General features: G+C 67.7%; 57 protein-coding genes, 1 tRNA gene and 2 pseudogenes (1 of these 60 cut by a window edge). 32 read left to right on the plus strand and 28 right to left on the minus strand.

Going from position 1 to position 55,207, the window contains the following annotated elements:
* The 5 genes and pseudogenes from K3M35_RS20890 to K3M35_RS20910 all read left to right on the plus strand — a co-directional run.
* Window positions 1-192, plus strand: a pseudogene (locus tag K3M35_RS20890) (catechol 1,2-dioxygenase); the annotation flags it as partial.
* Window positions 193-343: 151 nt separating this feature from the next.
* Window positions 344-1,471 carry a muconate/chloromuconate family cycloisomerase gene (locus K3M35_RS20895; protein WP_006553166.1) on the plus strand — a complete coding sequence of 376 codons (1,128 nt, stop codon included), beginning with the start codon at window positions 344-346 and terminating at the stop codon, window positions 1,469-1,471.
* 37 nt (window positions 1,472-1,508) lie between these two features.
* On the plus strand, window positions 1,509-1,790 hold the full coding sequence (gene catC / locus K3M35_RS20900) for a muconolactone Delta-isomerase (RefSeq protein WP_006553167.1): 282 nt from the start codon (window positions 1,509-1,511) through the stop codon (window positions 1,788-1,790).
* A 34-nt stretch (window positions 1,791-1,824) separates the two neighbouring features.
* The gene (locus tag K3M35_RS20905) at window positions 1,825-2,961 is read left to right on the plus strand and encodes an alkaline phosphatase family protein (RefSeq protein ID WP_006553168.1); all 1,137 of its coding nucleotides are present in this window, start codon (window positions 1,825-1,827) and stop codon (window positions 2,959-2,961) included.
* 75 nt (window positions 2,962-3,036) lie between these two features.
* A complete protein-coding gene (locus K3M35_RS20910) occupies window positions 3,037-4,005 on the plus strand; it encodes an alpha/beta hydrolase (protein ID WP_006553169.1) in 969 nt (322 codons plus the stop codon).
* 4 nt (window positions 4,006-4,009) lie between these two features.
* Here K3M35_RS20910 and ygiD read toward each other — a convergent pair whose 3' ends face one another.
* On the minus strand, window positions 4,010-4,852 hold the full coding sequence (gene ygiD / locus K3M35_RS20915; RefSeq protein ID WP_039584244.1) for a 4,5-DOPA dioxygenase extradiol: 843 nt from the start codon (window positions 4,850-4,852) through the stop codon (window positions 4,010-4,012).
* Between the two features lie 37 nt (window positions 4,853-4,889).
* A complete protein-coding gene (locus K3M35_RS20920; protein WP_039584243.1) occupies window positions 4,890-5,726 on the minus strand; it encodes an alpha/beta hydrolase in 837 nt (278 codons plus the stop codon).
* Between the two features lie 128 nt (window positions 5,727-5,854).
* On the opposite strand from K3M35_RS20920, the gene K3M35_RS20925 reads away from it, so the two are divergent.
* The 3 genes and pseudogenes from K3M35_RS20925 to K3M35_RS20935 form a co-directional block, all read left to right on the plus strand.
* Window positions 5,855-6,601, plus strand: coding sequence for a hypothetical protein (locus K3M35_RS20925; RefSeq protein ID WP_064852570.1), 747 nt, complete (start codon window positions 5,855-5,857; stop codon window positions 6,599-6,601).
* 205 nt (window positions 6,602-6,806) lie between these two features.
* Window positions 6,807-8,486, plus strand: a complete 1,680-nt coding sequence (locus K3M35_RS20930; RefSeq protein ID WP_220666938.1) for an ABC-F family ATP-binding cassette domain-containing protein — start codon at window positions 6,807-6,809, stop codon at window positions 8,484-8,486.
* Window positions 8,483-9,727 (plus strand): annotated as a pseudogene (locus tag K3M35_RS20935) (MFS transporter); the annotation flags it as partial. The gene K3M35_RS20930 and the pseudogene K3M35_RS20935, both read left to right, overlap by 4 nt.
* Before the next feature lie 41 nt (window positions 9,728-9,768).
* Here the strand turns inward: K3M35_RS20935 and K3M35_RS26345 are convergent.
* The 3 genes from K3M35_RS26345 to K3M35_RS20945 are packed head-to-tail and all read right to left on the minus strand — an operon-like array spanning window position 9,769 to window position 13,252.
* The gene (locus tag K3M35_RS26345; RefSeq protein ID WP_039584239.1) at window positions 9,769-11,121 is read right to left on the minus strand and encodes an MFS transporter; all 1,353 of its coding nucleotides are present in this window, start codon (window positions 11,119-11,121) and stop codon (window positions 9,769-9,771) included.
* A gap of 33 nt (window positions 11,122-11,154) precedes the next feature.
* Entirely contained in the window at window positions 11,155-12,135 is a 981-nt protein-coding gene (locus tag K3M35_RS20940; protein ID WP_024102345.1) for a PDR/VanB family oxidoreductase, read from the minus strand.
* A 1-nt stretch (window position 12,136) separates the two neighbouring features.
* On the minus strand, window positions 12,137-13,252 hold the full coding sequence (locus tag K3M35_RS20945; RefSeq protein WP_220666939.1) for an aromatic ring-hydroxylating dioxygenase subunit alpha: 1,116 nt from the start codon (window positions 13,250-13,252) through the stop codon (window positions 12,137-12,139).
* Between the two features lie 129 nt (window positions 13,253-13,381).
* Here K3M35_RS20945 and K3M35_RS20950 point away from each other — a divergent pair, with 129 nt between their 5' ends.
* Window positions 13,382-13,969: a PadR family transcriptional regulator gene (locus tag K3M35_RS20950; RefSeq protein WP_220666940.1), complete on the plus strand. Its 588-nt coding sequence runs from the start codon at window positions 13,382-13,384 to the stop codon at window positions 13,967-13,969.
* A gap of 95 nt (window positions 13,970-14,064) precedes the next feature.
* On the opposite strand, the gene K3M35_RS20955 is transcribed toward K3M35_RS20950, so the two are convergent.
* A complete protein-coding gene (locus tag K3M35_RS20955; protein WP_006553175.1) occupies window positions 14,065-14,961 on the minus strand; it encodes a LysR family transcriptional regulator in 897 nt (298 codons plus the stop codon).
* Between the two features lie 153 nt (window positions 14,962-15,114).
* On the opposite strand from K3M35_RS20955, the gene K3M35_RS20960 reads away from it, so the two are divergent.
* The 9 genes from K3M35_RS20960 to K3M35_RS21000 all read left to right on the plus strand — a co-directional run bounded on the left by K3M35_RS20960 (window position 15,115) and on the right by K3M35_RS21000 (window position 24,438).
* The gene (locus K3M35_RS20960; RefSeq protein ID WP_006553176.1) at window positions 15,115-16,488 is read left to right on the plus strand and encodes an NAD(P)/FAD-dependent oxidoreductase; all 1,374 of its coding nucleotides are present in this window, start codon (window positions 15,115-15,117) and stop codon (window positions 16,486-16,488) included.
* Window positions 16,489-16,723: 235 nt separating this feature from the next.
* Window positions 16,724-17,152 (plus strand): holo-ACP synthase, encoded by a 429-nt coding sequence (acpS, locus tag K3M35_RS20965; protein WP_033097557.1) that lies wholly within the window; start codon window positions 16,724-16,726, stop codon window positions 17,150-17,152.
* Window positions 17,149-17,391 carry an acyl carrier protein gene (locus K3M35_RS20970; RefSeq protein ID WP_024102340.1) on the plus strand — a complete coding sequence of 81 codons (243 nt, stop codon included), beginning with the start codon at window positions 17,149-17,151 and terminating at the stop codon, window positions 17,389-17,391. Before acpS ends, K3M35_RS20970 begins: the two co-directional genes overlap by 4 nt.
* On the plus strand, window positions 17,388-18,575 hold the full coding sequence (locus K3M35_RS20975; protein WP_064852568.1) for an acyl-CoA dehydrogenase family protein: 1,188 nt from the start codon (window positions 17,388-17,390) through the stop codon (window positions 18,573-18,575). The genes K3M35_RS20970 and K3M35_RS20975 overlap by 4 nt, the downstream gene beginning before the upstream one ends.
* Window positions 18,572-19,528, plus strand: coding sequence for an amino acid--[acyl-carrier-protein] ligase (locus K3M35_RS20980; RefSeq protein ID WP_220666941.1), 957 nt, complete (start codon window positions 18,572-18,574; stop codon window positions 19,526-19,528). Before K3M35_RS20975 ends, K3M35_RS20980 begins: the two co-directional genes overlap by 4 nt.
* A complete protein-coding gene (locus K3M35_RS20985; protein ID WP_220666942.1) occupies window positions 19,525-20,484 on the plus strand; it encodes a DUF1839 family protein in 960 nt (319 codons plus the stop codon). The genes K3M35_RS20980 and K3M35_RS20985 overlap by 4 nt, the downstream gene beginning before the upstream one ends.
* A 15-nt stretch (window positions 20,485-20,499) precedes the next feature.
* Entirely contained in the window at window positions 20,500-22,986 is a 2,487-nt protein-coding gene (locus K3M35_RS20990; RefSeq protein ID WP_220666943.1) for a glycoside hydrolase family 2 protein, read from the plus strand.
* Window positions 22,987-23,151: 165 nt separating this feature from the next.
* Window positions 23,152-23,316: a hypothetical protein gene (locus K3M35_RS20995; protein WP_169823814.1), complete on the plus strand. Its 165-nt coding sequence runs from the start codon at window positions 23,152-23,154 to the stop codon at window positions 23,314-23,316.
* An 87-nt stretch (window positions 23,317-23,403) separates the two neighbouring features.
* Entirely contained in the window at window positions 23,404-24,438 is a 1,035-nt protein-coding gene (locus K3M35_RS21000) for an NADP-dependent oxidoreductase (RefSeq protein ID WP_220666944.1), read from the plus strand.
* Between the two features lie 34 nt (window positions 24,439-24,472).
* On the opposite strand, the gene K3M35_RS21005 is transcribed toward K3M35_RS21000, so the two are convergent.
* The 5 genes from K3M35_RS21005 to pcaB all read right to left on the minus strand — a co-directional run bounded on the left by K3M35_RS21005 (window position 24,473) and on the right by pcaB (window position 29,544).
* On the minus strand, window positions 24,473-24,907 hold the full coding sequence (locus K3M35_RS21005; RefSeq protein WP_220666945.1) for a hypothetical protein: 435 nt from the start codon (window positions 24,905-24,907) through the stop codon (window positions 24,473-24,475).
* Window positions 24,908-24,973: 66 nt separating this feature from the next.
* A complete protein-coding gene (locus tag K3M35_RS21010; RefSeq protein WP_006553185.1) occupies window positions 24,974-26,185 on the minus strand; it encodes an acetyl-CoA C-acetyltransferase in 1,212 nt (403 codons plus the stop codon).
* Window positions 26,186-26,207: 22 nt separating this feature from the next.
* Window positions 26,208-27,029 (minus strand): IclR family transcriptional regulator, encoded by an 822-nt coding sequence (locus tag K3M35_RS21015; protein ID WP_006553186.1) that lies wholly within the window; start codon window positions 27,027-27,029, stop codon window positions 26,208-26,210.
* Window positions 27,026-28,198, minus strand: a complete 1,173-nt coding sequence (gene pcaD / locus K3M35_RS21020) for a 3-oxoadipate enol-lactonase (RefSeq protein ID WP_033097462.1) — start codon at window positions 28,196-28,198, stop codon at window positions 27,026-27,028. Before pcaD ends, K3M35_RS21015 begins: the two co-directional genes overlap by 4 nt.
* Window positions 28,195-29,544, minus strand: coding sequence for a 3-carboxy-cis,cis-muconate cycloisomerase (gene pcaB / locus K3M35_RS21025; protein WP_039584233.1), 1,350 nt, complete (start codon window positions 29,542-29,544; stop codon window positions 28,195-28,197). The genes pcaD and pcaB overlap by 4 nt, the downstream gene beginning before the upstream one ends.
* A gap of 154 nt (window positions 29,545-29,698) precedes the next feature.
* Here pcaB and K3M35_RS21030 point away from each other — a divergent pair, with 154 nt between their 5' ends.
* Window positions 29,699-30,445 (plus strand): CoA transferase subunit A, encoded by a 747-nt coding sequence (locus tag K3M35_RS21030; RefSeq protein WP_006553189.1) that lies wholly within the window; start codon window positions 29,699-29,701, stop codon window positions 30,443-30,445.
* Complete coding sequence (locus K3M35_RS21035) at window positions 30,442-31,089, plus strand: CoA transferase subunit B (protein ID WP_019288227.1); 648 nt, start codon at window positions 30,442-30,444, stop codon at window positions 31,087-31,089. Before K3M35_RS21030 ends, K3M35_RS21035 begins: the two co-directional genes overlap by 4 nt.
* Window positions 31,090-31,144: 55 nt before the next feature.
* Here K3M35_RS21035 and K3M35_RS21040 read toward each other — a convergent pair whose 3' ends face one another.
* The 9 genes from K3M35_RS21040 to K3M35_RS21080 form a co-directional block, all read right to left on the minus strand.
* Window positions 31,145-32,275 (minus strand): AI-2E family transporter, encoded by a 1,131-nt coding sequence (locus K3M35_RS21040; protein WP_006553191.1) that lies wholly within the window; start codon window positions 32,273-32,275, stop codon window positions 31,145-31,147.
* A 130-nt stretch (window positions 32,276-32,405) separates the two neighbouring features.
* A tRNA-Met gene (locus tag K3M35_RS21045) sits at window positions 32,406-32,482 on the minus strand.
* A 148-nt stretch (window positions 32,483-32,630) separates the two neighbouring features.
* Complete coding sequence (locus K3M35_RS21050) at window positions 32,631-33,461, minus strand: SDR family NAD(P)-dependent oxidoreductase (RefSeq protein WP_039584231.1); 831 nt, start codon at window positions 33,459-33,461, stop codon at window positions 32,631-32,633.
* Window positions 33,461-33,943, minus strand: a complete 483-nt coding sequence (locus tag K3M35_RS21055) for a nuclear transport factor 2 family protein (protein ID WP_039584229.1) — start codon at window positions 33,941-33,943, stop codon at window positions 33,461-33,463. Before K3M35_RS21055 ends, K3M35_RS21050 begins: the two co-directional genes overlap by 1 nt.
* A gap of 101 nt (window positions 33,944-34,044) precedes the next feature.
* Entirely contained in the window at window positions 34,045-34,665 is a 621-nt protein-coding gene (locus tag K3M35_RS21060) for an LON peptidase substrate-binding domain-containing protein (protein ID WP_064060386.1), read from the minus strand.
* The gene (locus K3M35_RS21065) at window positions 34,665-35,138 is read right to left on the minus strand and encodes a DUF309 domain-containing protein (RefSeq protein WP_006553195.1); all 474 of its coding nucleotides are present in this window, start codon (window positions 35,136-35,138) and stop codon (window positions 34,665-34,667) included. The genes K3M35_RS21060 and K3M35_RS21065 overlap by 1 nt, the downstream gene beginning before the upstream one ends.
* Before the next feature lie 37 nt (window positions 35,139-35,175).
* Window positions 35,176-35,919 (minus strand): ESX secretion-associated protein EspG, encoded by a 744-nt coding sequence (locus tag K3M35_RS21070; RefSeq protein ID WP_064060387.1) that lies wholly within the window; start codon window positions 35,917-35,919, stop codon window positions 35,176-35,178.
* Window positions 35,920-35,924: 5 nt separating this feature from the next.
* Window positions 35,925-37,208: a PPE domain-containing protein gene (locus K3M35_RS21075; RefSeq protein WP_072740450.1), complete on the minus strand. Its 1,284-nt coding sequence runs from the start codon at window positions 37,206-37,208 to the stop codon at window positions 35,925-35,927.
* Window positions 37,209-37,311: 103 nt separating this feature from the next.
* Entirely contained in the window at window positions 37,312-37,914 is a 603-nt protein-coding gene (locus K3M35_RS21080) for a TetR/AcrR family transcriptional regulator (protein ID WP_039584224.1), read from the minus strand.
* A 292-nt stretch (window positions 37,915-38,206) separates the two neighbouring features.
* Between K3M35_RS21080 and K3M35_RS21085 the strand changes: the two genes are divergently transcribed.
* The 3 genes from K3M35_RS21085 to K3M35_RS21095 all read left to right on the plus strand — a co-directional run bounded on the left by K3M35_RS21085 (window position 38,207) and on the right by K3M35_RS21095 (window position 40,092).
* Window positions 38,207-38,968 carry an SDR family NAD(P)-dependent oxidoreductase gene (locus K3M35_RS21085; RefSeq protein WP_024102324.1) on the plus strand — a complete coding sequence of 254 codons (762 nt, stop codon included), beginning with the start codon at window positions 38,207-38,209 and terminating at the stop codon, window positions 38,966-38,968.
* A 32-nt stretch (window positions 38,969-39,000) separates the two neighbouring features.
* Window positions 39,001-39,759 carry a 3-oxoacyl-ACP reductase FabG gene (gene fabG / locus K3M35_RS21090; RefSeq protein ID WP_006554714.1) on the plus strand — a complete coding sequence of 253 codons (759 nt, stop codon included), beginning with the start codon at window positions 39,001-39,003 and terminating at the stop codon, window positions 39,757-39,759.
* 120 nt (window positions 39,760-39,879) lie between these two features.
* On the plus strand, window positions 39,880-40,092 hold the full coding sequence (locus K3M35_RS21095; RefSeq protein ID WP_006554713.1) for a DUF4287 domain-containing protein: 213 nt from the start codon (window positions 39,880-39,882) through the stop codon (window positions 40,090-40,092).
* A 13-nt stretch (window positions 40,093-40,105) separates the two neighbouring features.
* On the opposite strand, the gene K3M35_RS21100 is transcribed toward K3M35_RS21095, so the two are convergent.
* On the minus strand, window positions 40,106-41,209 hold the full coding sequence (locus K3M35_RS21100; RefSeq protein ID WP_039584222.1) for a CaiB/BaiF CoA-transferase family protein: 1,104 nt from the start codon (window positions 41,207-41,209) through the stop codon (window positions 40,106-40,108).
* Window positions 41,206-42,393, minus strand: coding sequence for an acyl-CoA dehydrogenase family protein (locus tag K3M35_RS21105; protein ID WP_019288237.1), 1,188 nt, complete (start codon window positions 42,391-42,393; stop codon window positions 41,206-41,208). The genes K3M35_RS21100 and K3M35_RS21105 overlap by 4 nt, the downstream gene beginning before the upstream one ends.
* Before the next feature lie 144 nt (window positions 42,394-42,537).
* Between K3M35_RS21105 and K3M35_RS21110 the strand changes: the two genes are divergently transcribed.
* Window positions 42,538-43,545 carry a LacI family DNA-binding transcriptional regulator gene (locus K3M35_RS21110; protein ID WP_371850687.1) on the plus strand — a complete coding sequence of 336 codons (1,008 nt, stop codon included), beginning with the start codon at window positions 42,538-42,540 and terminating at the stop codon, window positions 43,543-43,545.
* Window positions 43,546-43,551: 6 nt separating this feature from the next.
* Here K3M35_RS21110 and K3M35_RS21115 read toward each other — a convergent pair whose 3' ends face one another.
* Window positions 43,552-44,877, minus strand: coding sequence for a serine/threonine-protein kinase (locus tag K3M35_RS21115; RefSeq protein WP_220666946.1), 1,326 nt, complete (start codon window positions 44,875-44,877; stop codon window positions 43,552-43,554).
* A 158-nt stretch (window positions 44,878-45,035) separates the two neighbouring features.
* Between K3M35_RS21115 and K3M35_RS21120 the strand changes: the two genes are divergently transcribed.
* From K3M35_RS21120 to eutC, 3 genes are all read left to right on the plus strand, one after another.
* Window positions 45,036-45,902 (plus strand): SGNH/GDSL hydrolase family protein, encoded by an 867-nt coding sequence (locus tag K3M35_RS21120; RefSeq protein WP_033097454.1) that lies wholly within the window; start codon window positions 45,036-45,038, stop codon window positions 45,900-45,902.
* A gap of 120 nt (window positions 45,903-46,022) precedes the next feature.
* Entirely contained in the window at window positions 46,023-47,435 is a 1,413-nt protein-coding gene (locus tag K3M35_RS21125; protein ID WP_220666947.1) for an ethanolamine ammonia-lyase subunit EutB, read from the plus strand.
* Window positions 47,432-48,196, plus strand: a complete 765-nt coding sequence (gene eutC, locus K3M35_RS21130) for an ethanolamine ammonia-lyase subunit EutC (RefSeq protein ID WP_220666948.1) — start codon at window positions 47,432-47,434, stop codon at window positions 48,194-48,196. Before K3M35_RS21125 ends, eutC begins: the two co-directional genes overlap by 4 nt.
* Before the next feature lie 161 nt (window positions 48,197-48,357).
* Here eutC and K3M35_RS21135 read toward each other — a convergent pair whose 3' ends face one another.
* Window positions 48,358-48,861, minus strand: coding sequence for a hypothetical protein (locus K3M35_RS21135; protein WP_220666949.1), 504 nt, complete (start codon window positions 48,859-48,861; stop codon window positions 48,358-48,360).
* 37 nt (window positions 48,862-48,898) lie between these two features.
* On the minus strand, window positions 48,899-49,543 hold the full coding sequence (locus tag K3M35_RS21140) for a ribonuclease H family protein (protein ID WP_220666950.1): 645 nt from the start codon (window positions 49,541-49,543) through the stop codon (window positions 48,899-48,901).
* Window positions 49,544-49,795: 252 nt separating this feature from the next.
* Between K3M35_RS21140 and K3M35_RS21145 the strand changes: the two genes are divergently transcribed.
* Window positions 49,796-50,569: a PASTA domain-containing protein gene (locus K3M35_RS21145; protein ID WP_220666951.1), complete on the plus strand. Its 774-nt coding sequence runs from the start codon at window positions 49,796-49,798 to the stop codon at window positions 50,567-50,569.
* Here the strand turns inward: K3M35_RS21145 and K3M35_RS21150 are convergent.
* Window positions 50,566-50,790 (minus strand): hypothetical protein, encoded by a 225-nt coding sequence (locus K3M35_RS21150; protein ID WP_259444325.1) that lies wholly within the window; start codon window positions 50,788-50,790, stop codon window positions 50,566-50,568. The two genes, K3M35_RS21145 and K3M35_RS21150, sit on opposite strands and share 4 nt — an antisense overlap.
* A gap of 1,008 nt (window positions 50,791-51,798) precedes the next feature.
* Between K3M35_RS21150 and K3M35_RS21155 the strand changes: the two genes are divergently transcribed.
* Window positions 51,799-52,413: a YdcF family protein gene (locus K3M35_RS21155; protein WP_024102311.1), complete on the plus strand. Its 615-nt coding sequence runs from the start codon at window positions 51,799-51,801 to the stop codon at window positions 52,411-52,413.
* Between the two features lie 12 nt (window positions 52,414-52,425).
* On the opposite strand, the gene K3M35_RS21160 is transcribed toward K3M35_RS21155, so the two are convergent.
* Both K3M35_RS21160 and K3M35_RS21165 read right to left on the minus strand, forming a co-directional pair.
* On the minus strand, window positions 52,426-52,938 hold the full coding sequence (locus K3M35_RS21160; protein WP_033097554.1) for a DinB family protein: 513 nt from the start codon (window positions 52,936-52,938) through the stop codon (window positions 52,426-52,428).
* 98 nt (window positions 52,939-53,036) lie between these two features.
* Window positions 53,037-53,657 (minus strand): class I SAM-dependent methyltransferase, encoded by a 621-nt coding sequence (locus K3M35_RS21165; protein ID WP_006554698.1) that lies wholly within the window; start codon window positions 53,655-53,657, stop codon window positions 53,037-53,039.
* A 148-nt stretch (window positions 53,658-53,805) separates the two neighbouring features.
* On the opposite strand from K3M35_RS21165, the gene K3M35_RS21170 reads away from it, so the two are divergent.
* The 3 genes from K3M35_RS21170 to K3M35_RS21180 form a co-directional block, all read left to right on the plus strand.
* On the plus strand, window positions 53,806-54,282 hold the full coding sequence (locus K3M35_RS21170; RefSeq protein ID WP_006554697.1) for a hypothetical protein: 477 nt from the start codon (window positions 53,806-53,808) through the stop codon (window positions 54,280-54,282).
* A 2-nt stretch (window positions 54,283-54,284) separates the two neighbouring features.
* Window positions 54,285-54,482: a helix-turn-helix transcriptional regulator gene (locus K3M35_RS21175; RefSeq protein ID WP_006554696.1), complete on the plus strand. Its 198-nt coding sequence runs from the start codon at window positions 54,285-54,287 to the stop codon at window positions 54,480-54,482.
* A 220-nt stretch (window positions 54,483-54,702) separates the two neighbouring features.
* Window positions 54,703-55,207, plus strand: the 5' end (the start) of a protein-coding gene (locus tag K3M35_RS21180) for an alpha/beta hydrolase (RefSeq protein ID WP_064060397.1). Its footprint extends 608 nt past the window's final position; the window shows 505 of its 1,113 coding nt (coding positions 1-505); it begins with the start codon at window positions 54,703-54,705; its stop codon lies beyond the right edge, outside the window.

Below are 55,207 nucleotides of genomic sequence, written 5' to 3' on the forward strand. Positions count from 1 at the left end.
GCCCACCTGCACCTCATGGTGAAGGCTCCCGGCAAGCGCGCCATCACCACCCAGCTGTACTTCAAGGGCGGCGAGTGGGTCGAGGACGACGTCGCCACGGCCGTCAAGCCCGAGCTCATCCTGGATCCGCAGCCCAACGCCGACGGCATCGACGAAGTGACCTACAACTTCGTACTCGACCCCGAAGCGTGATCCGCACCGCGGAAACCGCCCGATCCGGCCCCCGCGCGCGAGTCGGTTCTGCGTAACGAATGCCGGTGCCCCACTGGGGTACCGGCATTCGTGCTGAATGCAGGGTCGACGTATTCCCCGTCACACCCCGATCCGATTGTGAGCAATTCCGATGTCCGACCCCGATCTGAAGATCGCCTCCGTCACCACGACGATCATCGATGTACCGCTGATCCGACCCCACAAGTTCGCCACCACCACCGCCGAAGCGCAGCCGATCCTGCTCGTCGCGGTGACCACCGAGGGCGGCGTCACCGGTTACGGTGAAGGCGTCGTGCCGGGCGGGCCGTGGTGGGGCGGCGAATCGGTCGAGACGATGCAGCAGATCGTCGATCGCTACATCGGGCCCTACATCATCGGACGCGGAGTCGACGAGATCAGTGGCGTCATGGTCGATATCGAGCGCATCGTCGCCAACGCGCGATTCGCGAAGGCCGCCGTCGACGTCGCGATGCACGACGCGTGGGGACGCGCGCTGGGTGTGCCGGTCGCGTCGCTGCTCGGCGGTGCCTTCCGGACCGGCGTCGACGTGCGGTGGGCGCTCGGCGCCGCGCCGCTCGAAGAGATCGTCGAGGAGGTCACCCACAAGCGTGAGCAGCGTCTGAACTACTCCTTCAAGCTCAAGATGGGTGCGCTCGACCCGGCAGTCGACACCGATCGTGTCGTCAAGATCGTCGAGGCGTTCGGCGGCGAGGTCGGATTCAGCATCGACGTCAACGCCCGCTGGGACCGTTTCACCGCGCTGCGCCACGTCCCGCAGCTCGTCGACGGTGGAGTCGAACTCATCGAACAGCCCACTCCCGCAGATCAACTCGACGTGCTCGCCGAGATCAACCGACGCGTCTCGGCGCCGGTGATGGCCGACGAGTCCGTGCAGACCCCGCACGACGCGTACGAGGTGGCCAAGCTCGGCGCCGCCGACGTCGTCGCGCTCAAGACCACCAAGTGCGGCGGACTGCAGCGCAGCAAGCAGGTCGTCGCCGTCGCGAAGGCGGCCGGCCTGCGGTGCCACGGTGCGACCTCCATCGAAGGCCCCATCGGGACCGCCGCGTCCGTCCACTTCGCCTGCGCCGAACCGGGGATCGACTACGGCACCGAACTGTTCGGTCCACAGTTGTTCGCCGTCGAACTGCTGCAGGAGCCGCTCGACTACTCCGAGGGCCAGGTGCACCTGCCCGAGGGGCCGGGACTCGGCGTCGAACTCGACATGGACGTCGTGAAGAAGTACGCGCGTTCCTGATTCGCGCTCTCGTCAGAACAGAAGAAGGAGAAACATCATGGCACTGTTCCACGTTCGGATGGACGTCGACATCCCCCGCGATCTGGACCCCGACGTGCGCGCCGAGACCGTCGCGAAGGAGAAGGCCTACAGCCAGGATCTCCAGCGCCAGGGCAAGTGGCGGGAGATCTGGCGGATCGTCGGCCAGTACAGCAACATCTCGATCTTCGACGTCGAGTCGGCCGACGAATTGCACGAGATCCTGTGGAACCTGCCGTTGTTCCCCTACATGAACATCGAGGTCATGCCGCTGACGAAGCACGGCTCCGACATCAAGTGACCCTCGGCGCAGGCGAGTGGCTCATACTCGGGTTATGAGCCTGCCACTGCGCGACGTCTACGCCGAGCCGACCCTCGCCGACCTGATGCCTTCGGTGCTCTCGTCCGCGGGGGTCGCCGGTGAGACCAACCGACTCGATCTCACTCCCGTCGATCACACCGTCGTCCTACTCGTCGACGGGATGGGATGGGAGCTGCTGCAGCGCAACGCGAAAGCCGCTCCGTACCTGACGCAGGCGCCGGGCAGCCCGATGCGTGCCGGCTTCCCGACGACCACCGCCGTCAGCCTCGCTTCCCTCGGGACGGGGCTGCCGTCCGGCCTCCACGGCATCACCGGTTACCAGTCGTACGTCGACGAGATCGAGGCCCCGGTCAACTGGCTCCGCTGGACCCTCGCCGGAACCGCGATCGACCAGCGCGACGATCTTGTACCCGAGACCGTGCAGCCCCACCCGACGGTGTTCGAACGCGGCCGCGAGGCGGGCCTGACCGTCACCACCGTCGTGCCGAATGCCTTCGAGGGCAGCGGCCTCACCCGGGCCGTGCTGCGCGGCGGCAACTTCGTCGGGGTCTCCGCCTACGGCGATCTGCTCGCCCAGGTCGTCGCCGCGGTGAGCGCCGGCGACCGCAGCCTCGTCTACTGCTACATCGGCGAGGTCGACACCCTCGGACACGTCTACGGACCGGAGTCCGCGGCGTGGCTCGCGCAACTCACGGTGGTCGATCGTTTCGTCGAGCAACTCGCCGACGCGCTGCCGACCGGCACCCGCCTGCTCGTCACCGCCGATCACGGCATGGTCGACGCCTCGCGGGGTCGCCGCATCGACTTCGACCACACCCCGGGTCTCGGTGAGGACGTCACCGTCATCGCCGGGGAACCGCGGTGCCGCCACATCTACACCTACCACGTCGACCGGGTCCTCGAACGCTGGCGCAACGAACTCGGCGACCACGCGTGGGTCGGCACCCGCGACGACGCGTTCGCGGCGTGCCTGTTCGGATCCGATCCCGATCCGGCGCTGGCCAAACGGATCGGCGACATCGTGGCCGTCGGACGCGGCGAATCGACGGTGATCCGCAGCGACGGCGAGCAGGTCATGTCGAACCTTCCCGGGCAGCACGGGGCGTTGACCGACGAGGAACTGCTCGTGCCGCTGCTGCGGATCGGGTGACGCGTTCGAGGTCCGGGGCCGCCGGGTGTCGGAACTCTCGATGCCTGAGACGTATCGGTCACATAGTGTGTGCACATGCGTACCGATGCGGTGACCTGGCACGACCGCAGCAGTAGGGTCGCGCTGATCCTCCTGTGGGTGGTCCGGATCCTCTTCAAGCCGATTCTGAGTCTCTGGCCGAGCAACGACTTCGGCATCGCCGTGCTCGGCCGGCTGTCGTGGGTGGTCGACAGGATCACGCCCACGCCGCGCGCCGTGCACGTCACGCAGACCGAACTCGGCGGAGTGCCCGGTGAGCGGATCATCTCCCCGAAGCCGGTCGACGATCCGCTCGACGACGCCACCATCCTCTACTTCCACGGCGGCGGCTTCATCTTCTGCGGCCCGTCCACCCACCGTCAGCTGTGCGTGCAGCTCGCGCTCGATTCCGGTGCCCCGGTGTACTCGATGGACTACCGGCAGGTGCCCGCGGTGCCGATCGCAGGTTCGGTGCAGGACGCGATGAACGCGTACACCGCTCTGCTCGAGGTGGCCGACGATCCCACGCGCATCGTCGTCGGCGGCGACTCGGCCGGCGGTTATCTCGCGGCGAAGGTCGCCGAACTCGCCGCGCGTCGCGGCATCCAGCGACCGGCCGCGGTGATCGGGTACTCGCCGCTGCTCAACCTCGACCTAGACAAGCACGACCCGAAGTACATGGCGAGGGACGCCTACCTGCCCATCAAGGCACTCGGGAAGATCAGTCCGCGCTGGTTCGCCGGGGAAGAGGCGATCGAGGGCGAGACGAACCCTGTCGACGCCGATCCGGCGCTGTTCCCTCCCATGTTCATGTGCGCCGCCGAATACGAGCTGACCAGGCCGGACGTGGAGATCATGACCGAACGACTCGCGTCGGCGGGACGCACCGTGGAGACACATCTGTGGCGCGGGCAGATCCACGCGTGGCCGGTCCTGGCCCGCGCGATCCCCGAAGCCATGGAACTGATCGGGCTCAGCACCCGGTTCGCGCGACGCGCGATCGTCGCAGTGGACGACGCCGCCTGAACGCTCACAGGTTGGTGTCGGGCGGCTCCGGGCTCTCGGGCAGTCCGGCACCGTGGCCGTCCCCGTCGCGCGGCGGACAGTTCCCGCCGACGGCGTAGGACGTCATCGACAGCGATCCGTATTCGACACCGTCGACGAGGGTCTCCGGTTGCTCCCCGGACTCGGCGGCCAGACCCGCGACGTACAGCAACGGCAGGAAATGATCGGGGGTCGGCACCGCGTGGCGGTAATCGGGGTGCTCACCCAGCGCCGCGGCGTCACCGGGACGGTCGCGCAGAACGGCGAAGGCATCCTCGTCGAATCGGTGCGCCCAGTCGAATCCCGCGCCCGGGCGTCGCGGATCCAGCGTGCCGAGGTTGTGGACGACGTTGCCGCTCGCGACGATCAACACCCCGCGATCGCGGAGTCCGGCGAGACGGGCTCCGAGTTCGACGTGATAGTCGAGCGGCTTGTAGGCGTTGAGGCTGAGCTGTACCACCGGGACATCCGCCTCCGGGAAGGCGTGGGTGAGCACCGACCAGGTGCCGTGGTCGATACCCCACGAGTCGACGTCGGCACCCACCCACGTCGGGTGGACGAGGTCGGCGATCTCCTCCGCCAGTTCCGGAGCACCGGGCGCCGGATACTCGACGTCGAACAACTCCTGCGGGAACCCGAAGAAGTCGTGGATCGTGCGCGGCGACCGCATCGCGGTCACCGCGGTGGCGTTGATGAACCAGTGGGCGGAGATCGCCAGGATCGCGCGGGGCGTCGGCACGGATCGCCCGAACGCCGCCCAGGCCTGCGTGTACCGATTCGATTCGAGCGCGTTGAGCGGACTGCCGTGGCCGACGAACGCGACCGGCATGCGTGACGACACGCCCTCTCCTTCCGGTTGTCGAGCCTCAGTTGTCGAGTCGTGTCTTCAACCAGGCCGTCAGGTCGTCGAGCACGCGGTCCTTCTCCGGCTCGTTGAACACCTCGTGGTACAGCCCGTCGTACAACTTCAGCGTCAAGTCCTTCGAACCCGCACGGTCGGCGATGAGCTGCGACCCGGCCGGATCGGCGAGCGCATCGGCGGTTCCGTGCATGACGAGCAACGGCAGCCTCAGGTTCGGGAGGCGCCGCTCGAGGCTCTGCTCGTTGAGCACCAGCACCCGCGCGAGTCCGGCGGGCACGAGACCGTGGTGCACGAGCGGATCGGCGTCGTACGCCGCGACCACCGCGGGATCGCGCGAGACCGCTTTGCTGTCGAACTGCTGCACCGGCACACCCGGCAGGAAACGTCCGATCAGCTTGCCGATCTCCACGACCGGCTTCGGTGTGCCCGACGTGACGATCACCGCCGGCCCCGACAACACGAGCGCGTCGAGCCGGTCCTGATGGTCGAGCGCGTAGGCCAGAGCGATCGCACCGCCCATCGAGTGACCGAGCATGAAGACCGGCAGGCCGGGATGCGCATGGGTCGCCAGATCGATCAGGCTGTCCAGGTCATCGGTGAACTCGCGCATCTCCCGGGCGCGCACACGCTTGCCGCCCGACCGTCCGTGACCGCGGTGGTCGGGGGCGTAAACGACGAGGCCGAGATCGGTGAGCCGCGCGACGACGTGGTCGTAGCGACGTGCGTGCTCACCCAGCCCGTGGCTGAGGATCAGCACGCCGGTAGGGGCCTCCGGCAACCACACGTCGTACACGATCGGGATCGCGCCGACGCCGGTGAACGACGATTCGGTGTGCTCCATGAGCGCCTCCTGCGGCCTCGTCGACAGATGTTCCTCGCATCTTCGCACGAGTACCGGCTCGGAGGCTTGTGTCCGGCCGGAGACAGAGGCACGCTCGAAAGAAGGGGGTGCGACCAAGGAGACCTGTGATGGAAACCGAGATCACCGAGATCGCTCCGGATGTCTACCGCGTGTCCACATTTCTCGACGCGGCGAACCTGACGATGAACCAGTTCCTCGTGGACGGTGACGAGCCTCTGCTGTTCCATACCGGATATCGGGCGTTGTTCCCGTCGGTGTCGGAGGCGATAGCACGGTTGATACCGCTGGATCGGTTGCGGTGGATCACCTTCGGGCACGTCGAGGCCGACGAGTGCGGATCGATGAACTCCTGGCTCGAAGTGGCGCCGGCGGCGGAGGTCGCCCACGGTGCGATGGGTTGTTTCGTCCAGGTCGCCGATCTTGCGGATCGTCCACCGCATCCCCTGCAGGACGGGGACGTCCTGGCCACCGGGCGCCGTCGGGTGCGGCACATCGACACCCCGCACGTTCCACACGGATGGGATGCAGGTCTGATGTTCGAGGAAACGACATCCACCCTGTTGTGCGGTGATCTGTTCACGGCGTTCGGTAGATATCCGGCACGGACGACGAGCGAGATCGTCGGCCCCGCTCTGCAGGCGGAGGACCTGGGTCGCGCGACGTGCCTGACCCCCGAACTCGGACCCACCATCCGCGCACTCGCGGACCTGCACCCGAGCACTCTCGCACCCATGCACGCCCCGGCCTACGAGGGTGATTGCGCCGCGACCCTCGAGGAACTTGCTGCGGCATACGAGGAACGGTTCGCCGCCGAGGCGGACGTGCGCCGTGGCCGAGGACCGAAATCCGATTGACGGTGCTCGGGCGCTCGGTACCCTGGAGATCATGATCCAGGCGCTCTACTTCCACTGACGACACCCCCTCCGCGGCTCGGGACGTCCTCCGAGATCGCGGTTCGAGCCGTACCCGAATACGGCCGAGTGTCCGGCCGTTCGTCAGCGAGCGCATCCTCCCACCCGTGATCCGGGGACGAGTGCGCCTCCGCACGGAGGAAACCACATGACCATCAGCATCACCATGCCCCGGCGCTCTCGCGCCCAACTCGGCGCCGTCGACGTCCACCTCGCCCGCGACGGTCATCCCGTCCTGCGCGGCGTCGACCTCGCGGTCACGCCGGGCTCCCGGCTGGGCGTCGTCGGGGAGAACGGGCGCGGCAAGTCCACGCTGCTGCACGTCCTTGCCGGCCGCCTCGAACCGGACTCGGGGACGGTGCGTCGGTTCGGCTCGTTCGGTATCGCCGAGCAGGAGATGACCGTCGCCGAGGGGCGCACCGTCGGCGATCTCGTCGACATCGAGCTGGCGCACGTCCGCGCCGCGCTGCGGGCGCTCGACGAGAGCACCGCAGCACTCGCCGACGAACGTCCGGGCGCCGCCGACGCGTACGCCGACGCCCTCGAGATCGCCGAGCAACTCGACGCGTGGGACGCCGACCGTCGCGTCGACACCGCCCTCGAAGCGCTCGGCGCCGTCACCGACCGCTCGCGACCGCTGGCGGAGATGTCGGTCGGGCAGCGCTACCGCGTGCGCCTGGCCGCACTGCTCGGCGCCGAACACGATTTCCTGTTGCTCGACGAGCCGACCAACCATCTCGACGCATCGGGGCTCGACTATCTCACCGAACGCCTGCAGCAGACCCGCAGCGGCGTGGTCCTCGTCAGCCACGACCGCGCCCTGTTGACCGACGTCGCCACGTCGATCCTCGACCTGAACCCGAGCCGCGACGGTCGTCCACGCCTGTACGGCGGGGGATACGCCGGCTTCCGGACGGGACGCGAGGCCGAATATGCCCATTGGGTGAGCGAATACGCCCGTGAGCAGGCCGAGCGGGCCCGGCTGGAATCGGACCTCGAGTCCGCGCAGGATCGGCTCGTCACCGGCTGGCGGCCGGAGAAGGGCACCGGCAAGCACCAGCGTGCCACCCGCGCGCCGGCGCTCGTGCAGTCGGTGCACCGCCGTCAGGAAGCGCTGGACGACCATGCCGTGGCGGTACCGGTACCGCCGCTGCAGTTCTCCATGCCTGCGCTCGGCGCGGAGGCCGACGGGATCGACCCGGACACACCCTTGGTGCGCGTCGAGGACGTCATGGTGCGCGGCCGACTCGACCGTCCGGTCGATCTGGCCGTCCTCGCCGGTTCGCGGCTCGTCATCACCGGACCCAACGGCGCCGGCAAGTCGACGCTGCTCGCGGTCCTGGCCGGCGAGGTCGAACCGACGGCGGGAACCCGCGAGAGTGATCCCGTCGTACGGATCGGCCGGCTCGCCCAGGAGTCGCCGGCACCGTCGGCGGCGCGGGTACAGCAGGTCTACGACGCGCACGTCGGCGAACTGATCGTCGCCGGCCTCGTCCCCGACCAGGGAGCCGTCGATCTCGACGAACTCGGACTGTTCACCGAACGTGACCTCGGCAAGCGGGTCCGAGACCTGTCGATGGGCCAGCAACGACGCCTCGACCTGGCGATGGTTCTCGCCGCGCGACCGCACGTGCTGCTGCTCGACGAGCCCACCAACCACCTGTCGATCACGTTGGTCGACGAACTGACCGACGCCCTGGGGGCGACCGACGCCGCGGTCGCCGTGGCCACCCACGACCGGCAGATGCGACGCGACATCGCCCACTGGCCGCATCTGGCGCTGGGATCGGCCCCGAAGGAATGCACCCGGAAAGGACCGAAGCCATGAACGCTCGGGTGCGCGCACTGGCACCCCTGCGGCACCGCGACTACCGCCTGCTGATCGGTGCCGTCGCGGCGGAATTGTTCGCGGCCGGGATGTGGACGGTCGTGATGGTCTTCCAGGTGATCGCTATCCGCGACACCCCGACCGCCCTGTCGATGGTCGCGGCGTGCCTGAGCGCCGGCCTGCTCGCGTTCGCGCTCGTGGGCGGGATCGCGGCCGACCGGTTGCCGAAACGGGCCGTGCTGGTCGCGGTGCAGGCGGTGAACCTCGTGACGGTTTCTCTCGTGACGGCCCTGGCGCTCTCCGACGCGATAGCGCTGTGGCACATGGCGGTTGCGTCGGCGGTGCTGGGCGCGGGCACGGCGTTCTTCTTCCCCACCTACACCGCGCTGTTGCCGAATGTGTTGCCCGCGGAGGAACTTCTCGCCGCGAACGGGATGGAGGGCGCGCTGCGACCGACCCTCCAGCAGGGCGCCGGACCGGCCGTGGCCGGAATGGTGGTCGGGGCGTTCATCCCGGCGACGGGCGCGTTCATCGTCGCCGCCTTCCACGCGTGTGCGCTCGTGTTGTTGTTGTGCGTGCGCGTCCCCCGGGAACGGATGGAAGAGACCGAGTCGCAGGAGAAGACGAGTGTGCTCGCCGATCTGAAGGAAGGCATCTCCTTCACGATCACCACACCGTGGCTGTTGTGGACCCTGATCGCCGCGTGCGTCATGACCTTCGTCGTCATGGGGCCGGTCGAGGTGTTGCTGCCGTTCATCACCCGCGAATTGTTCGACAACGGGGAGCAACGGTTCGGCACGATCCTCGCGGCCTTCGGTGTGGGTGGAGCCCTGGGGTCGTTGGCGGTGTCGTCGCGACCTCTGCCGCGTCGCTACCTGACCATCATGCTGATGTGCTGGGGTGTGGGAACTCTGCCGTTGGCCGTCTTCGCCTTCACGACGTCGTTCACGGTCATGATCATCGCGACGTTCGTCATCGGATTCGCCGACGCGGCGGGCATGGTCCTGTGGGGGACCCTGCTACAGAGGCGCGTACCGCTCGGCATGATCGGCCGGGTGGCGAGCCTGGACTTCTTCGTCTCGCTCGCCCTCATGCCGGTGTCGATCGCGGTAACAGGTCCGCTGTCCACGGTGGTGCCGCGGTGGGTGCTGTTCACCGTGGCTGGTGTGGCACCGCTGGTGCTGATGCTGATCGCGCTCGTCGCCGGGCGGATGTTCGCGGACGAGATCGCGAACCCCCTGGACACCGGCAACGAGCGCGTCGACATCGTGGTGGAACCGGCTCAGCGTGCCGAGTCGGTGGAGACGGCGGCAGGCACCGCCTCGGACGAGGCGTCCGCCGAGTGTGCCGGGCGCAGCGCGAACAGTGCCACTGCGGCGAGCACGACCACGCCGGCCACTCCGAAGTAGAGCTGTTCGGGCGTCCATCCCGCATCGAGGAGCACACCGGCCGCGGTCGGTGCGAGGATGGCACCCGCTCGGCCGATACCGATGGCGGAACCGACGCCGGTGGCCCGCACCTGCGGTCCGTAGAGGGACGGCGCGAGGGTGTACAGGCCGGCGATGCACCCGTTGATGAGTCCGCCGATCAGGATGCCGAGTGCGAACGCCAGCGTCAGCGTCGAGATCGACATGATGAAGACGGTCATGGTCGCGGCGGCGGCGATGGTGAAGGTGAGCAGGACCGACCGGGTGGCCCAGCGGCTGGCGAACACTCCGAAGAGCACCGAACCGACGGTGCCGCCGAGGGTGAGCATCATGCCCGCCGTGGCGCTCTGGTCCTTCGTGAGACCGGCGGTCTCCAGCAGCGACGGCGTCCACGAGTTGACGAAGTAGAAACCGAACATGGTGGCGAAGAAGGCCGCCCAGAGCAGCACCGTCGAGCGGGTGTTGCTTCCGGAGAACAGGTCCGAGATCCGTCCTGCCCGCGGTGCCGCCTTGTCGGCGGAACGGGCGAGCGCCGGGACGGGGCTCTGGCCGATGCGTCGCGCGATGGTGTTGATCCGGTCGAGATCGCCTGCGCGTCCCCGGCTGGTGAGGAAGTCCAGGGATTCGGGCAGCAGGACGACGAGGAGGGCGAGTGCCAGGCCGGTGAGGACGGCGCCGGTGACGAAGACTGCACGCCAACCGTATCCGCTCTGCAGACCGACGGCGGCCATGCCGCCGATCGTGGCACCTACACCGTATCCGGCGGTGTAGATGCTGATGGCCAGACCACGCCAGCGGGCCGACGAGTATTCGCTCGCGATGACGGTGGTGCAGGCGAGGACGCCGCCGATACCGAGTCCGGTGATGACCCGCCAGATGCCGAGTTCCCACGCCGATCCGGCGCTCGCGGACAGGCCCATGCCGGCGGTGGCGAGTGCGACCGACATCAGGATCAGGGGCCGTCGGCCGATCCGGTCGGCCATCGGGGCGAGAGCGAGAGCGCCGACGGCCATGCCGATCAGACCCGCGCTGAGCAGCACGCCGAGTTCCGATCCGCCGAGGCCGAAGTCGCTGCCGATGCTCTTGGCGGTGAACGCCAGGGCCATGACGTCGAATCCGTCGAGGATGTTCAGCACGACGCACAGGGCGACGACCATCCATTGGTAGGGATGCATCGGCGAGGCGTCGATGCGTGCGCGAAGATCCATCGTGTTTCCTCGTGGTGTGAAAATGCGCGGTTGTCAGGGAAGGTCGAGCGTGACGACACCCGTCGTCGATCGGGGCGATGCCGAATCGCGCACCACGCGTGACACGCAGGCGCACATCCGACGCGAGGAGCGCTTCTGCTCCTCGCTGAAGAAGACATCGCGGTGGTCGACGCGACCGTCGAGCGAGGCGACGGAGACCTCGCACAGGCCGCATTCGCCCTTGCGGCAGTCGAACATCATGTCGACGCCGGCACGCCGGAGGGCGTCGAGCATCGATTCGTCGGAACCGACGGTGGTGGTGACGTCGAGTTCGGGCACGGTGACCGTGAACTCCTCGGCGTCGAACCATCCACTGTTGCCGAAGGTCTCGTAGCGGAGGTTCGGCATCGGCAGGTCGCGGTCGTGCCACCGGCGCCGCACGGCGTCCATCAGGCGGATCGGACCGCACATGTACAGCTCGGTGGTGTGATCGACGCCGTCGACGAGCGCGGCGACGTCCAATCCTGTTCCCTCGTCGTCGATGTGGACGTCGAGACGGTCGCTGTGGAGGGCTTCGAGTTCGGGCAGGAAGGCCATCGCGGAACGGCTGCGACCGACGTACACGAAGCGGTAGTCGGCACCGAGGCGGCGGAGCACGGCTCCCATCGCGCGGACGGCGGTGATGCCGATGCCGCCGGCGAGCAGGACGTAGCGCGGTGCGCCGACCCGCAGCGGGAAGTTCTGGAGCGGCTCGGTGATCTCGAGTTCGTCGCCGGGACACAGCGAGTGCATGTACTCGGAGCCGCCGCGCGAGGTGGGGGAGCGGTGGACGCCGAGTGTGAGGCGACCGTCCGGACCACCCGCCGCGAGGGAGTACGAACGCGTGTCGCCAGAGGGGAGACGCACGTCGATGTGGGCGCCTGGTTCGACGCGGTGGGCGGTGTCGGCGGCGAGGGTGATCTCGGCGATCGAATCGGCGGCCCGCTCGACACTCACGACTCGGGCCCGCTGCCAACGGATCTGGTTGTTGCTCATGTCAGTGGGCTCCCTCGGGAACGGCGGTGGCCGAGGTGAGGTTCCGCTCCGCTTCGACCATGCGCTGGATCAGGCGTCGCACCCACATGCCGCCGGCGTCGATGTTGAGGTTGTAGAACTCGTGATCCGGGTTCGCCTCGATGGCCTTCTGCTGCGCGGTGAGCATCGCCTCGTCCTCACCGAACACGCCGTGCACGCCGTCGCGCAGCTGCGTGGTGATGAGCTGGCTGTCGAGGCGGTAGTTGCGCATGAACGCCCAGAAGTAGAGGGCGGTGCTCTCGTCGACGGGGGAGATGGTGTTCATGACGAAGCCGTTGACGCCCTGGCTGCGGTCGCCCTCGGGAGCACCGGTGCCGGCCTTGGCCACACCGACGTCGATGCGGATCGTGGACGGTGCCTGGAACTCGATGATCTGCCAGCGGTCGACCTTGCCCTTGAAGCCGGGGAACTTGTCGCGCATGTTCTTGAGCCAGAACGGCGGTGCGTCGATGTCGTGCATCCAGCGGGTGACCGTGACGGTGCGGTCGTCGTGGGTGACGACGAAGTCGGACTCGCTCAGCTCGTCCTGGCCGATGGACGACGAGTGCACGAACTCCTCGTGGGTGAGGTCCATGAGGTTGTCGAGGACGAGCTGGTAGTTGGCCTGCACGTCGATCGTGCGTCCGTCGCCCGCCCAGTCGGGGGAGTCCATCTGGAACATGTCCGGGATGAGATCGGGATCGGCCTGCGTCGGGTCGCCCGGCCAGACCCACACGAAGCGGTGCCGCTCGACGACGGGATAGGACGCCACCATCGCGGACGGGTTGATCGTCTGCTGGGCGGGCATGTGTGTGCAGCGACCTGCGGAGTTGTACTGAAGACCGTGGTAGGGGCACTGGATGCCCTCGCTACCGATGAGCTTGCCCATCGACAGCGGCGCGAGGCGGTGCCAGCAGGCGTCGGCGAGGGCGACGGGACGGCCCTCCTCGGTGCGGTAGAGGGCCATCGGCTTGCCGGCGATGGTGCGGGCGAGGATCTCGCGGCGACCCACCTCGTGATCCCAGGCGACGACGTACCAGGCGTCGAGCGGGTAGGCCATGTTCTTCGCGGTCGCCCCGGTGGGGCCGAGATCGGTCATGTCGGATCCTCCGAACACTGAGGGTGAAATAACTATCTACATAGATAGTCGGTGAGCTGGAGCACACACTATCTATCGATATAGTTATTCGCAAGGGTGGAATACTCGCCCGAGGAAAGGTGGTGGTCCATGAGCCTGCGATACGCGCTGCTCGCGTTGCTCACCGCCGAGCCTCTGACCGGCTACGACGCGGCGAAACGGTTCGGCGGGTCGGTCGGGCACGTCTGGCATGCGCCCGACTCGCAGATCTACCCCGAACTACGCCGGATGGAGCGCGAGGGCCTCGTCGAGGGCGAACAGGTGCGCTGGGGTCCCAACAGCACCAAGACCCGGTACTCGATCACCGGGGAGGGCGTCCGGGCCTTCCGCGAATGGATGTCCACCCCGCTGGACTACGCCCCGGTGCGCGACGCCGCCCACATGCGCGCGGCCTACTTCGAATGGACCGACCCGGACAGCGCTCGCGAGTGCCTGGAACGGCACATCGATCACTACGCCGAACAGATCGCCCAGTGGACCACGGTGCGCGATGCGATCCTCGACCTCAGCAACGCGACCATCGCGCGACGCGTGCAGAAGTATCCGGCCGAGGACCACGAGCGGATCATCGCGTTCAAGGCGTTCGCGTACGACGGTCTCATCGGCCGGGGCGAGGCCGAGATCGCGTGGGCACGTCAGGGCCTCGAACTCCTCGACAAGCTGTCGCCGCGCAACTGAGGCGCCCCGGGACCGCAGCGACGCGCGAACTGGTCAGCGGAGCGCGGAATTGCACGCACCGATGACCGTTTCGCGCTCCGACGTGTGCGATCGGATCACGGCGTGCTGTCCGTCGGCGGCACGATCGAATGGGCGAGCGCCCGCATGAGGAACTCGAGTTCGGGATTGGGCGTCGCGTTGCTCCGCACCACCCCGCACACCGGAACCTGCAGCCGGTGGTGGATCTCGCGCATGAACTTCAGCCCCTTGCGGGGTGTGTCGGCCGCGGTGCCGGCGTAGAGCACGGTCCACGCCCTCGGGTTGGTGAGCACCTCGAGAGTCGCGGTGTGGTCGCTCGCGATCGGAGGTCCGAGGCGCACGCGACGACCGACCTCGACGAAGGCGTCCTCGACCACGCGGTGCAACAGCACCTGGCTGCCGCGCGGCGGTAGCAGCAGCGGGTAGTGGGCGAGGTCGCCGAGATCGACGGTGGAGAACGCCGACAGCGGGTGCTCGCTCGACGTGACGATGACGAGCTCTTCGATGCCGAGACGGATCGCCTCGAGCCCCGGGCGGTCGACGTCGCCGCGGATGAGTGCGAGATCGGCATCCCCGGACGCGACGGCGTTGACGCGGTCGGTGAAGTCCTTGATGACGAACTCCACGTCGATCTTGGGGTGACGTTCGCGGACGCTGGAGATGGCGTCGAGGCTCTGCGCCGCGAAGCTCATGTTCGCCGTGATGCGGATGCTCTCCCGCGGTTCGTGGCCCACTTCCAGGGCCTTCGCCTCGAGGCTGAGCACCTCGGCGGCGATCGGCATCAGGCGTCGGCCGGCCGAGGTGAGCTTGACCGAACGGGTGGTGCGGTCGAACAGGGTGGTGCCCAGTTCGTGCTCGAGCTTCGCGATCTGATGGCTGATCGCCGACTGCGAGATGAAGCAGCGCTGGGCAGCACGGGAGAAGCTGCCCTCCTCGCCGACGGCGAAGAAGTAGCGCAACTGACGGAAATCCATGGCTCCTCCCGGGAACGTGCCATCCGCATTTATGAGCGAAACAGATAACAGTTTTTCGAATATCCCAGGTTAGTGGATAGCGAGGGTACTTCGTACCTACTTTGGTAGTCATACATCAACGGAGATGACAAGTACGTGGAGGTTTACGACAGCATGGACGATGCGGACACAGCGACCCTGGTCGATCGGACGGACGTCGTCATCGTGGGTTCCGGCTTCGGAGCATTGGCCACCGCCAAGAAGCTCGCCAAGGCCGGCACGCCCTTCGTTCTGATCTCGGAGACCACCGAGCATCTTTTCCAGCCTTTGCTCTACCAGGTCGCCACCGGCGTCCTTTCGCCCGGCGAGATCGCCCCGTCCGTGCGCGCGATCCTGGCCGAATACCCCAACGCCGACGTCCGCCTGGGCCGCGTCGTCGATGTGCTCCCCGAGGAGAACACGGTTGTCTACGAGGCCGGCGGTCAGCGCCTGCGTCTCGGCTACAAGTACCTCGTCGCCGCGACCGGCGCCCGCCAGGCGTACTTCGGACGCGACGAGTTCGCCGACCTGACGTACGCGCTGAAGACCGTCGAGGACGCCGAGAAGCTGCGTCGCCAGATCGTGCGCTGCTTCGAGGAAGCACACGTCACCACCGATGCCGAGCGTCGGAAGAACCTGCTCAGCTTCATCGTCGTAGGCGCCGGCCCGACGGGCGTCGAGCTCGCGGGACAGATCAAGGAGCTCGCGCAGCGCTACTTCGCCGAGAACATCGGCAACATCCGCGCCGACGACGTCACCGTCACGCTCGTCGAGGGCGCAGACAAGGTTCTGCCCCCGTTCGGTGGCAAGCTCAGCGAGTACTCCAAGGAGTCGCTCGAGAAGAGCGGTGTCGACGTCGTCCTCGGCACGATGGTCACCGACATCGACGAGCACGGTGCCACGCTCACCACGCCCACGACCGAGGAGACCCGCCGCCTCACCGCGGAGACCATCATCTGGTCGGCAGGCATCCAGGCCAACGACTTCGCCGACGTACTCGCCGAGCGCACCGGCTGCGAGACGGTCCGCGGCGGACGCCTGCTCGTCGATCCCGACTTCACCGTCGGCCGCAGCGACAACATCTTCGCCATCGGCGACATGGTCACCCTCGACAACCTGCCGGCGCAGTCGCCGTTCGCCATGCAGGGTGGCCGGCACGTCGCGAAGATGATCACCGGCAAGGTCGCGATGGGCACCCCGTTCCAGTACAAGGACAAGGGAAGCATGGCGATCATCAACCGGTTCCGCGCCATCACGCGGGTCGGGAAGATCGAGCTCACCGGCTTCATCGCGTGGGTGCTGTGGCTCGCCGTCCACCTCGTCTACCTGGTTGGCTTCCGCAACCGCTACATCGCCGTCATGTCGTGGTGCGGTTCCTTCCTCGGACACCGCCGCCCCCACTTCTACTATGCGCAGGACGCCGTCCCGGTGCCCGCTGCGGAGAAGGAGGAGCCGGCAGCGAAGGACGAGCCGGAGAGCGACAAGGAACCCGTGCGGACGTCCGCATAACTTCAGATCCTCGAAAGGCTCCGACCACCCGGTCGGGGCCTTTCGTCGTTGACGCGCCGAACCGGGATCGACGCCGCGTGTTGCGGTGGCGAGCCCCGGTTCACCACGTGAACCGACGCGCCCGGCGGGTGAAAGTCGGGGTGATTTCCGGGATGTCCTGCAAGCCAGAGACGTTCGGCTGGTGTACATCGGCCGACCTGCGGCTACCGTGTGCAGCGCATCCCGAGGAGTGACCATGAACGATGGCAGCGGCCCCCGCGTCGCGACGACACGTGTCGGCTGCGATGTCGTCACCGTCCGAGACATCGCGTCGAGCATCGACCGGTTCGGCGACCGCTACCTGCAGCGTGTGTTCACCCCGCACGAGCTGGACGTATGCACCGGACCGGGGCGCGCCCAACGCCTCGCGGCGCGCTTCGCCGCGAAAGAAGCCGTCATGAAGGTCCTGCGTCCGCGCGAGCACGCGGTTCCCTGGCAGGCCATCGAAATCCGCCGCGCGGACTGGGGCGGATGCGCTGTCGTACTGGCCGGTAACGCGGCCGCCCTGGCGCGAGATGAACAGGTGACCGACATACAGGTCTCGATCTCCCACGAGTCCGAATACGCCATCGCGACGGTCGTGGCGACCCGCGTCGACGAAGCAGAAACTGGAGAACACCCATGACGGAGCAGGTGATCCGCAAGGTCCTCGGTGAGCACGCGAAGCTGTCGGTCGACAGCACGGCGCTCGACCCCGCCGCCGACCTCTACGAGCTCGGCCTGACATCGCACGCCAGCGTGAACGTGATGCTCGCCCTCGAAGACGCCTTCGACGTGGAATTCCCCGACGAACTGCTGCGCAAGAGCACCTTCGCGAGCGTCGGCGCCATCAGGTCGGCGTTGACGGAACTGGGCGTCGCGTGACGTCGACGTCCGCGCCCCTCACCGTCGCGGAGAAGGCCGGGCTGTCGCTGCTCGCCCGTGCCGAACTCGTCGGACGCGAGAGCGCCGGCCCCGCGGCCGCCGCGGTGGATCGTGAGGGACGGTTCCCGCACGAGGCAGTCGACGCGCTGCGCACCCACAAGCTGCTGAACTGCGCCGTCCCCGTCGATCAGGGTGGGGAGGGAGCATCCCTCGGTGAGCTGTGCGCCGTCGCGCGAATCCTCGGCCGGTACTGCGCCTCCACCGCGATGATCTTCGCGATGCACCAGACGCAGATCCTGTCGCTGGTGCATCACTCCACTCCCGGTCTGGCCACCTTCGTCGCCGAAGCGGTGGCGAACGATTACCTGATCGCTTCGGCGACCACCGAACTCGGCACCGGTGGCGACGTGCGCAGCAGCGTCTGCGCCGTGGCCCGCGACGGCGACACCGTCACGCTGACGAAGAACGCGCCGGTCATCTCGTACGGCGAGTACGCCGACGCGATCCTGGTGACCGCGCGTCGCACCGCCGACAGCCCGCCCAGCGACCAGGTGCTCGTCGTGTGCCGACGCGACGACGTGACCCTCGAACCCACCGGCAGCTGGGACACCCTCGGGCTGCGCGGTACGTGCAGCCCCGGATTCGTCCTCACCGCCACGACGTCCGCCGATCTCGTGGTCGGCACGGCCTACGCCGAGATCTCCTCGCGCACCATGCTTCCCGTCTCACACAGTGTGTGGTCGGCGGTGTGGCTCGGAATCGCCGACGCGGCGCTGGAGAAGGCCCGCTCGTTCGTGCGTTCGGCGGCCCGCCGCAGCCCGGGGGTCACCCCGCCCGGTGCGCTGCGACTCGCCGAAGCGGCCGCCGTGCACCAGCAGTTCTCCGATCTCGTCGCCGCGTCCGCCGCCCGGTTCGACGCCGCCGCGTCGGCGCAGGAGGAATCGATGTCGGGCATGGGTTTCTCGCTCGCCATGAACAACCTCAAGGTCACTGCGTCCACGCTCGTCGTGGATCTGGTGAACCGCGCGATGCTCATCTGCGGGATCGCCGGATACCGCGAGGATTCGCAGTACTCACTCGGCCGCCACCTGCGCGACGCGCACGGTGCCGCCGTGATGGTCAACAACGACCGCATCATGAACAACTCGGCCCAATTGTCGATCGCCTACCGGGGGACGCTGTGACAAGTGCAGCCATTGCCAGCACCGCAACCGACGAGCTGTCCGAGCTCGAGCGTGCCCGCCTCGACTTCCAGCAGCAGTTGCTCGAGGCCGAACTGCTCGTGGAGACCGGTGTTCCCGGCCTCTACGGTCGGTCGGGTGTCTTCGAGGACATCGTCGACGGCATCGACCGCGTGGTGGTCGCGGCAGGTCCGGGCCGGGCCGCGACGCGCCTGCGCTTCCCGCCGGTCTTCCCGCGGACGAGTTTCGAGCGCACCGACTACATCGCCTCCTTCCCGCACCTGACCGGAGCGGTGAACACCTTTACGGGCAGCAACGCCGAGCACGCCGAACTGCTCGCCGCGCGGTCGAAGGGCGAGGCGTGGGATCCGTGGCTCGAACCCGCCGACACCGTGCTCGTCTCCGCCGCATGCCATCCCGCCTACTCGCGGTACACCGGTACGCTGCGTGAGGGCGGTGAACTGCTCGACGTTCTCGGTTACTGCTTCCGGCACGAGCCGGCCGTCGACCCCGCTCGCATGCAGGCCTTCCGGATGCACGAGTTCGTGCGTATCGGTACCGAGAACGACGCTGCGCAGCATCGTGATTCCTGGGTGGAGCGAGGACTCGAGGTGCTCGACTCGCTGGGCCTCGACGCGACCGCTGTACCTGCCAACGACCCGTTCTTCGGGCGGGCCGGGCGCATGCTGGCCGTCAACCAGCGCATCGAGAACCTCAAGACCGAGCTGACGGTCCGGCTCTACGGCGACCTCGACGACGGCACCGCCGTGGTCTCGTGCAATTGCCACCGCGAGCACTTCGGCGAGACCTTCGAGATCCGCACTGCCGACGGCGAAGTCGCGCACAGCGCGTGCGTCGGATTCGGAATGGAGCGGATCGCCCTGGCGCTGTTGCGGACCCACGGACTCGACGTCGACCGCTGGCCCGCACCGGTACGCGACAGGCTGTTCCCGTGAGCGATCGGCTCATCGACGTCCGCGTCGACGGGTACTCGCCGCACTTCGTGCACGCTGCCGACCGGATCTGGACCGAGACCAACTGCTACGTCGACCTGTGGGTAGAGGTGCTGCATTCGCTCGGCCACGATCCGGTCCCCGCTGCCGCGTGCGCGTTCTCGGCCCGGTTCGACGGCGCCCAATGGACCTTCCTCAAGTTCCGCCCCGAGGATCTGTTGGCGCTGTACGGGATCGACGTCGCGGAGATGAACGTCTGGCGCCGCCCCGTGGATCACCTCGAGGACAATGCCGCCGCCGGACTGCTGTCGACGATCGAGGTGGACGCCTTCTGGTTGCCCGACACCGAGGGAACCGGTTACCGGGAGAGTCGTTCGAAGACGACGATCGTGCCCAATCTCATCGATCGCGACAGCGGGACGCTCGAGTATTTCCACAACAGCGGCTATCACGTTCTCACCGGTGAGGACTTCCGCGGAGTCTTCGGCCTCGACGAGCCGGTACCCACCTGGCCTCCCTATCTCGAACAGGTGCGCCTCGACGCGGCACAACCGCAGTGCGACGTCTTCGACACCGTGGTGCTCCGGCACCTGCGCATGCGCGCCGGCTCGAATCCGGTGCGCGCGCTCGGCGAGCGGGTGCTCGCCGACATCGACCCGATTCGCACCGGAGGGATGGACGTCTTCCATCCGTGGACGTTCGGGGTGCTCCGTCAGTGCGGTGCCACCGCCGAACTTGCCGCGGACGTCAGCGTCTACATGGACGGTCGCGGATACCCCGGTGCGGCTGCCGCAGCCGACGGATTCCGCGCGGTCGCCGAGGGCGCGAAGAGCGTGCAGTTCCGGATGGCGCGTGCGGCACGCGGCCGCAATGTCGACCCCGGCGACCAGCTGATAGCGATGGCCGCTGCCTGGGAGGACGCCATGGCGACCGTCGTCCGCGCCGCCGGGGTGCGGTGACAGGATTCGACGCACATGGATCTCCTGCACGATGCGCGATGGCGTTGTCTCCGTGTCGCTCCCGGGGCAGTCGAGCACCCCGGTGACTTTCCGGCGGACGGTCCTTGGCTGCCGGTCCGTATACCCGGGACGGCGGCAGGCGCGATCCGGGAATCCGAGGGAGTCGCGGCGGCCAGGGTGTCGTCTCCCGACAGCGACGACTGGTGGTTCGTCACCGACGTCGAGGTGTCCGGCGACGGACCGTGGCGTCTGACCTTCGACGGGCTCGCGACACTCGCGGACGTGTGGGTCGACGGCACACTCGTCGCGACGTCGGAATCGATGTTCGTGCCGCTGACCGTCGTCCTCGGCTACCTGCCGTCGACGATGCGGATCGCGGTCCGGTGCGCCTCGCTCGACGCTGCTCTCCGCAAGCGTCGGCCACGCGGACGGTGGCGTTCGTCGCTCGTGTCGGCCCAAGGATTGCGGTGGTTCCGCACCACCATGCTCGGGCGAGCCCCGGTGTACGCGGGGGCTCCGGCGCCGGTCGGTCCGTGGCGTCCCGTGCGTCTCGTCGATTCCGGTGAGCCCGTTGTGCTGGAACGTGGGATACGGACAGCTCTGCGGGGATCCGACGGGATCGTCGACGCCGATCTCGTGCTGGCCGGCACCGCCGTCCCCGAGGTGACTGTGGAGATCGGAGGGGCGACGGTGCACGTCCGACCCGAATACGGGCCGGACGGGACAGCACGCGTGCACATGCAGGTGACGCTCCCCGAGGTGGAACGGTGGTGGCCGCACACCTACGGCGCCCCCCACCTGTACGCCGCACATCTGATTCTGGATGGGCAACGAATCACGCTGGGGAACATCGGATTCCGGTCGGTCGAGCGCTCACCGGGCGACGGGTTCGGCTTACGGATCAATGACGTCGACGTCTTCTGCCGCGGCCTGGTGTGGACACCGACCGATCCGATCTCGCTGAACGACCCGAGCGCAACCCGGCGCATCCTCGAACGCTGCGTGTCGGCGGGCGTGGACACGATCCGCATCCCCGGCACGATGGTCTACGAGGACGACGAGTTCTACTCGGCGTGTGCGGAACTGGGCATCATGGTGTGGCAGGACGTCATGCTCGCCACCACCGACCCGCCCGACGATCCGCACTTCCGCTCGCTGCTCGAGGACGAGATCCGTGCGCTGGCGCGCCGATGGGGCGGGAACCCGGCACCTGTGGTGATGTGTGGGGGCAGCGAGACCGAGCAGCAACCTGCCATGCTCGGACTGATGGAGGCATCCATCCCGGCGATCGACGACTGGTTGCCCGCAATCGTCGACCGTGAGCTACCGGGCACGGTGTGGGTGTCGTCGTCACCATCCGCGCCCCCGCGCAGCGACGTACTGCCGATCGCAGTGGGTTCGGGTGTGGCGCACTACTTCGGTGTCGGGGGTTACCGCCGTCCCCTCGGCGACGTGCGTGCCGCCGGCGTGCGCTTCGCCGCCGAATGCCTCGCGTTCTCGATTCCGCCTTCCGACATGGCGATCGAGGCCGAGTTCGGCAGTGTGAATGTCGCGGGTCACCATCCACGATGGAAGGCGGCTGTGCCGCGCGACAACGGGGCGTCGTGGGACTTCGAGGACGTGCGAGACCACTATGTGCGCACGATCTTCGGGGTCGACCCCGCCGAGGTGCGGTGGGTGGATCCCACGCGATATCTCGCGCTCGGACGGGCAGCGATCTGCGAAGCGTTCACCGAGGTACTGCAGTACTGGCGACGATCCGGATCAGGATGTCGCGGTGCCCTGATCCTCTCCGCCCGCGACCTGCAGCGGGGTGCCGGGTGGGGCGTGCTCGACGCCGACGGGAACCCGAAGGCGCCGTGGTGGGTCCTGGCACGGGTGTTCGCCCCCGTCACCGTGCTCCTCACCGACGACGGGCTCGACGGCCTGCGCGTGGACGCGATCAACGACACCGCCGAGATCCTCGACGTCACGCTGCAGTTACAGGCCCATACGCCCTCCGGTGCGGTACCGGTGGACGTGTCGGTGCCGCTGCGTCTCGAACCGCACGAGACCCGGGTGTTCTCGTGGGCCGCGGTGACGGGCGGTTTCACCGATGTCAATTTTGCGTATCGATTCGGGCCGCGCACTTTCGACACGGCGACCGCCCGACTGGTCGACCACACCGGCGCAGTGTTGGCGGAGTCGGTGTATCTCGTGGGTGGTCCGGCACGTCCCGTCGAGCGCGGGATCGGTCTCGCGGCGACCGCTCGACCCGTCCCGGACGGGTGGAGTGTGGAGGTGCGGACCGAGAGTGCGGCACAGTACGTGCATCTCGACATCACCGGCGGTGACCTGCAGGATTCCTGGTTCCACCTGCCGCCCGGAGGTACTCGCACGATCGCCGTGCGGGCCTGCGTTCCGGCCGCGACGTTGAGCGGCTGGGTGGGGGCATCGAACTCGGCCACGAGTGTGCCGATCCGGGTGCTTCCGACCTCCGAGGGCAACGAGGTCGACGGGTAACCCCCTGGGGCTGCAGGCGGGGGCGGTGTGCGGCGCGCCGAAATCGACAGGTGCATATCGGGCATCGACGGGGTATATGTATTTCCCAAGGGGTCGCTCACCCGATTTGCACCTTCTGCACGGTGCCGGTGGCCACCTCTCCCCGCCTTCCGAGAGGAGATCGACATGGCGATCCGCTCCACGTCACAGATGGGTGCTTCGCGCACCGCTTCGTCCACTCGCCGTCCTGTCCGGGTCGAGCAGGACGGACCGTCCTTCACCGAGGTCATCCACTCGCAGCTGTTCTCGAACTACCAGGTGCCTCGCGGCGAGGTGCAGCACAGCGCCTGATCGGGACCACCTCAGGCGCGGCATCGTGCCTGCCGGGGTGCCTCCGCGCGGCGTTTAGGACGCCAGCGCATGCGGCACACTGTCGGCATGAGTGAAGCCACGACGAGTCAGAGCACCCGCATCGTTCTCGCATCGCGCCCGGAGGGGGCGCCCACCGCCGACAACTTCCGTCTCGAGACGGTGGATCTGCCCGAGGTCGGCGACGGCCAGATCCTCCTGCGCGTCGTCTACCTGTCCCTCGACCCGTACATGCGCGGTCGGATGAGCACAGCGAAGTCGTATGCCGCGCACGTCGAACTCGGGGACGTGATGGTCGCCGGAACGGTGGGCCAGGTCGTCGAATCGCGGTACGACGGCCTCGAGCCGGGCGACTACGTGCTGGCCGGAGCCGGCTGGCAGTCGCATGCCGTCCTCGACGGCTCCACCGTTCGTAAGCTCGATCCGCAGGCCGCACCGATCTCCACCGCTGTGGGAGTCCTCGGAATGCCCGGCTTCACAGCCTATTCCGGGCTCCTGAAGATCGGGCAGCCGAAGAAGGGTGAGACCGTCGTCGTCGCTGCCGCCACCGGGCCCGTGGGATCGGCGGTGGGGCAGATCGCGAAGCTGAAGGGCGCCCGCGCGGTCGGTATCGCCGGCGGCCCGGAGAAGTGCCGCGCACTGATCGACGAGTTCGGTTTCGACGCGGCGATCGACCACCGCGACCCGAACTTCGCCTACAAGCTGGCGGAGGCGGTGCCCGACGGTATCGACGTGTACTTCGAGAACGTCGGCGGCCCCGTCCAGGAGGCGGTGTGGCCGCTGCTCAACACCTATGCGCGAATCCCGGTGTGCGGTCTGGTCGCGCAGTACAACGGTGCTGACCTCAACCGCAAGGACCGTCTTCCGGGACTGTTCAACTCGATCCTCACCAAGAGCCTCACGATCCGCGGCTTCATCCAGAGCGAGTTCGTGAAGGAGATGTACGGCGACTTCCTGCGTGAAGCCTCGGCATGGGTCCGCGACGGAAAGCTCCAGTATCGCGAGGACATCGTCGACGGACTCGAGAACGCCCCGGAGGCGTTCATCGGCATGCTCGAAGGAAAGAACTTCGGGAAGATGCTCGTGCGGGTCGCGCCGGAGTAACGGGCACCAGGTCCGCCCTCCGGCGCCGGCCGCGTCAGCGTCGGGGGGTTCCGGTGGACCACAGGGCCCACAGGACGAGCACGGGCTGGAAGAACAAGCGGATCAGGCGCTTACGGTCGGTGTCGAGACCGAAGGCGCTGCGCTTGCCGAGATACTGGGCGATGTTGCCCGGGAAGACGGCGGCGAAGAACAGTGCGGCCAGGCGGCCGACACGGACGCGGTCGCGGTTCGCCACGGCGAGTCCGGCGCCGAGCATGATCTCGACACCGCCGGACACCATGACCACGCCGTCCTTGTCCATCGGCACCCAGTCGGGCACCTGCGCCTGGAAGTCCTTGCGGGCCCAGAAGAGATGGCTCAGTCCGGCGAAGACGAGTGAGGCGGCCAGCAGATAACGCGCGAGGGTCCGGGCTCGTGTCGTGGGCGGAGCAGGGGCTTCGGTCGGGGGAGTTATCTGAACTTCGCTCATGATCACGAGCGTACGGACTGTACGGTGCTCGCGACGGGGATCGCGTCGCGAGCACCGTAGGTCACGTCAGGCGATGCGTTCGAATACAGCGGCGAGCCCCTGGCCGCCGCCGATGCACATCGTCTCGAGTCCGTAGCGACCCTCACGACGATCGAGTTCGCGCAGCAGGGTGGCGAGGATGCGTCCGCCGGTCGCGCCCACCGGATGTCCGAGGGAGATGCCGGAGCCGTTGGGATTCAGGCGCGAGTCGTCGGCCTCGATGCCCCACGAGCGGGTGACGGCCAGGGCCTGTGCGGCGAACGCCTCGTTGAGTTCGATGACGTCCATGTCGGCGAGCGTCAGTCCGAGGCGGCCGAGCGCCTTCTCGCTGGCGGGCACCGGGCCGATGCCCATGGTGCGCGGCGGCACACCGGCCACCGCCCAGCTTGCGAGGCGGGCCAGCGGACGCAGACCCAGCGCGGCGGCCTTCTCTGTGGTGGTGACGATCGCGAGGGCGGCACCGTCGTTCTGGCCGCTGGCGTTGCCGGCGGTGACGGTGGACTCGGGGTCGATCTTGCCGCGGATCGGGCGCAGCTTGGCGAGGGTCTCCATCGAGGTGTCGGCGCGGGGGTGCTCGTCGGTGTCGACGACGAGCGGATCGCCCTTGCGCTGCGGCACGCTCACGGACACGATCTCCTGCGCGAACACACCGTTCTTCTGCGCGGCGACGGCCCGCTGGTGCGACTGCACGGCCAGGGCGTCCTGGTCCTCACGGCTGATGGAGAACTCGGCGCGCAGGTTCTCGGCGGTCTCGATCATGCCGCCGGGCACGGGGAAGTCGCGTCCGCCGGCGGTGACGCGGGCACGGGCCAGGCGATCGGACAGAGCGACGGCTTCGCCCTTGACGCCCCAGCGCATGCCGGTGGCGTAGAACTCGGCCTGGCTCATCGATTCGGCGCCGCCGGCGAGGATCAGGTCGCTCGCGCCGGTCTGCACCTGCATGACGGCCTGCACGATCGCCTGCAGACCCGAGCCGCAGCGACGGTCGACCTGCAGGCCCGGAACGTTCACCCCGAGGCCGGCGTTGAGGGCGGCGACGCGGCCGAGGGCGGGGGCCTCACCGTTGGGGGAGGCCTGGCCGAGGAAGACGTCGTCGATGTCGGAACCGGTGATACCGGTGCGGGCGACGAGTTCGCGGATGACGGTGGCCGCGAGATCCTCGGGGGCGATGTCCTTCAGGACGCCGCCGAACCTACCTACCGGGGTGCGCAGGGGTTCGCAGATCACTACGTCGGTCATGATGTACCTCGATCGGGGTTGTTCACTGGTGGGTCTGGGTGCGGGCGAGATCGGTGGAGATCGCTCCGGCGGTGGCGAGCAACGCCGGGACGAGCTCGTCGTGCACGGTCTCCATCCGGTAGCGGGCCGCGTGGGTCGACAGGTTCACCGACGCCACAACGGTTCCCGACGCATCGCGGATGGGCGCGGCGAGCGAGCGCAGGCCCTCCTCGAGTTCCTGGTCGACGATGCAGTATCCGTTGCGTCGTACCGTGGCGATCTCGGCGCGCAATTCCTCGGCGGTGGTGACGGTGTTGCCGGTGATGGGAGCGAATTCGGCGCGCGCGAGGTAGGCGTCGAGTTCGTCGTCGTTCAAACCGGCGAGCAGTACCCGTCCCATGGAGGTCGCGTAGGCGGGGAAACGGGTGCCGAGGGTGATGGTGACGGTCATGATGCGGCTGACGGGAACTCGTGCGACGTAGACGACGTCGGTGCCGTCGAGCACCGACACCGAGGTCGATTCCTTGACTTTCTCGGCGAGCGCCTCGAGATGGGGTCGCGCGACCTCCGGCAGCGTCAGTGCCGACAGGTAGCTGTAGCCGAGTTCGAGCACCCGTGGGGTGAGCCAGAACTGGGATCCGTCGGTGCGGACGTAACCGAGTTCGATGAGAGTCAACAGGAATCGGCGCGCAGTAGCGCGGGTGAGTCCGGTCGCGCGGGCGACGTCGGAGAGCGACTGCCGCTGGGCGTGCGCACCGAAGGCCTTGATGACCGACAGGCCACGTGCCAGCGACTGTACGTAATCGGGCGACGCCCCGGGGTTCTCGCGAACGACCTCGGGGGCGGTGACGTCGGGAGTGCTCACGAGCCCGCACCTCCCTCGGTGTCGGCGAGTGCCTGCTTGCCGAGCGCGAATGCCCGGTTGCTGTTGGGGACACCCGCGTAGACTGCGGTGTGCAGAAAGACCTCGACGAGGTCGTCGGGATCGATCCCGGCGCGCAGGGCTGCACGGATGTGCATGTCGAGTTCGTGCTCGTTGCCGACCGCGGTGAGGATCGCGAGGGTCAACAGCCGGCGGGTGCGGTGGTCCAGACCCGGACGCGCCCAGATGTCTCCCCACGCGGTGCGGGTGATGAAATCCTGGAAGGGCCGGGTGAATTCGGTGGCCGACTCGATGGACCGGTCGACGTGTGCGTCACCGAGGACGGATCGGCGCACCCGCAGACCCTCCTCGAACGCCGCGGTGCGGTGTGCGGCGGACGGCGTGACGCGCGACGAGATGTGCTCGCGGATCAGCTTCGTGACCCGTCCTGCCTGCTCCACGTTGGCGAGGTGTGCGCCGGGGGAGAGGACGTGGAAGGTGGAGTCGGCGATTCCGTCGGCCAGTTGCTGCATCGTCGATGGCGGGGTGGCGGGGTCCTGCTCACCGGCGATCACCAGGGTGGGCGCGACGATCCGGGCGAGGTCGGGACGGCCGTCCCAGGTCGCCAGTGCCTCGCAACACGCGGCGTAGCCCTCGTCGGTGGTGCCCTTCACCATCTCGACGTGGCGGGCGACGAGCTCCGGATCGTGTTCGGCCAGTTCGGGAGTGAACCACCGCGAGACGATCGAATCGGCGATCGAGGCCAGGCCGTCGTTGCGGACCGATGCCGCCCGGTCGTACCAGGGCTGGGCGGGCTGGAAGGCCGGCGAGGTGCACAGCAGCGTCAGCGTGCGCACGCGCTCGGGGTGATGCGCCGCGAGCCACTGCCCGACGGCACCGCCGAGCGACAGGCCGACGTAGTGCACGGCGCCGAGTTCGAGCGAGTCGAGCAGGGCGACGACGTCACCGGCGAGTTCCTCGATCGTGTAGGGACCGGACGGCGCCGGCGATGCGCCGTGCCCGCGATGGTCGGCCGCGACGACGTTCCAGTCGGTCGCCAGGGCGTGGATCTGCGGTCCCCACATCGACAGGTCCGAACCCAGCGAACCGAGGAACAGGACGGTCGGCTTCGTGGGGTCGCCGTACTGTTCGTAGTTGAGCGTGACGGTCATCGGGCATCTCCTGTGGTTCGGTTCGTGCTGTCGTGACGGGCGAGAACGCGATCGACGATGTCTGCGGCATGGCCGAGATAGCGCGTGGGATCGAGAAGTTCGCGCACGTCCTGCGGGTCGAGGTGTGCGGTGATGGCGGGATCCTCGTCGAGCGACCTACCGGCGACCGCCGCATCGGTGACGATCGAGCGGGCGTCGTCGGTGTGTTCGGCGAGTGCGGCCGTGACCTTCTCGGCGAGGATCGCCCCTCCGGTGAGCGCGAGATTGCGGTCGAGCGCGTCGGTGTGGACGTGCAGACCGTTCAGGCTCGTCGAGAGTTGGTGCGCGGCACCGCCGGTGAGGCGCAGGATGTCGGCGAGGGTCTCCCATTCGGCGTGCCAGGCGCCGGCGGCCCGCTGGAACTCGTGGTCGGTCGACGACAGGATCGTCGAGACGAGACCGGGAACGCGCCGGGCAGCGGCGCGCGCGGTGATCGCCGCGACGGGATTGCGCTTGTGCGGCATGGCCGACGAACCGCCGGGCGCATCCTCGCTCACCTCACCGAACTCGGTGCTCGCCATGAGTACGACGTCGGTGGCGGGTTTCGCGACCGCGCCCGCGGCGACACCGAGTGTGCCCGCGAGGGTCGTGACGGGGGTGCGGGCGGTGTGCCACGGCGCGACGGGACGCGCGAGCCCGAGCAGGTCGGCGACCGCGTCGGCGAACGCGAAACCGTCGGGATGGACGGCGGCGAGCGTGCCGGCGGCTCCGCCGTACTGGGCGGGTAGGGCGGACAACACGCGGTCGAGTGCGCCGGCGGCGTCGTCGAGGGACAGGAGCCAGCCGGCGGCGAGCGCGCCGAAGGTGGTCGGCAGTGCCTGCTGGCCGAGCGTGCGCGCGACCATCGGTGTCTCGCGATGGGTGGCAGCGAGGCGGGCTGCGCCGTCGGCTGCGGAGCGCAGGTTCGCCAGGGCGATCCCTCCTGCGCGGCGGGCGAGCAGCATCAGCGCGGTGTCGAGCACGTCCTGGCTGGTCGCGCCGACGTGCACGGCGCGCGCAGGGGCGTCGGCGCGCTCGCGTAGCAGGGAGACCAGGGGGATGACGGCGTTGCCCCCCGCCGCGGACCGTCGACCGAGGTCGGCGGGATCGAGTTCTTCGGCGAGCGAGGCCGCGGCTGTCGCGACGGCGTCGGCGTGGGTGTTCTTGACACGGCCGAGTGAGGCGGCCGCGCGGGTCAGCGCGACCTCCACGTCGAGCAGGGCACCGATCCACGCGCGATCCGACAGGGCGACGCCGAGTTCGTCCGCGCCGAAGACGGGATCGAACAGCGGACCCCGATATCCGGGGTCGGGGGATGGGGGGGACACGGACCTCCGATCCGAAACGTTCGCTATGTGGACGGATGGACGCTATGCGAACAGGCTAGTGCGGCCGTTCTGCGTGCGCAACGATCCTACGCGGATTTGTTCGCATTGCGGACGGGAGTTCACATGACGTACACCTGAGGGTATCGTGGCACACATGGACAAAGTCGTTGCCTCCGCCGCCGAGGCCGTAGCCGACATCCCCGACGGCGTCACGATCGCTGTCGGAGGGTTCGGTCTGGTCGGCATCCCCGAGATCCTCATCAACGCGTTGCTCGATCAAGGCGCCACCGACCTCGAGACCGTCAGCAACAACTGCGGTACCGACGGCTTCGGGCTCGGCCTGCTGCTCGAGAAGGGCCGCATCCGCCGCACCATCTCGTCGTACGTCGGCTCCAACAAGGAGTTCGCGCGCCAGTACCTCGCCGGTGAACTCGAAGTCGAACTCACTCCGCAGGGCACGCTCGCCGAGCGCCTGCGCGCCGGTGGTGCGGGCATCCCCGCCTTCTTCACCCCGGCAGGTGTCGGCACGGCCGTCGAGGAAGGCGGACTCCCGCTGCGCTACGACGGTCACGGCGGCATCGCCCTCGCGTCGCAGCCGAAAGAGACCCGGGAGTTCGACGGCGAAACCTACGTGCTCGAACGCGGCATCGTCGCCGATTACGCGCTCGTGCACGCCTGGAAGGGCGACCGCCACGGCAACCTCGTCTACCGAGCAAGCGCCCGCAACTTCAACCCGCCGGCCGCCGCCTCGGGTCGCATCACGATCGCGCAGGTCGAGCACCTCGTCGAACCCGGCGAACTCGACCCCAACGAAATCCACACGCCCGGCATCCACGTGCAGCGTGTCGTACACGTCGGCCCCGTCGAGGTCGGCATCGAGAACCGGACGGTGCGCTCATGACACAGGCAACGAAGAAGGGGCTGACCCGCGAGGAAATGGCGGCACGCGTCGCCAAGGAACTCGAGGACGGCCAATACGTCAACCTCGGAATCGGCATGCCCACCCTCGTGCCGAACTACCTCGAATCCGGCGTCGAGGTCATCCTGCACTCGGAGAACGGTGTGCTCGGCGTCGGCCCGTACCCGACCGAGGACGAACTCGACCCCGAGCTCATCAACGCCGGCAAGGAGACGATCACCGCGATCCCCGGCGCGTCGTACTTCGACTCGGCGCAGTCGTTCGGCATGATCCGCGGCGGCCAGATCGACGTCGCCGTCCTCGGCGCGATGCAGGTCTCCGCCAAGGGCGACATCGCCAACTGGATGGTGCCCGGTGCGATGGTCAAGGGCATGGGCGGCGCGATGGACCTCGTCCACGGCGCCAAGCGCGTCATCGTGATGATGGATCACGTCACCAAGAAGGGCGACCCGAAGATCCTCGAGGAGTGCGTCCTGCCGCTCACCGGTCGTGGATGCGTGCAGCGCATCATCACCGACCTCGCGGTCATCGACGTCACCGACGAGGGACTGAAGCTCGTCGAGACGGCACCCGGCGTGACCACCGAGGACGTCGTCGCTGCGACGGCGGCGAAGCTGATCGTCTGATCGGACGACGACGGGGCCGGGCGCGAGAAGATCTCACGCCCGGCCCTCTCGTCTCTCAGTCGTAGTCGTCGTTGTCTGCCGTGAGCTCCGGGGCGTCGGGTTCCGGTTCCTCTCCACCCACCTCCGGGATCAGTTCGTAGCGGTGCCCGAACGACTCGGCCAGCGCCTGCAGGATCGCCACCACCGGCACGGACACCAGAGCCCCCACCGGGCCGAACAGGGTGGCGCCGACGATCACCGAACCGAACGCCACCGCCGGGTGGATCGACACCGTGCGGGCCGTGATGCGCGGGTGCAGCACATAGTTCTCGATCTGCTGGTAGACCGTGCCGAAGGCGATCACCCACACGCCGTCGAGCGGTTGCTGCACCGCGGCGATGAGCGCGGGGAGCCCGATCGCGAGATAGGTGCCGAGGGTGGGGATGAACTGCGAGACCACCCCGGTCCAGATCGCGAGGGGCAGCCAGTACGGAACCCCGATGATGAGGAAGAAGATTCCGGTGAAGATCGACGCCGCGGCGGCGAGGATCAACCGGGAGACGACATAGCCGCCGGCCTTCTCCACCGAGGTCTCCCACACGTTCGCGATCAGCTGCTGCTGCCGGGCCGGGAACCAGCTCGCGATCGTCCGGCGCATCTTCGGCCCCTCGGCCGACATGTAGAAGACGAACAGCAGCATCGTCAGGATCTGGAACAGGGCACCGACCAGAGTGCTGAGGACGCCGAGGACACCGGGCGTGAACCGTTGCGCTAGATCGCGAACCGTATCGGGCGTGATCTTGAACAGCTCGTCCCCGGTCTTGAAGTTGGTGTCGAAGGTGCGGTTCGCCCAATCGGTGATGCGTGTGAGCGCATCCGGAAGTGTGGTGAGCAACTGGGCGATCTGGTCGAACAGGAGCGTGCCGAACACCGCGAAGAACCCGATGGTGAGTGCGATCAGGGAGAACAGCACGAGGCCGGTGCCGGCACCGCGACGCATCCCGAACCGTTCGAGGCGGTCGACGATCGGTTCGATGGTGATGCTGAACAACCACGCCAGGAACAGCAGGCCGAGGAAACCCTTCAGATTGTGGAAGAGCCAGCCCGACATCTGATAGAAGGCGACGGCCAGCAGAACACCGACGATCGTGGGCCGGAGCCAGCGGGGAGTTCGTGGTCGATCGGCGACGATTGCGCGCTTGGCCATCACACCCTCCCGCTCTGCAGAGACTCTGCCGCGAAATCTACTCGGTGAGCGCGGCCGGGGGAGCCGTACCGAGGCCGAGGAGCATTCACAAAAGAACCGGCCCGGACTCGTGTGAGTCCGGGCCGGTCGGTGGTAGCGGGGACAGGATTCGAACCTGCGACCTCTGGGTTATGAGCCCAGCGAGCTACCGAGCTGCTCCACCCCGCGTTGCATGTCCAACCATACACGACTTCCGAGGGTGCTCCGACCACCCCTCGTCCGGGCCGCCGAATCGAGGGGGAGGTTGTGTGCGACTTCCGCGGTTCCGACGCACACAACCTCCCCTGGCTTCGCCTCCCGACAGCCGCGGTCGTCGTCAGAACAACGGCCCGCCCCCGAAGATGTCCCGGTGTGAATCGGGTTGGTTGCCTTCGGCGTCCACGATGCCGTAGTCGAGTGCGGTTTCGGCGGTGATGAGGGTGCGACCGCTGCGCGCGTTCACCTCGGGGTCGGCCGCGAGCGCGACGATCACCCGTCCGATGAACTCCGGTGTCTCGGCGTTGGCCAGCGAGAAGCCCTCGAAGTTGTCGATGCCGCGGGCGAGCATGGCCTCGTTCTTCACCAGCCCCGGCCACAGCGACAGGGTGGTCACCCCGGTGCCGCGGAGTTCGACGGCCATATCGGCGGCCATCTTGTCCAGGCCCGCCTTCGACATGCCGTACAGCACCGAATGCAGGTAGCCGCGGGTGCCGAACGACGAGATGTTGACGATCATCCCGCTGTTGCGCGGCACCATCAGCTGCGCGGCTTCGACGGAGGCGACGTAGTGCGCGCGGAGACCCACGCCGATCAAGCTGTCCCAGTCGCTGATCGGGCGCTTCCAGAACGGTTCCGAGAATCCCGCGAATCCCGGCGGTGACGCCCACACGTTGTTGACGAGCAGGTCGAGCCGGGAATCCTGCTCGTCGGCGATCCGGCGGAAGAGTTCGTGGATCTGCGCGTCGTCGCGGTGGTCGCACTGCACGGCGATGCCGTGCCCCCCGCATTCGGTGACCTCCGCCGCGGTGCGGTCGAGTGGTCCGTCGACACCGACCCGGCCGCGGGCGGTGACATAGACGGTCCAGCCGTCGGAGCCGAGCGCGCACGCGATGCCCTTGCCGACGCTGCGACTCGCGCCGGTGACCAGCGCGACCTTTGTTTCTGTCATCACTGCACCACTTCCACGTCGTCGATGAGAGCCCGCTGGATCGACCACAGCACCTTCACGTGGCAGCGGGAGATCTTCCATTCGCCGTTCTCGACCACGTAGTCGTCGTCGTAGTCGAGCGCGGTGACCCGTTCGGTGCGCGCACGCAGATCCACCTGCCGAAATCGCAGCGTCCAGGCGCCGGTCGCGGTGTCGGACCCGGTCAGGTGGATGCTCGGATGCATGCCGTGATGCATGTCGAGCACGACGTAGCGGTCGTCGACCCGTTCCAGAGCGATCCGGGAGTAGATGTCGACCAGGGCGTCGGCATCGTCGAAGCTGCCCAGCGCCGGTCCGTAGTAGATGTCGGCGCCGTGCGCGACGAAGCACCTGCGCATCGCCTCCGGGTCCTTGGCGTCGCACGCCCGGAAGTAGCGATGCTTGAGCATCCGGATCTCTTCGAGGGCTTCGAGTCGGGCCAACCGTTGTTCGACGGTGTCCATCGGGTGCCTTCCGGTCGGGGACGAACGGTGTCCCGGACCCTAGCCCGCTACCGCGAGACCGGCGGAGCGATGTTCCCACTCACCGGGTGGGCGCACGCGTCTCAGCCCTTCAGCTTCCATTCCGCGAGATCGACTGCGGTAGAGATCGCTTCGAGCAGCACGGCCATACGTTCGGCCGGACCCGGTGCGGCGAGAACCGCGTACCGGTCCGCTTCGCCCATCGGTACGTACCGGGCGAGCGCGAACAGTCGCGCCCCGGGATCCTCCGGTAGTTCGGTGGTGGCGGGAGGCAACGGAGCACGGCCACCCGTGAGGCGGTCAAGCACCCCGTACAACCGGCCCATCGGTCCGGTGATCGCGGCGAAATCCACCGGCCCCGAATCGGTGTCGGGCCAGGGCTCCACCTCGGCGATGGGGTAGGGATCGTCGGGCAACCATCGGGCGACGCGAATGCGTTCCTCTGCAATGCATTCGAGTTCGCGGCGACCTGCACCGACGTCGGTGTCGACCATGATCCGCGCGACGGTGCCGACGTCGTGTCGCTGCTCGCCTCCGCCCACCTCGTGTCCCCGGGCGATGAGGACGACTCCGAAGCGGGGGCCGTCCGGCGATGCCGTGCAGTCCTGGACGAGTTGCTGGTACCTCGGCTCGAAGATGCGCAACGGCAGGTCGGACCCGGGAAGCAGCGCGGTGCCGAGCGGGAACATGGGCAGTGTCGGCATCAGGGCATCCTCAGGCGCGGGGTCGGGGGAGCGGGGATCGGTTCGTCGCGAGCGATCTCGGTGAGCAGATGATCGGCCCAACTCGCCAGGCCGTCGATGTCGAGCCGGTACGGCGGTTCGTCCTCGTAGTGCCGCACCCGCGCCTGTCCCTGCTTCAACAGTGACTCCGCGCCGGTGGGGTTTCCCCGGAGCAGGTGGGTCAGCCCCACGGCGAGCTGGGCGAGGCCCTGCCACAGGGGACGTTCCTCGGGTGGTGCCTTCTTCCACATTGCCTCGAAGACCTCGTGGGCATGGAACGGAAAACCGTGGTCGAGGAGACGCTGACCTTCGGCGATGGTCTCCTCGACATCCAGATCGAGGTCTTCGGGAACACGTTCGACGCCTTCTTCGCCCGGCGGCAACGGACGCCCCAGGGCGTCGCGCGGACGCGCGTTCTGCGGCCTGCCGTCGGGTGTGCGGTCCCGGTCCGTCATGTCGCCAGCCTAGACGAACGGCCGCTTCGGGAAGGGATCACTGGCGTCGCAGAACGCCGCTCCGACCCTCGTGCGAGGGCCTGCGCATCCGGGACAGTTGCGCCGACAGTTCCCGGACGAAAGCGTCGACGGTGCCCGGTGCGACGCGGAGGTCGGGACCGGGGACGAAGAGATACCGGCCGTCGCCCACGACGTCGAACCAGCCGATGTCGGCGACGGGTGTGTACCCCGGATTCGAGTACCGCAGGATGCGGATGCTGCCGGTGGCCGAGCGTTCGCGACGCAGCAACCGGCGCAACGACTCTGCGTGCGTGCCACCCGCAGGGCGCCGGACCGCGCCGAACTCGGAGGGCTCGAGCACGTCGCGGCTCGAGGCGGTGCGTGCGTGTTCGCGGCCCGCTGCCACGACCGGAAGGTGCCCGAGGATCGCACCCGCGAGGTCGGTGGTCGTGGTGATGCGGATGTCGCCTGCGGCAGGCGCCTGACGGGCGAGGACGGCCTGCTCGCCGGTCGCGGCGGCACGGACGAAGACCTCGTAGGCCGGGTCGGTGGAGCGGCCGTAGACCTCCACCGCGACCTCCCCGATCAGCAGGATCCGCATCGCGTCGTCGAGGGCAGGGTCGGGTGTCTCGTGCAGCCACGTGCGGGCGGCCTGGAGGTTCGCGGCGTGCTCGTCCTCCCATATCGCTGAGGTGCGATAACGCAGTGGGAAGGGGAACTCGTCGCCGCCCGCGGCGGTGCACGCCGCCAGGAATCGGTCGGGTGTGAGATGCCGGTCCATAGCGTTCAGGCCCCCAGAACCGGCGGGGCGGTGTCGGGCAGCGACCCGATCAGTTCGTTCCCGTTCTCACCGGTGACGAGATAACCGGCCGCGCGTTTGTCCTGCTCGTCGCCGCGGGACGAGGCCGGCGGGATCATTCCCGGCATCATGCCGAACGGACGGGCGCCGGCACCCCGCGCTGCGGCGGCACCGGGCCCACCGGCGACACCACCGGCGGGCGCAGCTCCGGCGACGAGCGGAGCGGGACCCGCCGCGGGCGATGCGCCCGCAGAGCCGACCCCCCCGGCGCCCGGTAGGCCACCGCCGACACCTCCGCCCGACCCGGAGGGTGGCGAACCGTACGACTGACCGGTCGGGCTCGCGGAGTTGCCGCCCGCGGCCGGGGAGGTGGATGCAGGAGTGGTCGCTGCGGACTCGTTCGAACCCACGCCACCTGCCGAATCGGTACCTTCCGCCCGGCCGTCCGTGCCTTCACCGGACGACGGTGCGTCCGTACGGTTCTCCGCTTCCGTGGCGGGCTGCCCACCCGGACGTTCTCCGTCCCCGCCCGGGATTCCCGTCGGGTCGCCGGCGGTCCGGGCGCCGCCGACACCTGGTGTGCTGTAACCCTGGGGAACGAATGCTTCCGTGGCGCGACTCGTCGTGGCGGCATACGGGGAGGGCAGGACCGGAACCGCCGTGCCGGAATCGCGGTAGTACGGCTTGTAGAGGGCTTCCATCACCCGCACGGCCTGGGCGCGAACGGCTTCCTCCTGGCGGGCGGCAGCAGCACCTGCGACGGGATCGAGCGCGTACAGCACCGACGACGTAATCACCGTGGGTGGAGGCACGGACGCTCGCACCCGTTCGCCGACGTCGGCGGCAATACGGAGTTTCTCGGACGTCGCGCGTGCGGCATCGGACAACTGTTGTGCGGATTCGCCGAATCGCACCGTCGCGCCCATCGCGGCGTCGGCCGCCGGACCCTCCCAGTGTTGGCCGATGAGCTTGCGGATCATCAGCGTTCCCCACGCGACGGTGAGGCTGAAACCCTTTCCGAGTTCGGCCCATTCGGTGGCCAGGGTGGTCATCGCGACGGGATTGATGCTCTGGGCGAGCCGGTGGATGTCGGCATGCTCCATGCCGTGGAAGTTCTCGAATGCTGCGATGTATTCGGGATCGACTCCCGCGTCGATACGCGCGGCCAGCGCGTCGTAATTGGACTGCCGGCGGGCGACAGAGTCGGGGGCTGGGGCGTCGACCCCGAGCGACACCAGTAGTCGGTCGACGACGTTGTCATTCGTGGACATGGACGACAGCTCCCCCTCGATGCTCTCGCGTCTCGAGGAGTCGACGGCGGCGCGATATCCCCCTGCCCACGTAGATCCCCCCGATCCGATGGTGGCGACGATGCTAACGCACGGCACCGACCAGACGCAGGGCAAGATCGGCATACAGGTCGCTGATCGTCGCGGCGTCGTCGTAGCGGCCCGAGGGATACCAACGGCACACGTCGACGCAGAGCGACATCAGGGCGAGAGTGACACCTTCGGCATCCGGGAGGGTGAACTCGCCCGAGACGTGGCCGTCGTCCACGACACCCCGCACGACCTGCGTGGTCTGCCGTCGTAGTCCGACGATCGTGCGGTAGTGCTCGCGGTCGAGCGCGGCCAGCTCGTACTGGATGACCCGGCTCCATCGGTGGTTCTCCGCCTGCCAGGCGGCGAAGCGGCCGATGACGGAGGCGAGCCGAACGGACGGCTCGGCATCGGGGCGGTCAGCGTTCTCGACGACCTGCAGGGCGAGGGCGTGTCCCTCGTAGGCGATGGCGAAGAGTAGCTCCTCCTTGGACGCGTAGTGCGGATACATCGCGGCGGGACTCATGCCGAGTCGCGCCGCGATCCGGCGCGTCGTGGTGCCGCCGTAGCCGTGCTCCGCGAACTCGTCTATCGCGGCCGTGCGGATGCGAGCCGCGGCCTTGGATCCGCCGACGACGTCGTCCCATGCATCACTCACGAGAGCGCTTCCGTTCTGTCCGGTTGGTGTTGACAAGCCCGCTACGGCATCGCACGATAAGCGAGCGCTTAGAAATAAGCCAGTGCTTATCGACTTGGTAACGGTGGGTGCGACGCGGGGTCCTCTCCGCGCTGCAACGCCCGCGGCAACATAGGATCCGCCGAAGAGAAGAATAGGAACTGGCTCTGAAAGGCAGTGCTGTCCAATCAAATTGGATACAGGCTGTTTGGTGGATGAGAAGGCGGTCGGCTATACAGTTCCTGTAGGCCCCGTCACAGCGAGGAGATGACGTATGTCCGTGCTCGACCGCTTCCGTCTCGACGGCCGCGTTGCCATCGTCACCGGTGCCTCTTCGGGCCTCGGTGTCGCATTCACCCGAGGGCTGGCCGAGGCAGGGGCCGACGTCGTGCTCGCCGCACGCCGCCTCGACCGTCTCGAGGAGACCGCCGCGCTGGTCCGGGAGGCCGGACGGCAGGCCGTCACGGTCGAGACCGACATCGCCGATCCCGAACAGGCGCAGCGCATGGTCGATCATGCGGTCGAGCAACTCGGCCGGGTGGACATCCTCATCAACAATGCCGGTATCGGCACCGCCGTGCCCGCCACCAAGGAGACCCCCGAGCAGTTCCGGCAGGTCATCGACATCAACCTGAACGGATCCTATTGGGCGGCACAGGCCGTCGGCCGTGTGATGCAGCCCGGTAGCTCGATCGTCAACATCTCGTCGGTTCTCGGTCTCACCACGGCAGGCCTGCCGCAGGCCGCGTACTCGGCCAGCAAGGCGGGCGTCATCGGCCTCACGCGCGACCTCGCGCAGCAGTGGGGAGCACGCAAGGGAATCCGCGTCAACGCCATCGCACCCGGCTTCTTCCGGACGGAGATGACGGACGAATACCAGCCCGGATACCTCGACTCGATGAAGCAGCGAATCATCCTCGGCCGGACCGGCGATTCCGAGGAGATCGCGGCCACCGCAGTCTGGCTGGCATCCGACGCCGCCGCCTACGTCACCGGTCAGACCATCGCCGTGGACGGCGGACTCACCATCACCTGACGGCACCACCCATCCCCCAACGGAGGAACGCTATGAGCACACAGCCCCGCACTGCCATCGTCACCGGAGCCGCACGCGGCATCGGCGCAGCCGTAGCGAAGCGGCTCGCCGGCGACGGCTACCGGGTCGCCGTCCTCGACCTCGACGAATCCGCCTGCAAGGACACCGTTTCGGCTATCGAGTCCGCCGGTGGCAAGGCACTCGCCGTGGGCGCCGACGTCTCCGACGAGAAGTCCGTCGCCGCTGCCGTCGAGAAGGTCGCCACCGAACTCGGCGAACCCACCGTCCTGATCAACAACGCCGGCATCACGCGCGACAACCTGCTGTTCAAGATGACGGTCGAGGACTGGGACGCCGTCATGAACGTGCACCTGCGTGGCGCCTTCCTCATGACGCGTGCCGTCCAGAGCTACATGGTCGACGCCAAGTTCGGTCGCATCGTCAACCTCTCGAGCACCTCGGCCCTCGGCAACCGCGGCCAGGTCAACTACTCCGCTGCCAAGGCCGGCATGCAGGGCTTCACGAAGACCCTCGCGATCGAGCTGGGCAAGTTCGGTGTCACCGCCAACGCCATCGCGCCGGGCTTCATCGCCACCGAGATGACCGCCGCGACCGCCGAGCGTCTCGGCCTGTCGTTCGACGACTTCAAGTCGAACATCGCGGCCGACATCCCGGTCGGCCGTATCGGCGAGGTCGACGACATCGCCCACACCGCATCGTTCCTCGCGTCCGAGGGCGCGGGCTTCGTGTCCGGTCAGGTCATCTACGTGGCCGGTGGCCCGAAGGCCTGATCCCCTTCCATACATCCGTGCCGCCGCGTTCCATCCGGGACTGCGGCGCCGCGGTCTTTTCTGTTGCGGATCGAACGGAACGGCCCGACCGTGTCGGTCGCCTCGGTTAACCTCTCCGGCATGAGCGAGAAGGTCAAGGGGCCCCAGTCGTACTTTCCGTCGATCGAGCAGAAGTACGGACGCCCGATCGAGGAGTGGAAGAACATGATCCGCGCCTCGGATCTCGCCGAGCACATGGAGCTCGTGAACTGGCTGAAGCAGGAACACGGGATGGGCCACGGGCACGCGAATGCTCTCGTCGCCCACACTCTGAAGGAACAGAAGTCCGAGTGACGAGAGCGTCCGACTACGCCAGCCGCGGGGGTGCGGTGCGGTAGGTCGCAGGGGTGGCGCTGAGCCGGATCGGGTTGGCGATCTGACGAAGCGGAGCGTCCCGGTCGGGATCGTCGATCGACACCACCGGCGACAGACCGAGTCGTTCGGCGAGCGCGACCGCGTCGGCGATGTCGTTGAGCGGTCCGCATGGCACCCGGGCTGCGGTCAGAGCGTCGAACCACGCGTCGGCGGTGTCCGTCGACAGCAATTCGTCGAGGATCTTCGTCAGCTCCTCCCGGTTCGCGACGCGGGCGGTGTTCGTGGTGAACCGCTCGTCGGTGGCGAGTTCGGGTGCGCCGAGAACCGCGACCAGGGAAGCGAATTGACGGTCGTTGCCCACGGCGAGGACGAACGGCCGGTCTGCCGTGTGGAACACCTCGTAGGGCGCGATGCTCGGATGGCGATTGCCCATCGCCTTCGGCACCACCCCTGCCGCGACGTAGCCGGACGATTGGTTCGCCAGCGCCGACAACAGGGACGACAGCAGGTTCACCTCGACACGCTGGCCCTCGCCGGTGCGGTCGCGGTGCCGTAGCGCGGCGAGAATGCCGAGCGCAGCGTGCATTCCGGTGATGATGTCGACCACGGCGACACCGACCTTGGTGGGTGTCGCATGGTCGGGCCCGGTGATGCTCATCAGACCGCCGACGGCTTGGATGAGCAGGTCGTAACCGGGCAGGTCGTTGTGCCCGCCGAAGCCGGTGATCGAGGTGTAGACGATGCCGGGGTCGAGTTCCCGGACCTGCTCGTATCCGAGCCCGAGCCGAGTCATCGTGCCGGGCAGGAAGTTCTCGACGACGACATCGGCGCGGGCGACGAGATCGCGTGCCTGCTCGAGTCCTTCGTCGGTGGTCAGGTCGATGGCCACCGATTTCTTGTTGCGGTTGACGCCGAGGAAATAGGTCGACTCGTCGCCGGCCCAGGGTGGTCCCCAGTGCCGGGTGTCGTCCCCGAAGCCGGGTCGTTCGATCTTGACGACCTCTGCCCCGAGGTCGGCGAGCAGCATGGTGGCGTAGGGGCCGGCGAGCACGCGACCGAAGTCGGCGATCACCAGCCCTTCCAACGCTCCGCTCACCGGAAGGCTGCCTCACCGGTCAGCGCCTTGCCGATGGTCAGCTGATGGACCTCGGAGGTGCCCTCGTAGGTCAGCACCGATTCGAGGTTGTTGGCGTGACGAATGACGGGGTACTCGAGCGTGATTCCGTTGGCGCCGAGGATGGTCCGGCACTCGCGGGCGATGGCGATGGCCTCACGCACGTTGTTGAGCTTGCCGAGGCTGACCTGCTCCGGGGCGATCTCGCCGCGGTCCTTGATGCGACCGAGGTGGTAGGCGAGCAGGTGGCCCTTGCCGACCTCGAGCGCCATGTCGGCGATCTTGGCCTGGGTGAGCTGGTAGCCGGCGAGCGGCTTGTCGAACACTTCGCGGGACTGCGAGTACTCGACGGCGGTCTCGAGGCAGTCGCGGGCGGCACCGATGGCACCGAAGACGATGCCGAAGCGGGCCTCGCCGAGGGAGGTCAGCGGTCCGCGCAGACCCTCGGCCTTCGGCATCATCGCCGAGGAGGGCAGACGCACGCCGTCGAGGATGAGCTCCGATGTGACCGAGGCGCGCAGCGACATCTTGGAGTGGATCTCCGGTGCGGAGAAACCGGGGGTGTCGGTGGGGACGACGAAGCCGCGGATGCCCTTGGCGCCTTCTTCGAGGTCGGTCTGCGCCCAGACGACGGCGACGTCGGCGATCGAGCCGTTGGTGATCCACATCTTGGTGCCGTTGAGGATCCAGTCGTCGCCGTCGCGCTTTGCGTTGGTGCGCATCCCGGCGGGGTTGGAACCGAAGTCGGGCTCGGTCAGGCCGAAGCAACCGATGGCCTCACCGGCGGCCATGCGGGGGAGCCATTCCTGCTTCTGCTCCTCGCTGCCCCAGTGGTGGATGGAGAACATCGCCAGCGAGCCCTGCACGGACACGAGGCTGCGGATGCCGGAGTCGACGGCCTCGAGTTCGAGGCAGGCCAGGCCGTAGGCGGTGGCGCTCATGCCGGCGCAGCCGTAGCCGTCGAGGTGCATGCCGAGCACACCGAGCTGTCCGAGTTCCTTGGCGAGCTCGCGTGCCGGGAGCTTGGCTTCCTCGAACCACTGGGCCACGTGCGGGCGGATGCGCTCGTTGCCGAACTTGCGGACGGTGTCGCGGATGTCGATCTCCTCCTGCTCGAGCAGGGAGTCGAGGGCGAACAGCTGGGTGAGCGACTGAGCGTTGGACATGGCCTTCTCCGGTGGTCGAGGAAACGTTTGTCAGAACGATTGTGAGAACGTTTGCGCGATCGATTGCATGGCCTACGCTAAAGACACGTTCCGGGCACGTCAACTCGGAATACGAACTCGATGCCGTACGAGCAGGAGAGCCGCATGCCCCGTCCCGACCGCGCCCCGACGCTCAAGGAGATCGCCGAGCGCGCCGGTGTCCACGTCTCGACGGCATCCCGTGTGCTGCGCCAGCCCGAACCGGTCGACGGCTGGTCGGACTCGGCACTACGGGTGCGGGAGGTCGCGGTCGAACTGGGATATCGCCCCAACCTGTGGGCGGCGAGCTTGCGGACCCGCAAGACCACGACCCTCGGTGTCGTCATGCCCCGACTCACCGACGGCGTGGTCGCCACGACCTACCAGGGCATCGAGGAAGCCGCCACGAAAGCGGGCTACTCGGTACTGCTGTCGAGCCCACCCGACGACCTCGAGGCACAACGTCGCGCCATCGCGCTGCTCGTGGGCCGGCAGGTCGACGGTCTGCTGCTGAGCAGCATGCACCTCCCGGGTGGTCCGTTCGTCGAGTCGCTGGTACTCGGATCGCTGCCCATCCTCGCGGTCACCCGGCACGCCGATGCGGGGTTGCCGTTCGTGGTGGGCGACGACTACCGGGGTGGAGCACTGGCCGCCCGGCACCTTCTCGACCGCGGTTACGACGACCTGGCGATCATCGCCGGCCCCGACCACGCCAGCACCGCCCGCGACCGCCGCGACGGCTTCGTCGACACTCTGAAGGAAGCGTCGGCGCCACTGCCGCCCGAGCGGGTCATGCGGTCGAGCTTCGACGTCGCCGGGGGTGTGGAGGCCGCGCGTGCGCTGCTGGACCGCCCCGACCGTCCCCGCGCGATCTTCGCGGTCAGCGACACCGTCGCCATCGGCATCCTCGGTGTCGCCCGCGACCTCGGTCTGTCCATCCCGGACGATCTCGCCGTGGTCGGCTACAACGACATCCCCGTCGTGGCGCAGCTGCCGGTTCCGCTCACCACCGTGCGATCGCCCGCGCACGATATCGGGGTGACGGCCATCGAGCGGCTCCTCGAACTCGTGCGAAATGGAGAAACGGAATCGACGCGACTTCCCGTCGAACTCGTGGTGCGCGCCTCGAGCTGAGCGATCTCACCCGTTACCGCGGCCACTGTTCCCGTTGCCGGTGTTCCCGTTCCCATTGCCGTTGTTGCCGTTGTGGTTCCCGTTGTTCCCCTGCGAGTTTCCGTTACCGTTGTTGTTGCCGGGTCCGTTGTTTCCGCGGGACTCGGGTTCGGACCTCGTGGGCCCGGCATCCGCAGGCGGTGCGACGGGAGCGGTCTCCGGAGCGGGCACGACGGGCGGAACCACGGCGGTCTCGTCCGCTGTGCGCGCCGGGGCGACCGTGGATTCGGGGGTCGCAGGAAGCTCGGTGGTTGCCGGTACCCGCTCGGGCGTCGATGCGGACATGCCCGGCGTCCGCGTCTCCGGTGTGGCCGCCGGCGGGGAATCGCCCCGCCCGAATCCGAGTGCGAGACCGCCCACGGCGAGCGCCCCGACCAGCGTCAGACCCGCTGCGACGAGAACTCCACGGGAACGGTCCGTGCCTGCAGTGGTCGTCGGTCCGCCGATCTCACTCGCCGGCAGGAAGGCTGTCGCAGCGCGGTTTCCGTCGGAATTCTGCAATGCCACGAGCATCTCGTGCGCACTGCGGAACCGGTCGGAAGGCTCTCGTGCCATGGCCCGTTCGATCACCGCGACGAACCCCGGATGGGCGTCCGGGCGGAGATCGGCGAGTGGCTGCGGCCGGTCGTGCGTGATGGCCCGTGCCAGCGCGAGGATGTTGTCCTCGGCGAACGGCCTCCGCCCGCACAGGGACTCGTAGCCGACGACCCCGACCGCGTACAGATCGTCCGTCACGGACGCGGGGTGTCCGGTGATGCGGTCCGGGCTCAGATAGGCGACGGTCCCCACGAGTTCACCGGTGTGGGTGAGGTCGTCGCCGACGCTCTTCGCGATACCGAAGTCGGCGACCTTGATCTCGCCGTTCTCTGTGATGAGCACGTTCGCCGGCTTGATGTCCCGGTGGAGGATCCCCGCACCGTGCGCGGCGACGAGCGCCTCGAGAATTCCGGCGAGCACCGTGCGCACCCGATCGGCGGGTAGGGGTCCGCGGGTGATGTCGTCGGCGAGGGTCCGCCCGGAGAGCCGTTCCATAACGATGTAAGGACGTCCGTCGTGTTCACCCGTGTCGTACACGGCGACGATGCGAGGGTGGTTCAGGGCCGCGGCGGCCCGGGCCTCGACTTCGAAACGACGTCGTACGTCCGGTCTGCTGCAGACCTCCCGTCCGAGCAGTTTGACGGCGACGGGCCGGTGGAGGCGGGTGTCCCAACCGTCGTGGATCTCGCCGCTGCCGCCCACGCCGAGCAGACCGCTCAGCTCGTAGCGGCCGTCGAGAACTTTGTGGACGGTCACAGGTCGACGGTAGCCGTTCGAAGGGGGGAGTAAACAAAATGCGCTGGTGGGAGGATGTGTGCCCGAGCTTCATCCGTGATCTTCACCCGGTGCTCGTAACGCGTTTGTAATTCGTGCCGATCTCATGCCCGGGAGAACCACGCTGCCGGAGGGTCTGGATGAAGACGATTGTGCGAGCCGGGATCGTCGCCGGCATGGCAGCTGCATCGATGGTGTGGCCGGTGTCCGCGATGAGCGACCCGGGTAGCGAGCAGGGCATCCGATACGTCGCGCTCGGTGACTCGCGTGCCGCCGGACCCTACCTCGACGCAGCGGCGATGCTCAGCGGATGTGCCCGCGCGGATGCGGGATATCCGAACCTCGTCGCGGGTTCGCTTCAGACCGTCAGCTTCGTCAACGTCGCGTGTTCGGGTGCACGCACCGAGCACATCACGTCCGTCCCGCAGCAGACGTCGACCGGATCGGTCCCGCCGCAGATCGATTCGCTCCCTCCGGACACGAATCTCGTCACGCTGAGCATCGGCGGCAACGATGTCGGCTGGGCGGGGCTCGTCTCGGCCTGTTACACCGAGCTTCCGGGCGGCGATGCGCACTGCCGCACCGATCCGGGCACCACGTCGCGCATGGACACCGCCCTGAGTGCACTCGGACCGAAGCTCACCGCGACACTCACCGCCGTCCAGCAACGCGCACCACGCGCACGGGTTTTGCTGGTCGGGCACGGCGGTGTTTTCGGCAACCGGGGTTGCTGGCCCAACATCCCCACCAGCGATGCCGACGCCTCCTTCGTGACGAACTTCTTCGTGCGGATGAACCGAGTACTCGCCCGCTCCGCCGGCGAGGCCGGTGCCGAGTTCGTCGACGTCATGGCCGGATCCGAAGGACACGACGCGTGTGCGCCCTCCGAGCAGCGCTTCTACGAGGGACGGCAGTCGCTGTCGCTGGCGAAGGCACTGCACCCTACCGCTGCGGGGATGCGGCACATGGCGCAGCGGGTGACGAACGTCTGGTACCAGCGAAGCTAGGAACCGACGACCAGCGACGTTTCGTTCGCGACACTCGCCGGACACGACAGCGAAAAAGTGGAATGCTGCACTCCACTGCGTGCTCACATCCGTCGAACCGGTCCTGCGCGGGAGGCCTCGATGACGATCTACCGACAACAGCTCGGCGGAACCGGTTACGTCTTCGACGGCCTCGTCGACCTGCTCGGGAAAGCCTCTCCGCGCCGTTCGGGCGATGAACTCGCCGGATGCGCTGCCACCTCGGATGCAGAACGCGCCGCGGCACAGCTGGCCCTCGCCGACCTCCCGCTGACCACCTTCCTCACCGAGGCAGTCGTCCCGTACGAGACCGACGAGGTCACCAGGCTGATCGTCGACACCCACGACGCGACGGCCTTCGCGCCGGTCTCGCACATGACCGTCGGGGAACTGCGCGACCACCTCCTGGAGGTCGCGGCCCGACCGGACTCCGCCGACGTGCTCGCGGCACTCGCGCCGGGACTCACCCCGGAGACGGTCGCGGCGACCAGCAAGATCATGCGCAATCAAGACCTCATCGCGGTCTCCCGCGCTGCGACGGCGACCAGCGCGTTCCGCACGACCATCGGATTGCCCGGGCGGCTCGCGACGCGCCTGCAACCGAACCATCCCGTCGACGACCCGCGTGGGGTCGCCGCGTCCGTTCTCGACGGCCTGCTGATGGGATGCGGCGACGCGGTCGTCGGCATCAATCCGGCGAGCGACTCGCCGCACGCCGTGTCCGACCTGCTGCACCTGCTCGACGAGATCCGGCAACGATTCGAGATTCCCACCCAGTCGTGCGTGCTGACCCACGTCACCACCACCATCGACCTGATCGAGAAGGACGCACCCGTCGACCTGGTGTTCCAATCGGTCGCCGGCACCGAGGGCGCCAACCGCAGCTTCGGTGTGGACCTCGCAGTGCTGCGGGAGGGCAACGAGGCCGGCAGGTCGCTGCGACGGGGGACCGTCGGCAACAACGTCATGTACTTCGAGACCGGGCAGGGTTCGGCGTTGTCGTCGGGAACCCATTTCGGAACCGGTGGCAGGCCGGTGGATCAGCAGACCCTCGAAGCGCGCGCGTATGCCGTTGCGCGCGAGTTCGAACCGCTGCTCGTCAACACCGTCGTCGGGTTCATCGGACCGGAATACCTGTACGACGGCAAGCAGATCATCCGCGCGGGTCTCGAAGACCAGTTCTGCGGCAAACTCCTCGGCCTGCCGATGGGTGTGGACGTCTGCTACACCAATCATGCCGAGGCCGATCAGGACGACATGGACACCCTGCTGACCCTGTTGGCCGTTGCCGGAACAGCATTCGTCATCACCGTGCCGGGTGCCGACGACGTGATGCTCGGCTATCAATCGCTGTCGTTCCACGACGCGCTGTACGTGCGGGAGGCCGCCGACCTGCGGCCGGCACCGGAGTTCGAGGACTGGCTACGCAGGCAGGGTATGGCGGACGATGTCGGTCGCATCCTGCCGGTGGACGTCGGCACGTCCCCTCTGCGCGCACTCGGAGGTGCCTTGTGAGCGACCTGTGGGACGAACTGCGTCGGCACACTCAGGCCCGGATCGGACTGGGACGCACCGGGAACAGCATCCCGACGCGCCGTCATCTGGAATTCGTGGCGGCCCATGCCGAGGCGCGCGACGCCGTGCACGTCCCGCTCGATGTGCATTCCTTGGCTCAGCGGGTTCGTGATCTCGGGCTCGGTGAGCAGTTGATCGTGGAAAGCGCAGCAGGAGATCGCAGTACGTATCTGCGTCGCCCCGACCTCGGCCGGCAGCTCGCCGAGGGGACCACGCTGCCGCGCATGGAGGCCGATCTCGGTATCGCGCTGTGCGACGGGTTGTCGTCCACCGCTCTCGACGCCCACGGACCCGATCTGCTCGCGGCGATCGTCGCTGCCCTGCCCGGGTTGACCGTGGCGTCACCGGTGATCGCGACGCAGGCCCGCGTCGCGCTGGGCGACCATATCGGTGAGCGGCTCGGCGTCACGACGATGCTCGTGATCATCGGCGAACGGCCCGGCCTGTCGGTGGCCGACAGTGTCGGCGTGTATCTGACGCACCACCCGACGCCGGGACGCAGTGACGCCGAACGCAACTGCGTGTCGAATATCCACCCGCCCGGCGGGATGACCTACGAGCACGCGGCGCGCGTCGTCGCGGCCCTCGTGAACGGGGCGCGGCAGTTGGGGGCCTCGGGGGTGGCGTTGAAGGACACCTCGCGGGATCCCGCACTCACCGACCCCGACAGCGGAGCGCGAAACGGTCAGCAGAGCGCGTAATAGCGCGCACCTATGACCACTTCGCGCTCTGCTGCCCTCGGTCGAGGGCGGAGGATTGCGCCGTTGTGTGCAGATTGCCAGGGTACATCTCACTCGTCCCACTGCCTATGTTGCTGTGTCCGAGCAAGCTTTTCGAGAGGTAGACAACCTGAAGATGAGGCTCACAACCCTGCTGGTCGACCATCTGGGTTGTGAGCCTCACCTTTCAGTTGCGAACCTCGCTCCCGGGAGGGATGCCATCGCGATTGCGGGGTTTCTTCGCGACGGTCGTCGACGTCAGGAACAGGATTGCCGACGAGATCACCACCAACCACAATCCCCAGCCGATCTGGACGCCGATAGTCTCTCCGAAGAACTCGGCAGTGTGCGACGAGACGTCCATGATGTCGTAGATCGCGATACCCAGGCAGATCACACGCGCGGCGGGTGCGACCCACCGAATAACGGTCCCGCCGGCCGACCCCCCGGGAGAACAGTGTGAACATCGCGACGGCAGACAGTACGCCCAGGATCAAAGTGATCATGCCGTCCCCCTCGAGGCCGTTCTTGGTGAAGGCCATGAAGCTTGCCCAGGGGCCGATGCTGCCGAGCATGATGCCGACGCTTGCGGCGAGCGACGCGATCAGATGTGCGTTGTAGCGCTGGTCGAAATCTCGAGTACTCATTGGGTCTCCTATTTGCGATTCGTGGAACTTGTTCGGGTCAAGCGGTTTCGGGAAGCGGGTTCTTCAACGAAGCGACGATGTTGTTCGCGATCGTCGACGCCACCTCCGGCGAAACGCTCGCGTCGTGGCAGCGCCTCGCCGCGACCGCCAGCCGATCGGCGACCTCGTTGAGAGGGTGTCCGCTGTGCCCGCGCACCCACGAGAACTCGACAGTGCGACCCTTGATCCGATCCCGGATGCGCTCCACGACGTCCGCGATCTCGGGACGGCCTTCGCAGGTGCCCTCGATGCAGGCGAGGGCAAGCCGGCTGTCGGTGAGGATGTGCAGCTTGGGGTGCATGAAGCGAGCGACGGCCATGTCGATCGCGAGGAGTTCGCCTTCGAGGATCGAGCGGGCGTCGCAGGCCATCCGCATGTGATATGCACCGGCGTTCGATACGCAGCCGAGTCCGGTGCCGCGACGATTGCGGGCCTTCGATGCGTCGGTCGCGACCACCAGCGGCGGGCGCGCTTCGAGTGCCGCCTCGCGGCGTGCTTCGTCCGCTGCGAGCAGAGCCGCGACGTGTGCCCCGATGGTGTCGGATGCGCGAGTGAGAAGCACGCCGAACGGGCCGAAGGCCGTGTCGACGAACTGTGCGGCCGGGAACGACTCGGCGACGTTCTTCAAGGTGCGACGCAACACGCCGTCGGAGATGTGGACCCGGGCGGGTGAGGTCTGCGCCCGCCGGACCGCCGGACCGTCGCACCAGCGCTACCAAGCTCGTTATCGAGCAGATGGAGGCCATCGCACCCACCATGGCCGCATGACCTCCATCAACGGCCTCCCGTAACGACGAGGGGCGGTGCTCCGACACCAGTTCATGAAGGCGCTCAGCGCGTGTGCGGTCGAGAAAGCAGCGGCCCACGTGGCCTGGTGTCGGGTTGAAGGAGAAACATGAAGTTCGTCGTCCCCTACCTGCGAGTCGTAGCGGGGATGTTCGCCGCCATCACGCTGTGGCTGGCGATCGTGGAAGTAGTCAACGGCAACTTTGCCGACGCGATCCTGTTCGTGGTATTCGCGGCCGGCCTGGGATATCTCGCGATCGTCAAGCCTCTGCGCGACCGTCGCAGGCGGATCAAGGCCGAGCAGGACGCGATCGCCGCACGCGCCGAAGTCGGTCACCGCGCGTTCCTCGCGGGGGATGTGCGGGCCGCGATGGCGCCGCCGCCCGAGCCGCCGAAGCCTCCGAGGATCCGGCGCGGGGTGGTCATCGCCGCTGCCGTCGCCGGACTGATCGTCCTTATGGGAATCATCGGTGACATCTCGGACGGGCTGGATTCACCCACGAAGGACGACGCGAGTACGACTCCTCGCGCTGCCGCACCGACGACCACCACGCCGTACACGACCTCGGCTGCCACCACCGCACGGACCGTCGCTCCGGAAACCACTCCCGCCACGAGAGTTTCCACCACGCAGGTCGCGGCGGTCGCGTCCACCGCGGTGATGCCGAATGTCGTGTGCATGGATCTCCAAACAGCACAGGATGCTATCCAGGCTGTGGGCGTGTTCTACTCCACGAGCGTCGACGCGAGCGGTCAGGGACGCGCGCAGGTGTGGGACAGGAACTGGGTCGTCGTCGACCAGACTCCTTCGGTGGGAGCATCGATCGGTGAAGGCGACCCAGTGCTGTCGGTTCTGAAAGAGGACGAGTTCAGCGGTTGCTAGGCCATCGGTTGCTCCGTGCGGGAGAGATCCTCGGTGGCGGTGTTCGACGGATGCCGGCCGCCCCTCCGGAATCCCACCGATCCCGGCCGTAGGGCCTCGACCCGCAGGCCCGCCATCGCGGCCTTCAGTCCGAGATCCTTGATGGTCGAGGCGATTCGGCCGGAATAGGCCTGTTCCTTCGGGGTGCCGTCCCGCTCGCGGAACTGAACGACGCCGGTCACGTCGGCCCCTCCCGTAGACCCGTGCTCCGATCACAGCACTCCACCCGGGGTTCGCGCAACGAGGATGAATTCGATCGGGAACGAATCGGGCGCCCTGCGGGCGGCTGCCCTCGACCGATCGGAGACCCTTCGGGTCCCTGAGTCGTCGTCCCCTTCCCCAAGGCTGCCCGGTCGCCATGCCCCGATAGACCGTCTCGGCCAGCACGGATAGCCCCACGTCGCGGAGGACGTGCGGCTCGCACTGGACCCGGTCGTTCGTGTCGACCCGCACGATCGGGTGCTCCACCACCAGCTGTGGAGACGAGGGATACTGGTGCCCAGTCGGTTTCGAGACAGGGAACGACCCCGGCTCGCAGCGTCGGCGCGCTGACGTCGGACTGTGGGAGACGAGCGACGAACTGCGTCGACGCGCCTCGGCTACCGGAACGGCCCTCGCGCGCGACGATGCAGGTGAAACGTCTCGAGCCCTCCGATCACGATGGATCGGAGGGCTGGGAAGTCAGGACGTCGGATGTGAACCCGGGGGAGCGGGTATGTGTCGGCCGGCGCGGACGAATGCGCTCGCGGCTCGTTGCTGGAGTACGCCTCTCGAAGGCGTGTGGATAGACTCCACCATACGGTGCATGACAGCTTCCTTCTGTCGTGTGCCCAGACCCCGGTCCGGTGTTGGCGCACCTGCCGGGGTCGACCTGTATTCAGGTCGGTGCAGGGATGGTCGCACGGGTGTGCGAAGTCGTCAACTCGAACACACGTTCTGCCCGAGCCTGCCCTGGGATCATGGGAAGCGTAGCGATTCATCCGAATAGCGCTTCTTGCAACGGTTGTCGCGCTTGTTCGTGGATAGACCAGTGGTTCGGATGTAAAACCGATTGTCAGCCGTCATCGAATCCGACGCGGCCTATGGTGATACTTCTTCGCGTCGAGCCCCAACTTCCCACCAGTGCGCCTCGAGATGGCACAGTGCGGCACGGCCGATGTCCGGGAAGAAGGGGGGCTCGCGTGGGAGCTGTGCGACGCACGGTGGTGGCGACCGCAGTCGCGGCCACAGCCGCGGTAGGTGTATCGACGGGGCAGGCAGCGGCGACTCCTGCAATCGACACCGTCGTGAACGGTGCACTGTCCGTCACCCCGCTGTGCCAGGGAACCATCGACGCGCTGATCATCGCGTGCACCGAGCTCGAGAAGCTGACACCGCACTTCCCGCTGATGCTCGACCTGAATCCGCGGGGTACGCATCTCGTCGTGCTCGGGGCCGGACTCACCGATGACGGCAAGATCCGGCCGGTGCTCGAAGAACGACTCGAAGCGGCTCTCCGTGCAGCGCAACGCTATCCGGAATCTCCGATCGTCGTCACCGGTGGCGTGCCGCGCAACGGCGTCACCGAAGCGCAGGCTATGAAGGACTGGCTGGTCGTGCGAGGCATTCCGCCGGAGCGCATCACCGAGGAATCGCAGTCGACCTCCACCGTCGAGAACGCACGCTTCACCAACGACGTTCTGCTCGAACGGCGAGCCACGGGCGCTGTGCTGGTGACGAACCGCGACCACCTCGAACGCGCGATGATCAACTTCCGGCAGGCGGTCGACGCGCGCATTCCGATCGCGGGCATCGTCCCAGCGTAAACGCAGGAAGTATCAGCCCGGCGTATTCGCCTTCCGCGTCAGTACCTGACTGATCTCCGAAACATTCTTCGCCAGTTCGAAGTTGACCCACCCGGCTACTTCCCACAGAGGTGAAGGTTCGGGCATGAGGCCGACGATCGTCTTCTCGATGTCGGCAGTCTCGAGAAGCGCGGCCCATTCGGTGCGAAGAGCCCGGATGCGGCCGGTCGAGCCGGACCATTCGTAGGCGTCCGGCCCGACCGCAGTTCCCCCACTGCAGACCGCCACGGTGTTCGTCCACCACCACTCGATGTGCCAGAGCAGCCACGCAATCGTGGGCTCGGGGAGGGCCTCGGCCGTCTCGTCCGGCCAGTCGGCGACGAGACGCCCGTCGACCCGCCGGACGCCCACGGAGTTCGACGACGGCTCCCAGTGCACGGCAGCCTCGTCGATCCGCGGCAGGACATGTTGTTCCGTGAAGAGCCAGACCAGGTCGAGTTGCTTCAGCAGCGTGCGCGTGGCGAGTGGCAGGGTGTCCGAGGGCATGCATGCAATCATCGCGGACATAGTGGACATGTGCTCGATGTCGACACCGTGTATCTGTCCCCGGAAGTGTGCAAACGTTGCTGTGCAGTTATCCGCCTTCACGCGGTCGGTGTCGCCACTCCCAGCGACAGCGCACCGAAGAACTTCGGCGTCTTCTCCTCGTAGAAGGTGTCGAGTTCGCGGATCTCGAACCCCGCACCGCGGACGAGGTCGGCGATTTGTCGTGTCAGATGGCAACCACCCGCGACGCGCTTCTGGATCGGTTCGAGCCGGTGCTGCCACCGCCGGACGTTCTCGTCCGGCGCGAGTCCGTGTTCGACGAAATGCAGGGTGCCGCCCGGTGCGAGGACACGACGTATCTCGCGCAGAGCCGCGTCGGCATCGGGGATGGTGCACAGCGTCCACGTCGACAGTGCGCTGTCGAAGGTGTTGTCCTCGAACGGGAGTGACTGACCGTCCAGGCCGGATCGTTCGATGCGCACGGGGGAGTCATCGATGCGCGAACGCGCGAGCTTCCATCCGAGGTCCGCGGGTTCGACGGCGCTGACCGACTCGACGGTGGTGGGGTAGTAGGGAACGTTGAGGCCGGATCCGAATCCGATCTCGACGACGCGGCCGCTCAGGCCGGCGCACACTCGTTTCCGGTTCGCTTCGGTGAACGACGGTGCACAGGCGATGTTCACCAGTCGCGGTACGACGTGATCGTTGTAGAGGCTCATGGCAGTCCCTTCGCCTGGTGGCGTGTCGATCTGCTCGATCCATCATGACACCTGCCCGGCCGAACGGAACCCCTCGTTTCTGTCGCACCGAACGGACTGTTAAGTTACCTTTACATGTAAAGTGTGCTTTACGGCGAAAGGGGAAACGATGGACAGCGGGGGTGCCGGATCGGTGGTCGGGCGAAGCAAGTGGGGCAAGGTGCGGGTGGGTTCGCGGTGGATCGGCGCGGTACCGCCGGCGATCGCCCTCGGAATCCTGGCCACAGCCGTTCTGGCAGCGGTGGTAGCTGCTCTGGGGCTGGTGCCCGGCTATCCCGTGGCCGCCGGCGTGGCGGTCGCGCTGGCGACCGCACCCTCACTGTCGGCCCTGTCGTGGGTGCTCCTCGTGGATCGGTCGACCCTCGAAGGCGCCACGGACCGGCCCGAGGATTCGGTCGAGTCGTCCTGGTACGAGAAAGCCGCCTCGGGCGCTTTCACCGACATCCTTCTCGTCACGGGCCTGGGGTGCACCGCTCTGGCGTTCGCTCCGATCGAGGTCGAGGGCCTGCACGCGCTGATGGCGGTCATTCTCGTGGCTTTCGCGTCGTTCGGTGTGCGCTACGCCGTGCAGCGTCGGAAGGGCTGAGGGTGCGGAATTCGCTGGCGGCCCTGCGCGCGGAGAACGGATGGTCGCAGCAGAGGCTTGCCGACGAACTCGGGGTATCGCGCCAGACGATCATCTCGATCGAGAAGGGGCGATTCGACCCGTCCCTTCCGTTGGCGTTCCGCATCGCGCACCTGTTCGGACGTCGAATCGAGGACATATTTCTGCCCGACGAGGGATAAGCGAAGGGGCCGAGCGGATTCCCCGACAGAACCCGCTCGGCCACTTGCCGATCACTCGAGCGTACTACCGGCGTCAACGGTGAGTGTGAGTCCGGTGATGTCGTCGACGTACACCTCGCCCTCCCTTCTTGACCGGCATTCAAGAAGCCTTTACCGTAATCGTCACGCCTTCTTGGATGGCGTCCAAGAAATGTGGTGGTGAAGCGGGAGGGTGCTAGTCATGAACATCGGTGAGTCTGCCGATCGGCGCGAGGTGGTAGCGGTGCAGCGGCGCGAGGTCTCGTTCGTCTCCGGCCAGGACGAGTGCGCGGCATGGCTGTACACCGCACCCGACCTGAACGGTCCGCGCCCGATGGTGATCATGGGGCACGGGCTCGGAGCGGTGCGGGAGATGCGCCTGGATGCCTACGCGGAGCGGTTCGCCGCCGCGGGGTGGTCGGTGCTGGTGTTCGACTACCGTCATCTCGGGGCCAGCGGCGGTGAGCCGCGTCAGATCCTCGACATCGGCCGGCAACGCGCCGACTGGCATGCCGCTCTGGCCTTCGCGCGCACACTTCCTGAGGTCGACGTCAACCGGATCGCCTTGTGGGGCAGTTCGTTCGGCGGAGGTCATGTCCTTCGAGTCGCCTCCGAGGACACCCGTATCGCGGCGATCGTGGCGCAGTGCCCCTTCACCGACGGTCCGGCGTCGTTGCGCGCGCGGATACGGACCGGCCCGCTGAGCG

Origin of the sequence: Rhodococcus sp. DMU2021 (genome assembly GCF_019641445.1) — a bacterium.
GTDB classification, from domain to species: Bacteria; Actinomycetota; Actinomycetes; order Mycobacteriales; family Mycobacteriaceae; genus Rhodococcus; species Rhodococcus pyridinivorans.

What these genes read in the sequence shown, in the direction of transcription:
- K3M35_RS20895 (WP_006553166.1), top strand. Translation starts at nt 344, where the DNA reads ATGTCCGACCCCGATCTGAAGATCGCCTCCGTCACCACGACGATCATC.
- catC (WP_006553167.1), top strand. Translation starts at nt 1,509, where the DNA reads ATGGCACTGTTCCACGTTCGGATGGACGTCGACATCCCCCGCGATCTG.
- K3M35_RS20905 (WP_006553168.1), top strand. Translation starts at nt 1,825, where the DNA reads ATGAGCCTGCCACTGCGCGACGTCTACGCCGAGCCGACCCTCGCCGAC.
- K3M35_RS20910 (WP_006553169.1), top strand. Translation starts at nt 3,037, where the DNA reads ATGCGTACCGATGCGGTGACCTGGCACGACCGCAGCAGTAGGGTCGCG.
- ygiD (WP_039584244.1), bottom strand. Translation starts at nt 4,852, where the DNA reads ATGCCGGTCGCGTTCGTCGGCCACGGCAGTCCGCTCAACGCGCTCGAA.
- K3M35_RS20920 (WP_039584243.1), bottom strand. Translation starts at nt 5,726, where the DNA reads ATGGAGCACACCGAATCGTCGTTCACCGGCGTCGGCGCGATCCCGATC.
- K3M35_RS20925 (WP_064852570.1), top strand. Translation starts at nt 5,855, where the DNA reads ATGGAAACCGAGATCACCGAGATCGCTCCGGATGTCTACCGCGTGTCC.
- K3M35_RS20930 (WP_220666938.1), top strand. Translation starts at nt 6,807, where the DNA reads ATGACCATCAGCATCACCATGCCCCGGCGCTCTCGCGCCCAACTCGGC.
- K3M35_RS26345 (WP_039584239.1), bottom strand. Translation starts at nt 11,121, where the DNA reads ATGGATCTTCGCGCACGCATCGACGCCTCGCCGATGCATCCCTACCAA.
- K3M35_RS20940 (WP_024102345.1), bottom strand. Translation starts at nt 12,135, where the DNA reads ATGAGCAACAACCAGATCCGTTGGCAGCGGGCCCGAGTCGTGAGTGTC.
- K3M35_RS20945 (WP_220666939.1), bottom strand. Translation starts at nt 13,252, where the DNA reads ATGACCGATCTCGGCCCCACCGGGGCGACCGCGAAGAACATGGCCTAC.
- K3M35_RS20950 (WP_220666940.1), top strand. Translation starts at nt 13,382, where the DNA reads ATGAGCCTGCGATACGCGCTGCTCGCGTTGCTCACCGCCGAGCCTCTG.
- K3M35_RS20955 (WP_006553175.1), bottom strand. Translation starts at nt 14,961, where the DNA reads ATGGATTTCCGTCAGTTGCGCTACTTCTTCGCCGTCGGCGAGGAGGGC.
- K3M35_RS20960 (WP_006553176.1), top strand. Translation starts at nt 15,115, where the DNA reads ATGGACGATGCGGACACAGCGACCCTGGTCGATCGGACGGACGTCGTC.
- acpS (WP_033097557.1), top strand. Translation starts at nt 16,724, where the DNA reads ATGAACGATGGCAGCGGCCCCCGCGTCGCGACGACACGTGTCGGCTGC.
- K3M35_RS20970 (WP_024102340.1), top strand. Translation starts at nt 17,149, where the DNA reads ATGACGGAGCAGGTGATCCGCAAGGTCCTCGGTGAGCACGCGAAGCTG.
- K3M35_RS20990 (WP_220666943.1), top strand. Translation starts at nt 20,500, where the DNA reads ATGGATCTCCTGCACGATGCGCGATGGCGTTGTCTCCGTGTCGCTCCC.
- K3M35_RS20995 (WP_169823814.1), top strand. Translation starts at nt 23,152, where the DNA reads ATGGCGATCCGCTCCACGTCACAGATGGGTGCTTCGCGCACCGCTTCG.
- K3M35_RS21000 (WP_220666944.1), top strand. Translation starts at nt 23,404, where the DNA reads ATGAGTGAAGCCACGACGAGTCAGAGCACCCGCATCGTTCTCGCATCG.
- K3M35_RS21005 (WP_220666945.1), bottom strand. Translation starts at nt 24,907, where the DNA reads ATGAGCGAAGTTCAGATAACTCCCCCGACCGAAGCCCCTGCTCCGCCC.
- K3M35_RS21010 (WP_006553185.1), bottom strand. Translation starts at nt 26,185, where the DNA reads ATGACCGACGTAGTGATCTGCGAACCCCTGCGCACCCCGGTAGGTAGG.
- pcaD (WP_033097462.1), bottom strand. Translation starts at nt 28,198, where the DNA reads ATGACCGTCACGCTCAACTACGAACAGTACGGCGACCCCACGAAGCCG.
- K3M35_RS21030 (WP_006553189.1), top strand. Translation starts at nt 29,699, where the DNA reads ATGGACAAAGTCGTTGCCTCCGCCGCCGAGGCCGTAGCCGACATCCCC.
- K3M35_RS21035 (WP_019288227.1), top strand. Translation starts at nt 30,442, where the DNA reads ATGACACAGGCAACGAAGAAGGGGCTGACCCGCGAGGAAATGGCGGCA.
- K3M35_RS21040 (WP_006553191.1), bottom strand. Translation starts at nt 32,275, where the DNA reads ATGGCCAAGCGCGCAATCGTCGCCGATCGACCACGAACTCCCCGCTGG.
- K3M35_RS21050 (WP_039584231.1), bottom strand. Translation starts at nt 33,461, where the DNA reads ATGACAGAAACAAAGGTCGCGCTGGTCACCGGCGCGAGTCGCAGCGTC.
- K3M35_RS21055 (WP_039584229.1), bottom strand. Translation starts at nt 33,943, where the DNA reads ATGGACACCGTCGAACAACGGTTGGCCCGACTCGAAGCCCTCGAAGAG.
- K3M35_RS21060 (WP_064060386.1), bottom strand. Translation starts at nt 34,665, where the DNA reads ATGCCGACACTGCCCATGTTCCCGCTCGGCACCGCGCTGCTTCCCGGG.
- K3M35_RS21065 (WP_006553195.1), bottom strand. Translation starts at nt 35,138, where the DNA reads ATGACGGACCGGGACCGCACACCCGACGGCAGGCCGCAGAACGCGCGT.
- K3M35_RS21070 (WP_064060387.1), bottom strand. Translation starts at nt 35,919, where the DNA reads ATGGACCGGCATCTCACACCCGACCGATTCCTGGCGGCGTGCACCGCC.
- K3M35_RS21075 (WP_072740450.1), bottom strand. Translation starts at nt 37,208, where the DNA reads ATGTCCACGAATGACAACGTCGTCGACCGACTACTGGTGTCGCTCGGG.
- K3M35_RS21085 (WP_024102324.1), top strand. Translation starts at nt 38,207, where the DNA reads ATGTCCGTGCTCGACCGCTTCCGTCTCGACGGCCGCGTTGCCATCGTC.
- fabG (WP_006554714.1), top strand. Translation starts at nt 39,001, where the DNA reads ATGAGCACACAGCCCCGCACTGCCATCGTCACCGGAGCCGCACGCGGC.
- K3M35_RS21095 (WP_006554713.1), top strand. Translation starts at nt 39,880, where the DNA reads ATGAGCGAGAAGGTCAAGGGGCCCCAGTCGTACTTTCCGTCGATCGAG.
- K3M35_RS21105 (WP_019288237.1), bottom strand. Translation starts at nt 42,393, where the DNA reads ATGTCCAACGCTCAGTCGCTCACCCAGCTGTTCGCCCTCGACTCCCTG.
- K3M35_RS21110 (WP_371850687.1), top strand. Translation starts at nt 42,538, where the DNA reads ATGCCCCGTCCCGACCGCGCCCCGACGCTCAAGGAGATCGCCGAGCGC.
- K3M35_RS21120 (WP_033097454.1), top strand. Translation starts at nt 45,036, where the DNA reads ATGAAGACGATTGTGCGAGCCGGGATCGTCGCCGGCATGGCAGCTGCA.
- K3M35_RS21125 (WP_220666947.1), top strand. Translation starts at nt 46,023, where the DNA reads ATGACGATCTACCGACAACAGCTCGGCGGAACCGGTTACGTCTTCGAC.
- K3M35_RS21135 (WP_220666949.1), bottom strand. Translation starts at nt 48,861, where the DNA reads ATGAGTACTCGAGATTTCGACCAGCGCTACAACGCACATCTGATCGCG.
- K3M35_RS21145 (WP_220666951.1), top strand. Translation starts at nt 49,796, where the DNA reads ATGAAGTTCGTCGTCCCCTACCTGCGAGTCGTAGCGGGGATGTTCGCC.
- K3M35_RS21160 (WP_033097554.1), bottom strand. Translation starts at nt 52,938, where the DNA reads ATGCCCTCGGACACCCTGCCACTCGCCACGCGCACGCTGCTGAAGCAA.
- K3M35_RS21165 (WP_006554698.1), bottom strand. Translation starts at nt 53,657, where the DNA reads ATGAGCCTCTACAACGATCACGTCGTACCGCGACTGGTGAACATCGCC.
- K3M35_RS21170 (WP_006554697.1), top strand. Translation starts at nt 53,806, where the DNA reads ATGGACAGCGGGGGTGCCGGATCGGTGGTCGGGCGAAGCAAGTGGGGC.